Annotated in this window: 54 protein-coding genes, 7 tRNA genes and 1 riboswitch (1 of these 62 running past the window's edge); of the genes, 43 read left to right on the top strand and 18 right to left on the bottom strand. The window is 50.2% G+C overall.

The genetic code is table 11. From position 1 onward, the window contains the following. On the top strand, window positions 1-204 hold a 204-nt coding region (locus BZG75_RS15455), incomplete at its 5' end, for a hypothetical protein (protein WP_206779525.1). Between the two features lie 455 nt (window positions 205-659). On the opposite strand, the gene hemG is transcribed toward BZG75_RS15455, so the two are convergent. From hemG to BZG75_RS09670, 3 genes are all read right to left on the bottom strand, one after another. Beyond that, window positions 660-1196 (bottom strand): menaquinone-dependent protoporphyrinogen IX dehydrogenase, encoded by a 537-nt coding sequence (gene hemG / locus BZG75_RS09660; RefSeq protein ID WP_025744923.1) that lies wholly within the window; start codon window positions 1194-1196, stop codon window positions 660-662. Between the two features lie 18 nt (window positions 1197-1214). Then, on the bottom strand, window positions 1215-2672 hold the full coding sequence (locus BZG75_RS09665) for a TrkH family potassium uptake protein (protein ID WP_077576837.1): 1458 nt from the start codon (window positions 2670-2672) through the stop codon (window positions 1215-1217). An 85-nt stretch (window positions 2673-2757) separates the two neighbouring features. Further along, window positions 2758-3381: a YigZ family protein gene (locus tag BZG75_RS09670; RefSeq protein WP_077576838.1), complete on the bottom strand. Its 624-nt coding sequence runs from the start codon at window positions 3379-3381 to the stop codon at window positions 2758-2760. Window positions 3382-3597: 216 nt separating this feature from the next. On the opposite strand from BZG75_RS09670, the gene fadB reads away from it, so the two are divergent. From fadB to acuI, 3 genes are all read left to right on the top strand, one after another. After that, entirely contained in the window at window positions 3598-5778 is a 2181-nt protein-coding gene (gene fadB, locus BZG75_RS09675; protein WP_077576839.1) for a fatty acid oxidation complex subunit alpha FadB, read from the top strand. Window positions 5779-5794: 16 nt separating this feature from the next. Next, a complete protein-coding gene (gene fadA, locus BZG75_RS09680) occupies window positions 5795-6958 on the top strand; it encodes an acetyl-CoA C-acyltransferase FadA (RefSeq protein ID WP_077576840.1) in 1164 nt (387 codons plus the stop codon). Between the two features lie 156 nt (window positions 6959-7114). Next, complete coding sequence (gene acuI / locus BZG75_RS09685) at window positions 7115-8107, top strand: acrylyl-CoA reductase (NADPH) (protein WP_077576841.1); 993 nt, start codon at window positions 7115-7117, stop codon at window positions 8105-8107. A gap of 171 nt (window positions 8108-8278) precedes the next feature. Here acuI and BZG75_RS09690 read toward each other — a convergent pair whose 3' ends face one another. Beyond that, a complete protein-coding gene (locus BZG75_RS09690; protein ID WP_025744548.1) occupies window positions 8279-8482 on the bottom strand; it encodes a hypothetical protein in 204 nt (67 codons plus the stop codon). 122 nt (window positions 8483-8604) lie between these two features. Here BZG75_RS09690 and tusA point away from each other — a divergent pair, with 122 nt between their 5' ends. Further along, window positions 8605-8853 (top strand): sulfurtransferase TusA, encoded by a 249-nt coding sequence (gene tusA / locus BZG75_RS09695; protein ID WP_077576842.1) that lies wholly within the window; start codon window positions 8605-8607, stop codon window positions 8851-8853. A gap of 35 nt (window positions 8854-8888) precedes the next feature. Here tusA and BZG75_RS09700 read toward each other — a convergent pair whose 3' ends face one another. Continuing rightward, a complete protein-coding gene (locus tag BZG75_RS09700) occupies window positions 8889-9449 on the bottom strand; it encodes a TMEM165/GDT1 family protein (RefSeq protein WP_025744547.1) in 561 nt (186 codons plus the stop codon). A 92-nt stretch (window positions 9450-9541) separates the two neighbouring features. Next, window positions 9542-9651, bottom strand: a riboswitch (yybP-ykoY riboswitch). Between the two features lie 174 nt (window positions 9652-9825). Here BZG75_RS09700 and glyQ point away from each other — a divergent pair. The 3 genes from glyQ (at window position 9826) to BZG75_RS09715 (ending at window position 14389) form a co-directional block, all read left to right on the top strand. After that, complete coding sequence (gene glyQ / locus BZG75_RS09705) at window positions 9826-10737, top strand: glycine--tRNA ligase subunit alpha (RefSeq protein ID WP_025673809.1); 912 nt, start codon at window positions 9826-9828, stop codon at window positions 10735-10737. Window positions 10738-10746: 9 nt separating this feature from the next. Next, window positions 10747-12816: a glycine--tRNA ligase subunit beta gene (gene glyS / locus BZG75_RS09710; RefSeq protein ID WP_077576843.1), complete on the top strand. Its 2070-nt coding sequence runs from the start codon at window positions 10747-10749 to the stop codon at window positions 12814-12816. 319 nt (window positions 12817-13135) lie between these two features. Continuing rightward, complete coding sequence (locus tag BZG75_RS09715; protein ID WP_077461797.1) at window positions 13136-14389, top strand: valine--pyruvate transaminase; 1254 nt, start codon at window positions 13136-13138, stop codon at window positions 14387-14389. Between the two features lie 259 nt (window positions 14390-14648). Here the strand turns inward: BZG75_RS09715 and BZG75_RS09720 are convergent, their stop codons facing one another. The 5 genes from BZG75_RS09720 to dnaA form a co-directional block, all read right to left on the bottom strand. Next, window positions 14649-15089, bottom strand: a complete 441-nt coding sequence (locus tag BZG75_RS09720; RefSeq protein ID WP_077576844.1) for an Hsp20 family protein — start codon at window positions 15087-15089, stop codon at window positions 14649-14651. Window positions 15090-15336: 247 nt separating this feature from the next. After that, entirely contained in the window at window positions 15337-17754 is a 2418-nt protein-coding gene (gyrB, locus tag BZG75_RS09725) for a DNA topoisomerase (ATP-hydrolyzing) subunit B (protein ID WP_077576845.1), read from the bottom strand. Window positions 17755-17772: 18 nt separating this feature from the next. Then, window positions 17773-18852, bottom strand: a complete 1080-nt coding sequence (recF, locus tag BZG75_RS09730) for a DNA replication/repair protein RecF (RefSeq protein WP_025744544.1) — start codon at window positions 18850-18852, stop codon at window positions 17773-17775. A 3-nt stretch (window positions 18853-18855) separates the two neighbouring features. Further along, window positions 18856-19956, bottom strand: coding sequence for a DNA polymerase III subunit beta (gene dnaN, locus BZG75_RS09735; protein ID WP_025744543.1), 1101 nt, complete (start codon window positions 19954-19956; stop codon window positions 18856-18858). Between the two features lie 2 nt (window positions 19957-19958). Continuing rightward, a complete protein-coding gene (dnaA, locus tag BZG75_RS09740) occupies window positions 19959-21356 on the bottom strand; it encodes a chromosomal replication initiator protein DnaA (RefSeq protein WP_025744542.1) in 1398 nt (465 codons plus the stop codon). Window positions 21357-21701: 345 nt separating this feature from the next. Here dnaA and BZG75_RS09745 point away from each other — a divergent pair, with 345 nt between their 5' ends. The 34 genes from BZG75_RS09745 to BZG75_RS09910 all read left to right on the top strand — a co-directional run bounded on the left by BZG75_RS09745 (window position 21702) and on the right by BZG75_RS09910 (window position 46710). Continuing rightward, entirely contained in the window at window positions 21702-22454 is a 753-nt protein-coding gene (locus tag BZG75_RS09745; RefSeq protein ID WP_025744541.1) for an amino acid ABC transporter substrate-binding protein, read from the top strand. A 57-nt stretch (window positions 22455-22511) separates the two neighbouring features. After that, a complete protein-coding gene (locus BZG75_RS09750) occupies window positions 22512-23183 on the top strand; it encodes an amino acid ABC transporter permease (RefSeq protein ID WP_077461794.1) in 672 nt (223 codons plus the stop codon). Then, window positions 23180-23926: an amino acid ABC transporter ATP-binding protein gene (locus tag BZG75_RS09755; protein WP_077576846.1), complete on the top strand. Its 747-nt coding sequence runs from the start codon at window positions 23180-23182 to the stop codon at window positions 23924-23926. Before BZG75_RS09750 ends, BZG75_RS09755 begins: the two co-directional genes overlap by 4 nt. Before the next feature lie 209 nt (window positions 23927-24135). After that, complete coding sequence (gene rpmH, locus BZG75_RS09760; RefSeq protein ID WP_025672864.1) at window positions 24136-24270, top strand: 50S ribosomal protein L34; 135 nt, start codon at window positions 24136-24138, stop codon at window positions 24268-24270. Window positions 24271-24283: 13 nt separating this feature from the next. Continuing rightward, entirely contained in the window at window positions 24284-24655 is a 372-nt protein-coding gene (rnpA, locus tag BZG75_RS09765) for a ribonuclease P protein component (protein WP_025744540.1), read from the top strand. Beyond that, the gene (gene yidD / locus BZG75_RS09770) at window positions 24607-24867 is read left to right on the top strand and encodes a membrane protein insertion efficiency factor YidD (protein ID WP_077456636.1); all 261 of its coding nucleotides are present in this window, start codon (window positions 24607-24609) and stop codon (window positions 24865-24867) included. The genes rnpA and yidD overlap by 49 nt, the downstream gene beginning before the upstream one ends. A gap of 2 nt (window positions 24868-24869) precedes the next feature. Then, on the top strand, window positions 24870-26486 hold the full coding sequence (gene yidC / locus BZG75_RS09775) for a membrane protein insertase YidC (protein ID WP_077576847.1): 1617 nt from the start codon (window positions 24870-24872) through the stop codon (window positions 26484-26486). A 99-nt stretch (window positions 26487-26585) separates the two neighbouring features. Further along, window positions 26586-27950, top strand: a complete 1365-nt coding sequence (gene mnmE, locus BZG75_RS09780; RefSeq protein ID WP_077576848.1) for a tRNA uridine-5-carboxymethylaminomethyl(34) synthesis GTPase MnmE — start codon at window positions 26586-26588, stop codon at window positions 27948-27950. A gap of 219 nt (window positions 27951-28169) precedes the next feature. Further along, on the top strand, window positions 28170-28622 hold the full coding sequence (gene mioC, locus BZG75_RS09785) for an FMN-binding protein MioC (protein WP_077576849.1): 453 nt from the start codon (window positions 28170-28172) through the stop codon (window positions 28620-28622). 392 nt (window positions 28623-29014) lie between these two features. Next, window positions 29015-30904: a tRNA uridine-5-carboxymethylaminomethyl(34) synthesis enzyme MnmG gene (gene mnmG / locus BZG75_RS09790; RefSeq protein ID WP_077576850.1), complete on the top strand. Its 1890-nt coding sequence runs from the start codon at window positions 29015-29017 to the stop codon at window positions 30902-30904. A gap of 1 nt (window position 30905) precedes the next feature. Beyond that, the gene (rsmG, locus tag BZG75_RS09795; protein ID WP_077576851.1) at window positions 30906-31532 is read left to right on the top strand and encodes a 16S rRNA (guanine(527)-N(7))-methyltransferase RsmG; all 627 of its coding nucleotides are present in this window, start codon (window positions 30906-30908) and stop codon (window positions 31530-31532) included. Window positions 31533-31545: 13 nt separating this feature from the next. Beyond that, a complete protein-coding gene (locus BZG75_RS09800; protein ID WP_025744729.1) occupies window positions 31546-32343 on the top strand; it encodes a ParA family protein in 798 nt (265 codons plus the stop codon). Between the two features lie 8 nt (window positions 32344-32351). Next, complete coding sequence (locus BZG75_RS09805; protein ID WP_077576852.1) at window positions 32352-33242, top strand: ParB/RepB/Spo0J family partition protein; 891 nt, start codon at window positions 32352-32354, stop codon at window positions 33240-33242. Between the two features lie 180 nt (window positions 33243-33422). After that, window positions 33423-33812 (top strand): F0F1 ATP synthase subunit I, encoded by a 390-nt coding sequence (locus BZG75_RS09810; RefSeq protein ID WP_077461786.1) that lies wholly within the window; start codon window positions 33423-33425, stop codon window positions 33810-33812. Between the two features lie 8 nt (window positions 33813-33820). Continuing rightward, window positions 33821-34609 carry a F0F1 ATP synthase subunit A gene (gene atpB / locus BZG75_RS09815; protein ID WP_025744730.1) on the top strand — a complete coding sequence of 263 codons (789 nt, stop codon included), beginning with the start codon at window positions 33821-33823 and terminating at the stop codon, window positions 34607-34609. 70 nt (window positions 34610-34679) lie between these two features. Then, window positions 34680-34931 (top strand): F0F1 ATP synthase subunit C, encoded by a 252-nt coding sequence (atpE, locus tag BZG75_RS09820; RefSeq protein ID WP_025672872.1) that lies wholly within the window; start codon window positions 34680-34682, stop codon window positions 34929-34931. A gap of 52 nt (window positions 34932-34983) precedes the next feature. Beyond that, window positions 34984-35454 carry a F0F1 ATP synthase subunit B gene (atpF, locus tag BZG75_RS09825; protein ID WP_077461785.1) on the top strand — a complete coding sequence of 157 codons (471 nt, stop codon included), beginning with the start codon at window positions 34984-34986 and terminating at the stop codon, window positions 35452-35454. A 15-nt stretch (window positions 35455-35469) separates the two neighbouring features. Further along, complete coding sequence (atpH, locus tag BZG75_RS09830) at window positions 35470-36003, top strand: F0F1 ATP synthase subunit delta (protein WP_077576853.1); 534 nt, start codon at window positions 35470-35472, stop codon at window positions 36001-36003. 16 nt (window positions 36004-36019) lie between these two features. Then, a complete protein-coding gene (gene atpA, locus BZG75_RS09835; protein ID WP_077576854.1) occupies window positions 36020-37561 on the top strand; it encodes a F0F1 ATP synthase subunit alpha in 1542 nt (513 codons plus the stop codon). A 47-nt stretch (window positions 37562-37608) separates the two neighbouring features. After that, the gene (atpG, locus tag BZG75_RS09840; protein WP_025744734.1) at window positions 37609-38475 is read left to right on the top strand and encodes a F0F1 ATP synthase subunit gamma; all 867 of its coding nucleotides are present in this window, start codon (window positions 37609-37611) and stop codon (window positions 38473-38475) included. Window positions 38476-38511: 36 nt separating this feature from the next. Then, a complete protein-coding gene (atpD, locus tag BZG75_RS09845; RefSeq protein ID WP_025744735.1) occupies window positions 38512-39915 on the top strand; it encodes a F0F1 ATP synthase subunit beta in 1404 nt (467 codons plus the stop codon). Window positions 39916-39934: 19 nt separating this feature from the next. Continuing rightward, entirely contained in the window at window positions 39935-40357 is a 423-nt protein-coding gene (locus BZG75_RS09850) for a F0F1 ATP synthase subunit epsilon (protein ID WP_077461782.1), read from the top strand. Between the two features lie 152 nt (window positions 40358-40509). Next, complete coding sequence (glmU, locus tag BZG75_RS09855) at window positions 40510-41868, top strand: bifunctional UDP-N-acetylglucosamine diphosphorylase/glucosamine-1-phosphate N-acetyltransferase GlmU (protein ID WP_077576855.1); 1359 nt, start codon at window positions 40510-40512, stop codon at window positions 41866-41868. Between the two features lie 117 nt (window positions 41869-41985). After that, window positions 41986-42060, top strand: a tRNA-Gln gene (locus BZG75_RS09860). 2 nt (window positions 42061-42062) lie between these two features. Then, a tRNA-Arg gene (locus tag BZG75_RS09865) sits at window positions 42063-42139 on the top strand. Window positions 42140-42181: 42 nt separating this feature from the next. Then, a tRNA-Leu gene (locus tag BZG75_RS09870) sits at window positions 42182-42266 on the top strand. Window positions 42267-42305: 39 nt separating this feature from the next. Next, a tRNA-Gln gene (locus BZG75_RS09875) sits at window positions 42306-42380 on the top strand. A gap of 9 nt (window positions 42381-42389) precedes the next feature. Continuing rightward, window positions 42390-42466, top strand: a tRNA-Met gene (locus BZG75_RS09880). A 41-nt stretch (window positions 42467-42507) separates the two neighbouring features. Continuing rightward, window positions 42508-42594, top strand: a tRNA-Leu gene (locus BZG75_RS09885). Window positions 42595-42640: 46 nt separating this feature from the next. Further along, window positions 42641-42725 (top strand) — tRNA-Leu (locus BZG75_RS09890). A gap of 153 nt (window positions 42726-42878) precedes the next feature. Further along, window positions 42879-43643: a DeoR/GlpR family DNA-binding transcription regulator gene (locus BZG75_RS09895; RefSeq protein WP_021022743.1), complete on the top strand. Its 765-nt coding sequence runs from the start codon at window positions 42879-42881 to the stop codon at window positions 43641-43643. Between the two features lie 21 nt (window positions 43644-43664). After that, a complete protein-coding gene (glmS, locus tag BZG75_RS09900; RefSeq protein WP_077576856.1) occupies window positions 43665-45500 on the top strand; it encodes a glutamine--fructose-6-phosphate transaminase (isomerizing) in 1836 nt (611 codons plus the stop codon). 279 nt (window positions 45501-45779) lie between these two features. Then, window positions 45780-46151: a helix-turn-helix transcriptional regulator gene (locus BZG75_RS09905; protein ID WP_021022741.1), complete on the top strand. Its 372-nt coding sequence runs from the start codon at window positions 45780-45782 to the stop codon at window positions 46149-46151. A gap of 187 nt (window positions 46152-46338) precedes the next feature. Then, on the top strand, window positions 46339-46710 hold the full coding sequence (locus BZG75_RS09910) for a helix-turn-helix transcriptional regulator (RefSeq protein WP_021022740.1): 372 nt from the start codon (window positions 46339-46341) through the stop codon (window positions 46708-46710). Window positions 46711-46755: 45 nt separating this feature from the next. Here BZG75_RS09910 and ilvA read toward each other — a convergent pair whose 3' ends face one another. From ilvA to ilvG, 5 genes are read right to left on the bottom strand one after another with little or no spacing between them, the layout of a single operon-like run. After that, a complete protein-coding gene (gene ilvA / locus BZG75_RS09915) occupies window positions 46756-48315 on the bottom strand; it encodes a threonine ammonia-lyase, biosynthetic (RefSeq protein WP_077576857.1) in 1560 nt (519 codons plus the stop codon). 2 nt (window positions 48316-48317) lie between these two features. Then, window positions 48318-50159 carry a dihydroxy-acid dehydratase gene (gene ilvD, locus BZG75_RS09920; RefSeq protein ID WP_077576858.1) on the bottom strand — a complete coding sequence of 614 codons (1842 nt, stop codon included), beginning with the start codon at window positions 50157-50159 and terminating at the stop codon, window positions 48318-48320. Between the two features lie 17 nt (window positions 50160-50176). Beyond that, window positions 50177-51118: a branched-chain-amino-acid transaminase gene (ilvE, locus tag BZG75_RS09925; protein ID WP_021022737.1), complete on the bottom strand. Its 942-nt coding sequence runs from the start codon at window positions 51116-51118 to the stop codon at window positions 50177-50179. A gap of 18 nt (window positions 51119-51136) precedes the next feature. Next, window positions 51137-51394, bottom strand: coding sequence for an acetolactate synthase 2 small subunit (gene ilvM, locus BZG75_RS09930; protein WP_021022736.1), 258 nt, complete (start codon window positions 51392-51394; stop codon window positions 51137-51139). Then, on the bottom strand, window positions 51394-53037 hold the full coding sequence (ilvG, locus tag BZG75_RS09935; protein WP_077576859.1) for an acetolactate synthase 2 catalytic subunit: 1644 nt from the start codon (window positions 53035-53037) through the stop codon (window positions 51394-51396). Before ilvG ends, ilvM begins: the two co-directional genes overlap by 1 nt. Before the next feature lie 488 nt (window positions 53038-53525). Here ilvG and BZG75_RS09940 point away from each other — a divergent pair, with 488 nt between their 5' ends. Next, window positions 53526-55049: a YifB family Mg chelatase-like AAA ATPase gene (locus BZG75_RS09940; protein WP_077576860.1), complete on the top strand. Its 1524-nt coding sequence runs from the start codon at window positions 53526-53528 to the stop codon at window positions 55047-55049. On the opposite strand, the gene BZG75_RS09945 is transcribed toward BZG75_RS09940, so the two are convergent. The 3 genes from BZG75_RS09945 to ccoG all read right to left on the bottom strand — a co-directional run. After that, the gene (locus tag BZG75_RS09945) at window positions 55050-55760 is read right to left on the bottom strand and encodes a thiol:disulfide interchange protein DsbA/DsbL (RefSeq protein ID WP_077576861.1); all 711 of its coding nucleotides are present in this window, start codon (window positions 55758-55760) and stop codon (window positions 55050-55052) included. Between the two features lie 32 nt (window positions 55761-55792). Then, window positions 55793-56773, bottom strand: a complete 981-nt coding sequence (locus BZG75_RS09950) for a serine/threonine protein kinase (protein WP_021022732.1) — start codon at window positions 56771-56773, stop codon at window positions 55793-55795. A gap of 105 nt (window positions 56774-56878) precedes the next feature. Next, window positions 56879-57671 carry the 3' portion of a cytochrome c oxidase accessory protein CcoG gene (ccoG, locus tag BZG75_RS09955; RefSeq protein ID WP_077576862.1) on the bottom strand. It continues 635 nt past the right edge of the window, so 793 of the gene's 1428 nt are visible here — the last part of the coding sequence; its start codon lies off the right edge, out of view; its stop codon occupies window positions 56879-56881.

The following is a 57671-nucleotide window of genomic DNA, read 5'->3' on the forward strand; positions in this document are numbered from 1 at the left end:
AGTAGTAAATCCACCGAAGCTTCAATACTGCCGTTTCCGCTCGACTTGCATGTGTTAGGCCTGCCGCCAGCGTTCAATCTGAGCCATGATCAAACTCTTCAATTAAAGTTTTGGTGTTTGCTTTTCCTAAGAAAAGACAAACGGCTCGATAAATACTGTTTTGTTCGTCTCTTGCGAGACAAACGAATTGACTGTGCCGAATAACTAAAAGTTATATCGTATTGTTCACTCAGTTCATCGAATAAATCTTTTTGYCTATTCTCAACGAGTGCCCACACAGATTGCATAGGTCAAATTGTTAAAGAGCATTGACTGTGCGAAGCTGCGCTTCGCTTGGTCAGGGCTGCGTATCTTACGCGCCTTACCGTTAAAGTCAAGAAGAAATTTTATCTTTTATTTTCAACCCTCAGGCTGGAAATAAAACTTCTTTTTGACTCCCCTAACGCTTGGCGTTAGGTGGACGGTTATCTTAATCTTTTAAAAACTCACGTCAAGCGTTTATTTTTATTTGATTTTTTACTTCAACATGGCGCTGAGCGCTTGTCCTGCGTGCCGTGTCGATGGAGGCGCATTATAGAGAAGTTGATCGCCTTAGCAAGAGGGAAAAGCGACTTTTTTTGCAAAAAGCCGCCGTTCGGTCAAATAATCAGCGCTATGGGCTAAAACTGAGCAAATTGATCAGTAAATGCTTTCACTTTTTGCCAATCGGTATATTCCACTTCCTTACTCGTATCCGTCTCGCCGCCGGTAATATGCATAATCAAGCGAATCATCATACGATCGAACCATTTATAGCGCGGGTAGTAGAGGGCTCCGGCGAACACGCCATGCAACTGAGGCGTCCATGGCGACTTTTCTAGAAACTTACGACTATAGGCGCTCGTTTCTGCGGTATCTTTACCAGGTTTACGCGCGGTTAAATTGACACTAAAAAAGCCCGCTTTCACTCGGTTTAGCTGTTCGCTGTGCGTATCGATAAATTGATAGAGCTTTTTATTGAAGTGGCCATAACGAATCGATGCTCCGATTAACACCCGATCATATTGGGTAAGATCGAGTGTTGGCACTTGATGGAGATCGCTCACGTCACACTGCGCACGTTCTCCAAGCTGACTCTCTATATAATGTAGAATCTTCTTAGTTTGCCCTTCCCGACTTGAGTGTAACAGCAGCACTTTCTGCGTTGCGTTGCTCATTGCTTCTCCTTCCCCTGTTTAGCTACGCCAAAAAGTGGGGGTAAATAAAACCAGTAATGTGAATATCTCTAAACGACCAAACAGCATCGCCAGGATCAGTACCCATTTCGCTGTGTCATTAATATCACCAAAGTGAGCAGCCACTTCGCCCAAGCCTGGGCCGAGATTATTGAGTGTGGCCGCCACAGCCGAAAAAGCGGTCAGCTCTTCGATGCCGGTTGCAATTAACGCCAGCATACAGATCACAAAGACCAACGCATAGGCGGAGAAAAATCCCCATACCGCGTCGACAACTTGTTGACGTAAGGCTTTGTTACCCACCTTAATCGTATACACTGCACGGGGATGGACTAAGCGCTTAAGCTCGCGCGTTCCTTGTAGTGAAAGCAATAAGATACGAATGACTTTCATCCCCCCACCTGTTGAGCCTGCACACCCGCCGATAAAGGAAGTGAATAACAATAGAACAGGTAAAAACAGCGGCCAATGAGCAAATGTCGTCGTGGTATAGCCTGCGGTGGTTGAAATAGATACCGACTGAAATAATGCTTGAGTGAAAGTTTCAGCGGAACTGTCATAGACTTGATGTCCACTCAGCATAGCAAACACCACCAGCCATAATAGGAGCTGAATCACCAAAAATGCGCGAAATTCTGGATCGCGCAAGTAAAACTTTAAATTGAGCCCGTTATTAGCAAAGGCCGCAAAGTGAAGCGAAAAGTTGCAAGCAGATATCAACAAGAAGACCACGGTGATCAGGTTTACGGCCGTACTGTCAAAGTGACCGATACTTGCGTCATGGGTTGAAAAACCGCCAATTGCAACGGTTGAAAAGCTATGCCCAATCGCATCAAACGCTGACATACCGGCCAACCAATAGGCTAACGCGCAGCTGACCGTCAGTGTCAGATAAATGTACCAAAGGACTTTCGCGGTTTCGGCTATCCTGGGCGTCATTTTGGTATCTTTGACCGGCCCTGGGATCTCTGCACGATAAAGCTGCATGCCCCCGATGCCAAGCACGGGAAGAATCGCCACCGCTAAGACGATAATCCCCATTCCGCCCAGCCATTGAAGCAGCTGGCGATAAAATAGAATAGCCTTAGGGAGCTCGTCCAACCCCACGATCACGGTCGCCCCTGTCGTCGTTAACCCCGAAAAGGACTCAAAAAACGCCTCACTGACCGATAAATCAGGCTGTTCCGACAACATCAGCGGCACAGAGCCTGCGCTGCCGATCACCGTCCAGAACAGCACGACAATTAAAAAACCGTCGCGCGCTTTGAGTTCATGCCGGTAATCACGGTTTGGAAACCAAAGTAATCCGCCCCCCGCAAGCAGTAAGAAAAATGTCAATACAAACGGGAGCCCAGCACCGTCACGGTAAATAAAAGCCACCAGCGCAGGGGCGAGCATGGTAATGCTGAACAGGGCCAGTAGAAGTCCGACGATGCGGGTAATGGAACGAAATTGCATAGCCTGACGTGGCCCTCTTATCAGCGACAGCCTTTTACTGCCGTCTCATCGTTACACGTAAAGCAGGCTAAATGCCTGACGTTAATTATTGATGTTCTGTTGAGTAAGCTTGTGCCTGCCCACGAGTTTGATTTTTTAGCGCATCAAGAAAACCTTCGATGAATCGCGCATCAATACGGACAGCTAGCTGCACATTATGACTGAACGCAGCATCAAGCTGAATGCCATGGTACTGCTTTAGTAGCGCCTCGATAGTATCAATGTGAGCATATTCACAGCTTATTGTGTAAGGAACCGTGACAGCAACCTCACGCGTTGTTAATAAGCTTAGCGCTTGTTGCACACTGGTACCGTATGCTTTCACTAAGCCCCCGGTACCCAGTTTGATCCCACCGAAATAACGGACAACCACCGCACAGACCTCTCCGACTTTTGCGCCCGACAGTTGCGCAAGCATTGGTTTACCTGCGGTTCCTGCGGGCTCGCCATCGTCACCACAGCCCCATTGTACCGATGATTCGGGTCTTCCCGCGACGAAGGCCCAACAATGATGGCGCGCATCAGGGTAAGCGTTGCGTAAAGATTGAATAAACTGCTTCGCGTCTGCCTCACCCGGTGTGTGAGCAAGATAGGTGATAAATCGGCTCTTTTTTATTTCAAGCTCGTGCCTGACAGTCTCTGCAGGAACCGCATAAGGCGTGATCGGCATAATGATATAATCCTTGAGTTTCTACCTTGCACTTTATCATATCTCCGCTTCTTCTACAGGGACGCCCACGCAGCAAAAACAATCCACACCACATATTTTAAACATTCGTTTAACTTTTGGTTGTCATTTATTATAACAATGATCCACACTAGAGCTCATCTGGTCTAACCAGAACAGTATTCAACCAGGATGGTACGGCCAACGTGGAGAAAAACCATGATCTACCAAGGAGATAACCTTTCAGTTCGTGCATTGGAAAACGGCATTGTAGAACTGACACTGGACAGCCAGGGTTCTGTCAACAAACTGGATCTGTCGACGCTAGAAAGCTTAGACCGAGCCCTCGACGCCTTAGCAGGCCGAGAAGATGTAAAGGGGCTCATGCTCACATCTGCAAAGTCGGCCTTTATTGTCGGCGCCGATATCACCGAGTTTCTCGGTTTATTTGCCAAGCCCGACCAAGAGCTCTCTGATTGGGTTTCGCGCGCGAACGCAATCTTCAATCGTTTAGAAGACCTCCCCTATCCGACGATCAGCGCCGTCAACGGCCATGCCTTAGGGGGCGGCTGCGAGTGTATTCTTTCTACCGATTTACGTGTTGCAAGCTCTGACGCACGGATTGGTCTCCCCGAAACCAAACTGGGTATTATGCCTGGGTTTGGTGGCACTGTGCGCTTACCGCGTTTAGTGGGTGCCGATACGGCGATGGAAATTATCACTGCAGGTAAAGAAAAACGCGCCGCGGCAGCGCTCAAAGAAGGATTAGTGGATGCCGTCGTTGAAGTAGATAACCTTCGTGACGCGGCAATCAGTATGCTCACTCAAGCCATCAATGAAAAAATTGATTGGCAAGGCCGTCGTCAGCAGAAAAAACAACCATTGGGGCTAAACCGCACAGAAGCCGCCATGAGTTTTACCATGGCTAAAGGCATGGTGGCTCAGGTAGCCGGTAAGCACTATCCAGCGCCAATGACTGCCGTGACGGCCATTGAAGAGGCGGCCGGCATGACACGCGATGAGGCACTCAAGGTCGAAAATCGCTATTTCGTGAAACTGGCAAAAACCGACGTTGCTCAAGCCTTAGTCGGGATTTTCCTCAATGATCAAGTGATCAAAGGCAAGGCGAAAAAAGCCGCTAAACAAGGGAAAGATACCCAGCGTGGTGCCGTTCTAGGTGCAGGTATTATGGGCGGCGGCATCGCCTACCAATCGGCCCTAAAAGGCGTGCCTGTGATGATGAAAGACATTGCACAAGCATCGCTAGATTTGGGCATGAAAGAGGCCACCAAGCTACTCAATAAGCAACTCGAACGCGGTCGTATCGATGGCTTTAAAATGGGCCAAGTGCTGTCGTCAATCACCCCAAGTCTACACTATGCCGGCATTGAACATAGCGATGTAGTTGTTGAGGCTGTGGTAGAGAACCCTAAAATCAAAGCCAGTGTTCTCAAAGAGGTAGAAGAGCAAGTGAGTGCGGATGCGGTAATTGCATCGAATACCTCCACCATTCCTATCAATACGTTGGCCAAGTCAATGGCGCGCCCAGAAAACTTCTGTGGCATGCATTTCTTTAACCCCGTCCACCGCATGCCGTTGGTCGAGGTGATTCGAGGCGAAAAGACCTCCGATGAAACCATTGCCCGTGTGGTTGCCTATGCAGCGAAAATGGGCAAATCACCGGTTGTTGTCAATGACTGTCCCGGGTTTTTCGTCAACCGCGTACTCTTCCCCTATTTCCATGCCTTTAGCCTTCTTCTTCGTGACGGTGTGGATTTCCAACGCATCGATAAGATTATGGAGAAGCAATTTGGCTGGCCAATGGGCCCTGCCTACTTACTCGACGTGGTTGGTATCGATACCGCGCACCACGCGCAAGCGGTTATGGCAGAAGGCTTTCCTGATCGCATGAGTAAATCTGGTCGTGATGCGATTGATGTGATGTTCGACGCCGAGCGTTTCGGTCAAAAGAACGGCAAGGGTTTCTATCGCTACTCTATCGATAAAAAAGGGAAGCCGAAAAAAGAAGCTGATGAGGCCGTACCTGGGTTACTTGCCTCCGTGATCGAGGGGAATCAGTCAGATATCAGTGATGAAGATATAATTGCTCGTATGATGGTGCCGATGGTCAATGAAGTGGCACGTTGTCTCGAAGAAAACATTATCGCCTCTCCTGCTGAAGCAGATATCGCCTTGGTCTATGGCATTGGTTTTCCGCCATTCCGCGGTGGTGCTTTCCGTTATGTTGATACTCTGGGTGTTGATCACTATGTCGCAATGGCAGACAAATTCTCTGATCTTGGCGCCTTGTATCATGTCCCAACGGATATGAAACGTCGTGCGGGCGACAAACAGGCTTACTTTGATGTGACCCCGGTCAACGCACCGCAATCAGCCTAAGGTTAAGGAGAGAACAATGAACAATGTAGTGATCGTTGACTGTATTCGTACACCAATGGGCCGCTCTAAAGGCGGTGTATTTCGCAATGTACGCGCGGAGGACTTATCGGCGCACTTGATGAAATCCTTACTGACTCGCAACCCAGCAGTCGAAAGCAGCGCAATTGAAGATATTTATTGGGGCTGTGTCCAGCAAACGCTAGAACAAGGCTTTAATATTGCGCGTAATGCCGCTTTATTAGCGGGGATCCCACACTCCGTTGGTGCTACCACCGTCAACCGCCTGTGTGGTTCGTCGATGCAAGCGCTACACGATGCAGCGCGTGCAATCATGGTTGGCGATGGTGACACCTTCATGATTGGGGGCGTGGAGCATATGGGACACGTGCCGATGAACCATGGTGTCGACTTCCATCCTGGTTTGTCTAAATCGGTTGCAAAAGCAGCAGGCATGATGGGGCTTACTGCAGAAATGCTTGGTCGTATGCATGGTATTAGCCGCCAAATGCAAGACGAGTTTGCTGCTCGCTCTCATGCGCGTGCTCACGCAGCCACGGTAGAAGGGCGTTTTAGACAAGAGATAGCCCCTATCGAAGGCCATGATGCCAACGGTCTACTGACTCTGGTTGAAGATGATGAGGTGATTCGTCCAGAAACCACGGTTGAAAGCTTGGCCAACCTGCGCCCCGCCTTTGACCCTGTTACGGGCACAGTGACGGCGGGTACTTCATCGGCGCTATCAGATGGCGCATCAGCAATGCTAGTGATGAGCGAAGAAAAAGCCAAATCACTCGGGCTCCCTATTCGAGCACGCATTCGTGCGATGAGCGTTGCCGGCTGTGATCCATCAATTATGGGTTATGGCCCAGTGCCAGCCACCCAAAAAGCACTGAAACGCGCTGGATTGAGTATCGATGATATTGATCTTGTGGAGCTGAACGAAGCATTTGCCGCGCAATCACTACCTTGCGTCAAAGATCTCGGCCTGATGGATAAAGTCGATGAAAAGGTCAATCTCAATGGCGGCGCCATTGCCTTGGGTCACCCATTAGGCTGTTCAGGTGCACGCATCTCGACCACCTTGTTGCATCAAATGGAGCGTCAAGATGCCACCTTAGGGTTGGCAACCATGTGTATTGGTTTGGGTCAAGGGATTGCCACCGTGTTCGAACGCGTGTAATGCCTTCTTCGTGACGATAAAAGAGCGGTGTTTACCGCTCTTTTTTTTGGGTTGCGTCTAACGGCGTTCAATCGCATAGTGATTGATATAACGCAAGTGGTCGATTATTCGCTCGGCCTAGTATGGCCGCTCACTTATTCCAACCGGGAGAATGCCATGTTTAACGCGCTTGTCCTCGAACAACACGAAAAACAAACCCTCGCCAATATCACCGCCTTAGCAGAGAGTGATCTCCCTGACGGCAATGTTACCGTCGATATTGACTATAGTTCACTCAATTACAAAGATGGCCTCGCCATTACCGGCAAAGGGAAAATTGTGCGCCAATTTCCGATGGTGCCAGGTATTGATTTTGCTGGCACGGTTGCAGACAGCCAGCACCCAGACTATCAACCTGGAGATAAAGTGGTGCTGACCGGCTGGGGCGTCGGTGAAGGCCACTGGGGTGGCATGGCTGAGAAAGCGCGCGTTAACGGTGATTGGTTAGTCCCCTTAGCCGAAGGGCTGACTGAACAACAAGCCATGATGGTCGGCACCGCTGGGTTGACTGCCATGTTATGCGTACAAGCCTTGATTGATGGCGGCGTTAAGCCAGAAGACGGCAAAGTATTAGTCACGGGCGCCAGTGGTGGCGTAGGCTCTGTCGCCGTCACCTTATTACATGCTCTCGGTTATCGCGTCAGTGCTGTCACTGGCCGCCTAGACGCAAACCAAACCTGGCTTGAACAGCTTGGTGCCAATGACGTTTTACCGCGCGACGCATTTAGCGCCCCTGGGCGCCCGCTTGATAAACAACACTGGGCTGGTGCAGTTGATACCGTCGGCAGTCAAATGCTCGCCAACGTGCTGTCACAAATTCAGTATGGTGGTACGGTCGCTGCATGTGGCCTTGCCGGTGGCTTTGACCTCCCTGCCACCGTCATGCCATTTATTTTGCGGAATGTACGCTTGCAAGGAGTGGACTCTGTCTCTTGCCCGAGACCACAACGGCTCGCCGCATGGCAGTCACTCACCAAGCTGTTACCCGCACGCTACTTTGAACAAGCGTGCCACACTATCGCCCTGGCCCAGACGCCAGCGTACGCCGATAAAATCATCAATGGCGAAATAAAAGGCCGCGTGGTGATTGATATCACCAAGCAAGACTAACCATAAACGCAAGATTCATCATATGACACAAGGTCAATACTCAGCGAGATATTGGCCTTGTTTCCGTTACTGGTTTTCTCTGAATAACAGGCAAAAAAAATCCCGCTCTGAAAGCGGGGAAGCCCAAGAAAACTAGGGAGTGAGAGTGAGTGTCGCTGTTGAGTGAGTTAGCTAGCCTTGCGAAGAATCTGTTGGCTGAACGGTCAATGTTTCCATCAACAACCCCAGCGCAGACACCAGCAATGCTAAAGTCGTTAATAGAGCGTGACCCTGACTATGCGCTAAGTCTAAAAAAGCAAGGGCGCTCAATCCTGTATAAGCCAATACACGGTAGCCATAAGTAAAACCAAATTGTTGCTCGTTTACTTTTCTCATGCCACTCGCCATTCGTTAACGACTTGTTAATTAATTTACACAATAATTTTACAATCACAACCCTATTTGAATAATTCTGACTCGTAAGTATGATCAGGTCGACATTTTTTGAGGACACCGACATGACGACGCTTTTTAACCATGCTGATCATCAGCTTGATGCTTTAGGGTTGCGCTGCCCTGAACCTGTAATGATGGTACGTAAGCGTATCCGCCATATGGATGACGGTCAGACCTTGCTTATCACCGCTGATGATCCCTCTACGACACGAGATATTCCGAGTTTTTGTCGCTTTATGGACCATATCCTGGTCGCTGCCCAAACAGAGACCGTGCCGTTTCAATTTTTGATCAAAAAAGGGCTGGCATAATGCCAACCCTTATACCAATTCATCATTGTCCTGCGTTAACTCAGTAGATACCAGGTATCGAGTACAGCCAATGCCGCAAACATGGCCGCGGCAAGCGCGCGTACCACCGCAAATGGCACATGGCGCTGAATCTTATCGCCGGCTAAAACCACGGGAACATTGGCTAACAGCATCCCAATGGTAGAACCAATCACCACAACCCACAGTGCATCATTAAACTGTGCCCCCAGTGCCGTGGTCGCCAATTGGGTTTTATCCCCTATTTCAGCGACAAAAAAGGCGGTAAAACTGGCCCAAAATGCACTCTTTCCCTGTATGCCTTCATCCTCAAGCTTATCTGGGATCAGCATCCAAACCGCCATCACACTAAAACTGATAATCAAAATGACGTGTAAAACGGTGTCTGTTAGAACGTCTGCGGCCACCACACCAAGCCATGCGGCTATTGCATGGTTAACCAAAGTGGCTAATAGAATGGCACTGACAATCACCGCGGGTTTTCGAAACCGGGTCGCCAACGCCAAAGATAGTAACTGGGTTTTATCCCCTATTTCCGCCAAGGTGACGGTGGAAATAGAAATAGCAAGAACGCTCATGACAATGCTCATCTGGGGCAGGGCTTATTATGATTCAACCACGACAACACACACGCCCCACCCCGGTTCGTGCGATTGTCGTTGGTCTCGTCAAGCCCAGAGCACCATAAAGGTGGGCTTGCAATCACCATGAAGATTTTGCTTCAACTATGTTGATGATTGCCCCACTGACTGTGCAGTGGTCGACTACTCCCCAAGACGGCGCTAGTTTACGATTTGAACAATCATTTGGCAACGTCTATTCATCCATATTACCGCTGTATCGATAAGTCGGTTAAAGACGCACAAAAATCCGCCAGCCCCCTACTGCTTGAGCGCGCTGCGAGTTATAATTGCCAGCTATTTTCTCCATTCATCAACTCGCGCGAACCTGACAATGCATAAATTCGATATCAAAACCTTTCAGGGTATGATCCTCGCGCTGCAGGATTATTGGGCCCAGCAAGGCTGTACCATTGTTCAGCCGCTAGACATGGAAGTGGGGGCGGGAACCTCCCACCCGATGACATGCTTGCGTGCCCTTGGACCAGAACCGATCGCAGCGGCTTACGTTCAACCTTCTCGTCGTCCAACCGATGGTCGTTATGGTGAGAACCCAAACCGTTTGCAGCACTATTATCAATTTCAAACCATTCTCAAACCATCACCCGACAATATTCAGGAGCTCTATCTAGGCTCTCTGCGTGTGTTAGGTATAGATCCCGAAGTTCACGATATTCGCTTTGTCGAAGATAACTGGGAAAACCCAACACTGGGTGCGTGGGGTTTAGGCTGGGAAGTGTGGCTTAACGGAATGGAAATTACCCAGTTTACCTACTTCCAGCAAGTCGGTGGTCTGGAATGCAAACCCGTTACCGGCGAAATCACTTATGGTATCGAGCGCTTGGCCATGTACATCCAAGAAGTCGATTCTGTCTATGACTTAATCTGGACTGATGGTCCGTTTGGCAAAGTGACCTACGGCGATATTTTCCATCAAAACGAGGTGGAGCAGTCGACCTACAACTTTGAACATGCTGATGTTGACTTTCTGTTCCGCTACTTTGATCAGTGCGAAGCCGAAAGTACCAAGCTCTTGGATCTCGAGCAGCCGCTCCCCTTGCCTGCTTATGAGCAGATCCTAAAGGCTGGTCATGCGTTTAACCTACTGGATGCGCGAAAAGCCATCTCAGTGACTGAACGCCAACGCTATATTTTACGCATTCGTACCCTGACTAAGCGGGTTGCTGAGGCGTACTATGCATCACGCGAAGCACTGGGCTTCCCCATGTGCCGCCACACTCAATAAGGGAGCATCATGGCAACGCAAAATTTCCTGATAGAGCTAGGTACGGAAGAGCTACCACCGACAGCATTGCGCACACTGGCTGAAGCCTTCGCGAGTCAGTTTGAAGCGCAACTAAAAGACGCTGACCTGAGCCACCAAGGTGTTACTTGGTATGCATCGCCTCGCCGGCTGGCGTTAAAAGTGGCCGCTTTGAGCGATCGCCAACCCGATAAGGTCGTAGAAAAACGCGGACCCGCGGTCAGCGCTGCTTTTGACGCCGACGGCAATCCCACCAAAGCCGCCATGGGTTGGGCGCGCGGTAATGGTATTGATGTCAGCGAAGCTGAACGCTTAAAAACCGATAAAGGTGAGTGGCTGCTTTATCGTCAACACGTTCCTGGCCAAGCCATTGACGCTTTGCTGCCCGTGCTAGCCGATAACGCGCTAAACAAGTTGCCTATTCCTAAACCCATGCGCTGGGGTGATAAAGACACCCAGTTTATCCGCCCGGTGAAAACCTTGGTAATGCTATACGGCGAAACCTTAATTGAAGGCACGATTTTGGGCGTGGCGTCCGACCGTGTTATTCGTGGTCACCGCTTCATGGGTGAGCCGAATTTAACCCTGGCTCACGCCGATCACTACCCTGAGCGTCTCGAGCGGGAAGGCAAAGTGATGGCGGATTATGAAAAGCGTAAGGCATTGATTATTAGAGATGCCAAAGCAGCCGCGGACGCAGTGGGCGGAATGGCTGAGCTGGATGAAGACTTGGTCGAAGAAGTCACCTCATTGGTAGAATGGCCGGTAGTACTGACCGCCTCTTTCGAGAACAAATATCTCAAAGTACCGTCTGAAGCGCTGGTGTACACCATGAAAGGCGATCAAAAGTACTTTCCAGTGTATGACGCCAACGGCGAGCTACTGCCTAAGTTTATCTTTGTTTCTAACATTGAATCGAAAGATCCGACACAGGTTATCTCAGGGAACGAAAAAGTCGTACGCCCTCGCCTCGCGGATGCGGAGTTCTTCTTTGATACTGATCGCAAGCGCCCATTGATTGATCGCCTGCCAGAGCTTGATAGCGCGGTATTCCAAAAACAATTAGGTACCATCAAAGATAAAACCGACCGCATTACTGCACTTGCAGGACAGATTGCAGAGCGTATCGGTGCCGACAAAGCACACACCGAGCGCGCTGGCCAGCTGGCAAAGTGTGACTTAATGACCTCAATGGTGTTTGAGTTTACCGAAACGCAAGGCGTGATGGGCATGCACTACGCACGTCATGATGGTGAACCAGAAGCGGTTGCGCTGGCACTGAACGAGCAATATTGGCCGCGCTTTGCCGGTGATAAGCTACCTACGACGCCAGTATCGTCAGCCGTTGCAATGGCCGACAAAATGGATACCATCGTCGGTATCTTTGGTATTGGCCAAGCACCAAAAGGGAGTGATCCATTCGCCCTACGCCGTGCTGCTCTCGGTGTGCTACGTATTATCGTTGAAAACGGCTATCAGCTGGATTTAGTCGACCTCATTCGCGACGCCAAAGCCCAATACGATGATCGCCTCACCCATAAAGAAGTAGAGACCGAGGTCTTAGACTTTATGCTAGGTCGTTTCCGCAGCTGGTATCAAGATATGGGCTATAGCGTCGATATTATCCAAGCGGTATTAGCGCGCCGTCCAACCAAGCCTGCCAATTTCGATAGCCGTGTGAAAGCCGTTTCTCATTTCCGTAGCTTGGACGAAGCAGAAGCCTTGGCCGCCGCCAACAAACGTGTTGGCAATATCCTTGCGAAGTACGACGGCGAGCTGCCCAGCACAGTCGATAGCAGCTTACTACAAGAAGACGCTGAAAAAGTACTGGCGGATGTAGTGGCAGAAAAAGTCGCTGCGGTTAAGCCTTTGTTTGCTGACAGCGATTATCAAGGCGCGTTGACCGAACTGGCGCAATTGCGCACACCGGTTGATACCTTCTTTGATAATGTGATGGTCATGGCCGATGACCCAGCACTGAAGGCCAACCGTTTAGCGATGCTTCACCTTATCCGTGAGCAGTTCCTCAACGTGGCAGATATCTCGGTACTGCAAAAATAGACCCATCGAAGGCGTTATCAAACCCCGCACTAGCGGGGTTTTTTATGCTAATCCTGGTTATGTTTCACGTGAAACACTAGGCCTATAACCACGATGAATGCTTCGCATCAGTGTACTTACTTCTTCGTTTTACTCTCAACCTAACCTTCCCAGATAGTGGCATATCAACGCTGTACTGATAACGTAACAACCCTGTCAACCACCGGACTTAAAGAGCGTTCGATAACAGCCTCACAACGCTTTCTTTTTCACAAACAATTGTTGTATGTTGATGGCAGCTTAACCAAAACAATGACATAAATATTTGAAGGCAGTAATCATGGAAGTCACTCACTTTGGCGAGAAACTCGCTAACCACTCGGGTATCACCCAGTTAATGGACGATTTGAATGATGGCTTACGTAATCCAGATGCGATTATGCTCGGTGGCGGTAACCCCGCTGCGATACCGGAAATGCTCGATTACTTCAAAACACTGAGCCAATCGATGCTGGATGATGGTAGCCTCGTCCATGCCATGGCCAACTATGATGGCCCACAAGGTAAGTCGGCATTACTGAATGCCCTCGCCGAGCTTCTCAATAAGACCTATGGGTGGCAGCTTTCCAGTAAAAACATCATGCTCACCAACGGTAGTCAAAGTGCGTTCTTTTATCTGTTTAACCTTTTAGCGGGACGTTATTCAGACGGCAGCCATAAAAAGATTTTACTCCCCTTGGCGCCTGAATATATTGGCTATGGCGATGCAGGGATCAGCGACGATATCTTTGTTAGCTACCAACCTGACATTGAGTTAATGGATAATCGACAGTTTAAATATCATGTCGACTTTAGTCGCTTAACCATTGATGACAGCATTGGTGCTATCTGTGCCTCTCGGCCGACCAACCCAACCGGTAATGTGCTCACTGATAGCGAGATCCAGCAGCTTGATAAACTCGCGCGCGAGCATAACATTCCATTGATTATCGATAACGCCTACGGTACGCCGTTCCCTGATATTATCTTTGAAGATGTTGCCCCGTTTTGGAACGACAATACTATTCTTTGCTCTAGCCTCAGCAAGCTAGGGTTACCCGGGGTGCGTTGCGGGATCGTGATCGCCAACGAAGATGTCATCCAAGCCATGTCAAATATCAACGGCATCGTTAGCCTATCGCCAAACAGTGTCGGACCGGCAATGGCGCTGGCGATGATTGAACGAGGTGACTTGTTGCGATTAAGCAAAGAGGTCGTTCGCCCCTTCTACCAACAAAAATCACAGCGCACACTTCGTATGGTGTTGGACACTATTAATGATGAGCGTGTTCGCGTGCATAAACCCGAGGGGGCCATCTTTTTGTGGCTGTGGTTTGAAGACTTACCCATTTCTACCCAAACACTGTACCAGCGACTAAAAGCCCGTGGTGTATTGGTGGTGCCAGGCGAATATTTCTTTATTGGTGTGGAAAGCGAGGATTGGCCTCATGCGAGACAATGTATTCGCATGAACTACGTCCAAGACGACGATACCATGCAACGAGGCATAGAGATTATTGGCGAAGAAGTCATCCGTGCCTACCAAGAGGGCTAACACTGTTTCACGTGGAACACTTACCGAGCTCCTTCTTTACTGTTTCACGTGAAACATTGGCTCAGGCTCAGTTCGAACCAACGTAACAATCTGGCACGTCATCCATCGTTATCATCGACAAGCCAGGTTCCTGCAATGATAAGCAGACTGAAAGCAACCAATATGCATAAATGAAGGGCAGCGTTAGCTGCCCTCTTCGTTACGATTAACTTATTGCTTGGAGTAGCTGCGCCGCTAAACCTTCATGTCTCTGCCGCGCTTATTCTGCGTTTTCTAGCATGCGGTTACCGCCTATTTCGATACGGCGAGGTTTTTCTTCTTCAGGCACCTCACGAACCAGATCAATATGCAGCATGCCGTTTTCCATTTCCGCCCCCATCACTTTAATATGATCGTCGAGGTGGAACTTGCGTTCGAAGTCTCGTTCAGCAATGCCCTGGTATAAGAACTTAGTGTTCTGGTTTCGTTCGGCTTTTTTGCCGGAGATCGTCAGGCTATTTTTTTGCTGAGTGATATCGACTTCATCTTGCCCGAATCCAGCAACAGCCATCGTAATCCGGTACTGGTTCTCCTTACTTTGCTCAATGTTGTAAGGAGGGAACCCACCCGCATTATTAGTGTTACTGTTCTCGACCAAGTCGAACAAACGGTCAAAGCCAATCGCGGTACGATAGAGTGGAGAGAAATCAAAGTTACGCATAATCTTATCCTTCCTATGAAGCAATAAAATGTTATCTACGGCTTTCCAACCTGGACAAGCCCCCAGCGACCCAATGGCATCGCCTCATTACTCTATATAGGGTTGCGCCGATTGATTTCAATGGCTGATTTTAAATTTTTTTCTGTATGTAATCAGTCATACCTTGAGCATTATGTTGCATATATAAATATCAAAAAAGGCCAGCAATACTGCTGGCCTTAATAGAGACAACTAACGGATCAGTAGTTTACACGTCGAGGTTTTCCACTTTCAGCGCGTTGTTTTCAATAAAGGCCCGACGAGGCTCAACTTGATCACCCATCAAGGTGGTAAACAGCTCATCGGCCGCAACCGCATCGTGGATAGTCACCTGCATCATACGGCGCCCTTCAGGATCCATGGTGGTCTCCCAAAGTTGATCAGGATTCATCTCCCCCAAACCTTTATAACGCTGACGCGAGACACCACGCATGGATTCTTTAACCAACCAGTTTAGCGCCTGCTCAAAGGTCTCCACTTTTTGGGTCCGTTCCCCACGCTTCACGTAAGCACCCTCGTCAAGTAGCTGATCGAGTGTTTCCGATAAGCTCGCAATACGCCCATATTCTTTCGAATTCAGGAAGTCATAGCTGACCTGGTACTTGTAATCAACACCATGGGTTCGCACCACCAACTCAGGCACCCAAACTTGATGATCTTCATCAAAGCGACAAGACGCTTTATAGTGGCTTTCACCGGTCGATTTGCGATTAAGGATGTCGACAATGTTCTCAACCCACTTCTTCGCGGCCCATTCGTCACGAAGTTCCTCGACCGCTAAACGCGGTTGGTACAGTAGCTCATTCAGCAATGCCGCAGGATAACGACGCTTCATACGCTGAATCAGTTTAAGCACACCATTGTACTCTTTGACCAGCTTTTCAAGCGATTCACCATGCATCGCTGGCGCATCAGGGTTCACAAATAATGAGGCATTTTCCAGTGCCAGCGCGACCTGATATTGCTCCATCGCTTCATCGTCTTTGATGTACTGCTCTTGCTTACCCTTCTTCACTTTATAAAGAGGTGGCTGAGCGATATAAATATAACCACGCTCAATCAACTCAGGCATTTGGCGATAGAAGAAGGTTAATAACAAGGTACGAATGTGCGAGCCATCAACGTCAGCATCCGTCATGATAATGATGCTGTGGTAGCGTAACTTATCGGGGTTGTACTCTTCGCGACCAATCCCACAGCCCATGGCGGTGATCAAGGTCGCCACTTCTTGCGACGATAACATCTTATCAAAACGGGCTTTTTCCACGTTTAAGATCTTACCTTTAAGCGGCAATATCGCTTGGTTTTTGCGATTACGCCCTTGTTTCGCTGAGCCACCGGCTGAGTCACCCTCCACAATGTAGAGCTCAGACAGGGCGGGATCTTTTTCTTGGCAGTCGGCCAATTTACCAGGCAAGCCAGCTAAGTCCAGAGCCCCTTTACGACGTGTCATTTCACGCGCTTTACGCGCTGCATCACGTGCACGTGCGGCATCAATAATCTTGGAGCACACCACTTTGGCATCGGCTGGATGTTCAATTAAAAAGTCAGACAAGTGGCTGCTCATCGCCGACTCAACCGCCGATTTCACTTCCGATGACACCAGTTTGTCTTTGGTTTGGCTCGAAAACTTAGGATCAGGGACTTTGACCGATACCACCGCCGTCAAACCTTCACGGGCATCATCGCCAGACGTCGCTGCTTTAGCTTTTTTCGAGTAGCCTTCTTTGTCCATAAAGCTGTTTAAGGTTCGCGTCAGTGCACCGCGGAACCCAGCCAAATGCGTACCACCGTCGCGCTGTGGAATATTGTTGGTAAAACAGTAGATGTTCTCTTGGTAACCATCATTCCACTGCATTGAGACTTCGACGCTAACGCCATCATCACGCATATGTTCAAAATGGAACACCGATGGATGAATCGCGGTTTTCTTTTTATTCAAATGCTCAACGAACGCACGAATACCGCCTTCATATTTAAAGTGATCCGATTTGTCTTCCTCGCGCTCGTCAATCAATCGAATCGACACACCCGAGTTAAGGAAAGACAATTCACGTAAGCGCTTGGCGAGGATCTCGTAGTTGAAGTGAATATCCGTGAAGGTTTCTTCACTCGGCCAAAAACGAATGCGGGTACCGGTTTGATCGGTTTCGCCCAGTTGAACCAAGGGACCCAGTGGCTCACCATGAGAAAAATTGAGTTGGTGGGCATAACCGTTACGCCAAATTGTCAATTCAAGCTTTTCTGACAGTGCGTTAACCACAGAGACACCGACACCGTGTAGGCCGCCCGACACTTTATACGAGTTATCATCAAATTTACCCCCGGCGTGCAGCACGGTCATGATAACTTGGGCAGCTGAAACACCCTCTTCTTCGTGAATATCGACAGGGATACCACGACCGTCGTCGCGGACCGACACAGAGCCGTCTTCGTGAATGGTGGTCACGATATCGTTACAATGTCCGGCCAGTGCTTCATCGATCGAGTTATCGACCACCTCAAACACCATATGGTGTAGGCCGGTACCGTCGTCGGTGTCGCCGATATACATTCCCGGACGCTTACGGACGGCATCCAAGCCCTTCAGTACCTTGATACTCGATGAATCGTATTCGTTGGACATTGAGTTACTCTCGCTTATTTATCCTGCGTTAATTTTGCCATGTTCCACATGAAACATCTTACTATTTTCGTCGCAAATTTCCGCGACTTGATCGGCACTAATGGCGCTGACAAAAACCTGCGCCCCGATCCGGGTCAATTCACTGGCTAGCAGTGCCCGGCGGCGGCTGTCTAATTCTGAGGCAAAGTCATCGATCAGGTAGATACAGGCGATGCCTTGCTCTTCGCTATAAAGCTGTCCTTGTGCAAGCCGAAGCGCACAAACCATCAATTTTAGTTGCCCTCGAGAGAGCACATCATCGACCGGGGTACCGGCCACCTTGATGCGTAAATCGGCTTTGTGTGGCCCAGACACCGTGTAGCCCATTTGCTGATCGCGTTCGAAGTTAGTCGCCAACAAAGCCTGGTAATCTGCACCGCGCTCCCAGCCTTGAGAAAACCGAAACTGAATCGAGAACTCGGGTAAAAATGCCTGGCATAACGCCGTTGCGCGCTCGGCCACAGCATTAACATAAGCTTGTCGCCAAACACTAATTTGCTCGGCCAAGCTAGCAAGTTCTGCATCCCACACTTGTATATCACGGTAATTGCGCGCAGTTTTAAGCGCGGCGTTCCGTTGCTTGGTGAGCCGCTTGACCCGCGTCCACGCTTCAAAAAAACCGGGTTGGGAATGAAACACCCCCCAGTCGATAAACGCACGGCGAAATTTAGGACCATCTGTTAATAGCTCAAACCCTTCAGGGGTAATCAGCTGCAAGGGCAAGACTTTGGCCAGTGCCACTAGCTTTTGCCCTTTTTCTTGACCTATTTTAACATCGGCACTGCCGTCTCGGCGCTTTTGAATGCCGACCGGAAGCAAGATCCCATCTTGCGTTTTCACCCGGCCATGGACCGTTAAGCTCGGTTGTTGATGACGGATCACACGGCTGTTCAGTGCGCTGCGAAATGAGCGCCCGTGGCCAAGAAAATGAATCGCCTCCAAGACACTGGTTTTTCCACTGCCGTTGGGGCCAATTAAAAAGTTAAAGCCTGACGACAGTTCGATATCGCAGGCTTCAATATTTCTGAAGTCATGAATGACCAGTCGAGTGAGCGCCATAATCTAGAGGCGAATGGGCATCACGACATACATGGCATCATCGCGATCACAGTCCTCAATCAAAGTACTGCCGACCGCGTCTGTCATTGAAAAACGGACAGTGTTACAGCGCAAAACGTTGAGCACATCTAAAACATAACTGACGTTAAAACCAATCTCGATGGCCTCGCCTTGATAATTCACTTCCAAAAATTCTTCGGCTTCTTCTTGCTCGGGGTTATTGGCAGAGATGCGCAGCTCACTGCCATCAATATTCATCCGAACACCACGGAATTTCTCATTCGACAGCACCGCGGCTAACGACAAGGCTTGCTTGAGCTCCGCGCAATTAACCTCAAGTGTCCGAGACGTCGATTGCGGCAGCACTCGGCGATAGTCAGGAAATCGTCCATCGACTAACTTCGAAGTAAAGGTCACGTTGCCGACTACCGCACGAATATTGGAAGCACCAATCTGAATATTGACCGGATTCTCACTATCATCCAACAAACGCGCTAGCTCACTGACGCCTTTACGCGGCACAATCACTTGTTGCGCTGGCGCGCTTTCATCCATGGTCAGGTGGCACACTGCCATACGGTGACCATCGGTCCCTACCGTACGTAGCGTTTGTCCATCGGTTTCGAACAGCAAGCCATTGAGATAATACCGCACATCTTGGTTTGCCATTGAAAACTGAGTCGCATCAATCAGGTGATTCAGTTTATTTTGTGGCAGCTGCAGGCTTACATCCGCTTGCCAATCATCGATGTTGGGATAATCGCTAGCCGGTAAGGTGGACAAGGTGAACCGGCTTCGACCCGCTCGCACCACGACACGATCACCTTCTTGAGCAACCGTAATACGAGCTTCACTGTTCAAGCCTTTGATAATATCCATGAACTTACGCGAGGGAACCGTTATCGCCCCATCTTGATGCTCTCCCTCCAACGGTGCCGTTGCATTAAGCTCTACCTCCATATCAGTGGCGGTGAGCTTAAGTTGCTGCTCGGCGACTTCAATCAGAAGATTGCTTAAGATCGGTAAGGTACTGCGCCCACCTAAAGCCCCAGAAACTTGTTGCAGCGGTTGAAGTAGCTGCTCACGCGTAAGAATAAATTTCATAATTAGGACGACAATGTTCGAATCAGGTTAGAGTAATCTTCTTTAATATCGTGACTTTCTTCACGCAGTTGCTCAATTTTACGGCATGCATGCAATACGGTTGTATGGTCACGACCGCCAAAGGCATCACCAATTTCTGGCAAGCTGTGGTTGGTCAGCTCTTTCGATAAGGCCATCGCCATTTGACGAGGGCGTGCTACCGAGCGAGACCGGCGCTTAGATAACAAATCCGCCATCTTGATTTTATAATATTCTGCCACGGTTTTCTGAATATTATCGATAGTGACCAGCTTTTCTTGTAGCGCCAACAAATCGCGCAACGCTTCCCGAACGAAATCAATGGTGATCGCGCGGCCGGTAAAGTTGGCGTTGGCAATGACACGATTAAGCGCCCCTTCCAGTTCACGGACATTCGACCGCAACCGCTTAGCAATAAAGAAGGCAACTTCATCCGGCAAACGAATCGCGTGGTCTTCTGCCTTTTTCATCAAGATCGCCACACGCGTTTCCAATTCAGGCGGTTCAATAGCAACCGTCAGGCCCCAACCAAAGCGTGATTTCAAGCGATCCTCAACCCCATTGATTTCTTTTGGGTAGCGATCAGAGGTCAAAATGATCTGCTGATTCCCCTCAAGCAAGGCATTAAAGGTATGGAAAAACTCTTCTTGTGAGCGCTCTTTATTGGCAAAAAACTGAATATCATCGATCAAGAGCGCATCCACGCTACGGTAGTAGCGCTTAAACTCTTCGATGGCGTTGTTCTGCAGTGCTTTGACCATGTCTTGCACAAACCGCTCAGAGTGCATGTAAACCACGCGAGCATCTGCCTTTCGATCGGAAATAGCATTGCCCACCGCATGGAGCAAATGCGTTTTACCCAGACCCGTCCCACCATACAAAAACAGCGGATTATATGCCGCTCCCGGGTTTCCCGAGACCTGCCGTGCCGCCGCGAGTGCAAGCTGGTTCGATTTACCTTCCACAAAGTTATTAAACTTGTGTTTCGGATTCACGTTGGAGCGATGATTGACATCCGATTGCACCGGTGACGGTGCCGGCTCCCAAACGCGTCCACGAGTGGGGGCAGGGGCCGCTTGTTGAGGCGCAGGGGCTGACGCCGGACCTGCTGGCGCAGATTGCGGCGCAGCAGCAACCGGTTTACTGCCCACTTCAAAGCGCAGCATAGGCACGTCGACACCACAAAACTCATTCAGCAGTTGATTAATCTGATGCAAATATTTATCACGCACCCAATCAAGCACAAAACGGTTAGGGGCAAACAGGGTCAACGTATTGTCATTGAGTTCGGCTTGAAGTGGCCGTACCCACATACTAAATTCTGTTGCAGGTAAATCATCTTGAAGCCGTTCAAGACACTGCAACCAAAGCGATGATGACACGTTTGACTCCACGCAGTTATACCGAAAAGGAAAAGGTCATAATGGTACTCCTGTCGCGCTCAGATCGCTACCCACAAGATCCCGAAATCAGTGAATAAGATCCGACTTATGCACATAGATCCCACAGATAACCCAGAGATCGCCACAGCCTACCCGCTTTTTACTCACAACATTACGCACATGGTCGTCGTGACCAGTCCGAGAATTCCAGGCCATGTCCGCATCGATCCGACTCACGCCTGTTAATACGTTATTACTCATAACAACAAGGTATTTCTCGTCCCTCCCTCGCCCCTCTATATTACGTTTCCTATCAATATTGATGTGGTTATTACGGAGTTTTTCATGACTAAATGGATCCTCAACGCCCTGCTCAGCCTGAGCATGGTGATTTCAGTCCCCGCTTTTGCATCAGACACCGTCAAAGTGGGCATGTCTGGCCGATACTTTCCTTTTACCTTTGTCAAACAAGACCAACTACAAGGCTTTGAAGTCGACCTTTGGGATGAGATTGGTCAGCGTAATGACTACGATATCGAGTATGTAACGGCTAACTTCTCGGGCTTATTTGGGCTTTTACAAACTGGCCGTATCGATACGATTTCAAACCAAATCACTATCACCGATGAGCGCCAAGCGAAATATTTGTTTACCAACCCGTATGTCGTCGATGGGGCGCAAATCACGGTTCGTAAGGGCAATGACGCGATTCAGTCCGTCGCAGATTTAAAAGATAAGACGGTCGCGGTGAACTTGGGCTCTAACTTTGAGCAACTCCTTCGCGATCATTCAGCGTCCGATGATATCCATATCAAAACCTACGAAACCGGTATTGAGCACGATGTGGCCCTGGGCCGTGCCGATGCGTTTATTATGGACCGCCTCTCCGCACTACAATTGATCAAAGAGTCGGGCTTGCCTCTACAATTAGCGGGTCAGCCTTTTGAAACCATTGCCAACGCCTGGCCATTTGTTGACAACGACCGCGGCCAGCGCTTACGTGATGAGGTGAACACAACACTCGTCAACATGCGTGATGACGGCACGTTAGCCGATATTTCGATCAAGTGGTTTGGTGCTGACGTCACCCAAAAGTAAGTATTCACCAACATTAAAAAGCCCGCGTTGGCGGGCTTTTTTGTTTAAAGGACTCTCATGGCGTTTGATTTCGATTATATGGTCTCGCTGTTCCCTCTATTGCTTAGCTATTTAGGGATCACCATGGAAATGGCCTTTTTGGGGCTACTTTTCTCCCTCGCCTTAGCCGTCGCCATCGCCTTAATTCGCGTCTTTCGTGTCCCTGGGTTAAATGGCTTAGCGCAAATCTTCATTAGCTTCTTTCGCGGCACCCCTTTATTGGTGCAGTTGTTTTTGCTCTATTATGGCTTACCACAGGTGATCCCCAGTTTAGTGGGGATGGATGCCTTTACTGCAGCCGTGATTGGGATCAGTTTGCACTTTTCTGCCTATATGGCCGAATCGATTCGTGCCGCAATTCTCGGGGTCGATCGCAGTCAGATGGAAGCGAGCTTAGCCATCGGCATGACGACGCGACAAGCCATGCAACGCATTATTTTACCGCAAGCCGTGCGCATTGCTCTGCCGTCATTGATGAACTATTTCATCGATATGATTAAAGCCACCTCTCTCGCTTTTACACTAGGCGTGACCGAAATCATGGCACAAGCGCAAATGGAAGCCTCATCCAGTTTCAAGTTTTTTGAAGCATACCTGGCCGTCGCGCTCATTTACTGGGCGATCGTGGTCGCACTCACCCGCGTGCAATATTGGGCCGAAGCACATCTCAATAAGGCGTATCAACGATGATAAAAATAGAAAAGTTGAAAAAAGTCTATCAGGGCATCGCTGTTCTCGATGGGATTGATTTGGCTATCGAACGTGGCGAAATCGTCTGTATTATTGGTCCAAGTGGTACTGGGAAATCTACTTTATTGCGCTGCATTAATTTCCTAGAGCGTGCGGAACAAGGGGTGATAACAATCGGCGAACAACGCGTCGATAGCGGCAATTCAGCCACGCCAAAAAAGGACATTCTAGCGTTGCGGCGTCAAACTGGGTTTGTATTCCAAAACTATGCCTTGTTTGCCCACCTGAGCGCACGCGATAACATTGCTGAAGGCCTGCGCACTGTAAAAGGATGGCAAAAAGCTAAAGCTCGCCAGCGCGCGCAACAGATTTTGGACGATATCGGGCTTGGCGATAAAGGCGACCACTATCCGGCCTCTTTATCGGGTGGCCAACAACAACGCGTAGGGATTGGCCGTGCGATGGCGCTGGAAGCCGAGCTACTGCTTTTCGATGAGCCAACATCCGCGCTCGATCCAGAATGGGTAGGCGAGGTGTTAGCGCTAATGAAAAAGCTCGCCACTCGCCACCAAACCATGCTGGTGGTGACCCACGAGATGCAGTTTGCGCGTGATGTTGCTGATCGTGTGGTATTTATGAACGATGGCAATATTATCGCTCAGGGCACACCGGATTGGCTGTTTAATCACTGTGATGATCCCCGATTGCATAAGTTTTTGAATCAAGTCGGGATCACCGCTTAATTTGCGATCAGTTGGCAAGGATCCTTGCGATCTGCGACTAAGCGCTTATAATTCACGGCCCGAAGTGGCGTGGGTTTTGTGATTGACTAATCGTTAGTCAATGGCTACAATCCGCCCTCTTTGTTGAGAGGCGTCGGAGACAAGCATACTGCTACCCTCCCACGTCGGGTTAACAAACCTAACACTGATCAGTAATAAAGGTAGAAACCATGAAACGCACTTTTCAACCTTCAGTTCTAAAGCGTAAGCGCACTCACGGTTTCCGTGCGCGCATGGCGACTAAGAACGGCCGTAAGGTCATTGCCGCTCGCCGTGCGAAAGGCCGCAAGCAGCTTTCTAAATAATCCGTAGTGATTTGTGAATAAGCTCGCTTATCCTCGGGAGTTACGTCTGCTAACTCCCGAACATTTCAGTGCCGTCTTTCAGCAACCTCATCGCGCAGGTTCGCCGCACTTGACTATACTCGCCAGAAACACCGCGCTCGAACACCCACGTCTCGGTCAAGCTGTCCCGAAAAAGCAAATCAAACTTGCCGTTGATCGCAACCGCTTTAAACGTGTGGTTCGCGAGAGTTTTCGTTTACGTCAGCATCAACTGCCGGCGAAAGACTTTGTGGTTATCGCGAAAAAAAGTGCCAACAACCTGAGTAATCAAGCGCTGCGAGACGAATTGGACAAGTTATGGCAACGTTTGTCGCGACCGCCGCGCAAAAAGCGCTCATCGCGCTGATTCGGGGATACCAACTGGTGATTAGCCCATTAATTGGGCCACGATGCCGGTTCACACCAACCTGCTCCCATTACGCCATCATGGCGATTCAATCCCATGGTGTGATAAAAGGGTGTTGGTTGGCAGGCAAACGTCTATTAAAATGCCACCCTTTGAATGATGGCGGCTACGATCCTGTACCGCCTTGCGACCACCATAACAGAGACAATTAACAATGGATTCCCAACGCAATATCCTGTTGATTGCCCTATTGTTCGTTTCTTTCATGCTATACATGGAATGGAGCAAACCAGAATCCCCGCAGCCGCAGGGACAGGGCGTTGAGCAGCAGCAAACGACTCACAGTGACGTGCCAAGCAGCAATGACGGTAACGATACCACGTCTCTTGATGCACAGCCTGTCTCTGACAAGCTCGTCACCATCAAAACCGACGTATTAACACTGAAAATTGATACGCAAGGCGGTGATGTTGTCCATGCCGAGCTTCCACAATACGATGCTGAGCTGGACTCTGATAATGCCTTCACCCTGCTACATACTAAGCCAGATCATACCTTTGTCGCCCAAAGTGGTTTAATTGGTGCCAATGGCATTGATACCGCTGAAGGCCGCGCACAATACCAGGTGACCCAGAACGACTTCTCTCTCTCAGACGATCAAGACACTTTGCGCGTCCCGATGACCGTCGAAAAAGAAGGGATCAGTTATACCAAAACCTTTGTATTTAAACGTGGTAGTTATGCGGTAGACGTTGAGCATACAATCAATAACCAAACCGATGCGAATGCCAGCGTCACTATGTACACCCAGCTCAAACAAAACTTGCTGGATGATGGTGGTAGCCTAACCATGCCGACTTATCGCGGCAGCGCTTACTCAACGGACGACAAGCGTTACGAGAAGTACAGCTTTGATGACATGGAAAGCAAAAATCTCAGCGTAACCTTTGATCAAGGTTGGGCGGCCATGATTCAACACTACTTTGCCACCGCGTGGATCCCACGAGCCGACAATAATGTGTTGAGCACACGTACCACCTCGCAATACGGTTATATTCAGACCAAAACCAGTGACACCATTCCTGCTGGTACCAGTAAGACCCTAACGGCAACGCTATGGGTTGGCCCGAAACTGCAAGAACAAATGGCCGCCGTAGCGCCAAGCTTGGATCTTGTGGTCGACTATGGTTGGCTCTGGTTTATCGCCAAGCCTTTGCACTGGTTGCTCTCGACGATTCAAAGCTTCGTCAGTAACTGGGGCTTGGCTATCATCATGCTAACTTTCATCGTCCGTGGTGCCATGTACCCGCTTACTAAAGCGCAGTACACCTCGATGGCGAAAATGCGCATGCTGCAGCCTAAACTGCAAGAAATGAAAGAGCGTATTGGTGACGACCGCCAGCGCATGAGCCAAGAAATGATGGAGCTGTACAAGCGCGAAAAAGTGAACCCGCTGGGTGGCTGCCTGCCGCTAGTGCTGCAAATGCCGATCTTCATTGCACTCTATTGGGCATTGATGGAATCGGTCGAACTACGTCACGCACCTTTCTTTGGTTGGATTCAAGACTTGTCAGCACAAGACCCTTTCTATGTGCTACCTCTGTTGATGGGGGCGTCTATGTTCCTGATTCAGAAGATGAGCCCAACCACGGTCACCGATCCGATGCAGCAGAAGATCATGACCTTTATGCCCGTGGTCTTCACTTTCTTCTTCTTGTTCTTCCCATCCGGTCTGGTTCTATACTGGTTGGTATCGAACGTAGTCACGCTGATCCAACAGACGTTAATCTATAAGTCTTTGGAGAAAAAAGGCCTGCATTCGCGCTCGTAACTCAGGCCGCTTCAAGCAATAATAAAAAGGCGACCTGACGGTCGCCTTTTTCACGTTAATGGCCCACAGGCCTGTCACTGCAATCATAGAGTGTGCATTATGGCTCAAACAGACACTATCGTGGCGCAAGCCACAGCAACTGGCCGGGGCGGCGTGGGAATCGTTCGCGTGTCTGGCCCCCTCGCCCATGAGATTGGCAAAAATATGACCGGACGTGAGCTGGTGCCTCGTCGTGCTGACTACCTCCCCTTTCTCGACCAGGATGGTCAGCCTATCGATCAAGGCATCGCGCTATTCTTTAAAGGCCCTCATTCATTCACGGGCGAAGACGTGCTTGAACTGCAAGGCCACGGTGGCCCCGTTATCATGGATATGCTCATCCAAAGGATTAGCGCCTTTGACGGGGTACGAGCCGCTCGCCCGGGAGAATTCTCTGAACGCGCTTTTTTAAATGATAAGTTGGATCTCGCGCAAGCAGAAGCCATTGCTGACTTGATTGATGCCAGCTCTGAGCAAGCCGCACGTTCGGCGCTACAGTCGCTACAAGGCGCCTTCTCTAGCCAGGTGAACGCGCTGGTGGAAAAGGTCATTCACCTGCGCATTTACGTCGAAGCCGCAATTGATTTTCCCGATGAAGAAATCGATTTTCTCTCCGATGGTAAGGTCGCCAACGATCTCAATCACATTATTGAGCACCTCGCCACACTGCGTAAAGAGGCCAACCAAGGCGCCATCATGCGTGAAGGAATGAAAGTGGTAATCGCTGGCCGCCCAAATGCAGGTAAATCGAGCTTACTCAATGCCTTGTCGGGGAAAGACAGTGCCATCGTCACCGACATTGCCGGGACCACTCGCGATGTGCTGCGTGAACACATTCATCTCGACGGTATGCCTTTGCATATTATTGATACCGCGGGCCTACGTGACGCTACCGACGAGGTCGAACGCATCGGCGTGGAAAGAGCGTGGGACGAAATAGAACAAGCAGATCGCGTTTTATTTATGGTGGATGGCACCACCACTGACGCTACCGATCCACATGATATCTGGCCGGACTTTGTGTCCCGTTTACCCCAAGATATGGGCATGACGGTGATCCGCAATAAAGCCGACATGACGGGCGAGCCTATGGGCCACTGCGATACCAACCACCCAGCGCTTATCCGCCTTAGCGCTAAAACAGGCCAAGGCGTCGATGCACTCCGCCAACACCTCAAAGCCTGTATGGGCTATGCAGGAGGCAGTGAAGGGGGTTTTATGGCACGTCGCCGCCACTTAGACGCACTCGCCAGTGCAGCCGCACACCTGGACATTGGTCAAACACAACTAGAAGGTTACATGGCCGGTGAAATATTGGCGGAAGAGTTACGCTTGACCCAGCAGTACCTCAACACCATTACTGGCGAATTTAGTGCCGATGACTTATTAGGAAAAATCTTCTCCTCATTTTGTATCGGCAAATAATTATCCCCAATCTGATCACGGGATCCTTACACAAAGGATCCCTTTATCCTACTGTGTTGATCGGGGTTATCCTTGTTATAAGATCATAAGTTATCCCCATAGTTTTCACCATGATCCCCTCGACTGCATCCCCGAAGATACCCGCAATATTCAGCAAGAATTGACTCCCAGGAACAAGGTCTCAATACTAGGCAAGAGACTCTTAATCGTGAGGATAATATGACCAATATAACAATTATTACAGGCAGTACCTTGGGTGGCGCGGAATATGTTGGCGATCACCTATCAGATCAACTGCAGGCAAAGGGGTACCAAACGGCGGTTATCAATGAGGGGATCCTTGATGATGTATTGGGCGCCAGCACGCTCTTAGTCGTCACATCGACTCATGGCGCTGGCGACTTCCCCGAGAGCATCGCCCCTTTGATGGAACAGCTAATGACCGAACGTCCGATGCTACGTGCGTTGAAATACGGGGTGGTTGGCATTGGCGATTCTAGTTATGACACCTTTTGTGAAGCTGGCATGAAAGCAGACGCCCTATTACAAGATCTCGGGGCCGTCAAAATTGGCGAACGAATCGACATCGATATTCAAGCTCATCCGGTTCCTGAAGATGAAGCGGAACGCTGGTTAACCGATTGGGAGCCATTACTTCAGGCATCTAAGTGAACAATAATTAATCAAACAGACTGTGGATAACTAAGGAATAACCCAGTGATCTTCCTTTAGTTATCCATTTGATAGTTTTTCTTTCTGATCGCCCTGTGGATAAAAGGGCATTTTGATCCCAGGTGATACAGGATCCGATCCAAGGCCACCCACAGAAAGTGATCGTTCCAAGATCCTTGATCTCAATGATCTTTTACCGCTTATCCACTGAGATCCGCTTCCTTAGTAGTAGATCTAATAAAGGATCTATATAAAGATCTTATATATATAAAGCGAAAGCCTTAAGAAGATCAGGATCAAGGTTTGGTTCCTTGTTGAGAGAAAAAGCGCTAGAATGTCGCCCCTTTTGCTTAGTTCATGCGCAAACACTTAACCAGGTTGAGGCTTTAATCATGTTTTACCAGGATCACTTTGACGTCATCGTTGTGGGTGGTGGCCATGCTGGTACCGAGGCAGCACTAGCCGCCGCTCGAATGAATCAAAGAACGTTGTTATTAACCCATAATATCGACACTTTGGGACAAATGTCGTGTAACCCTGCAATTGGCGGGATCGGGAAAGGACACCTGGTAAAAGAAATTGATGCCTTAGGCGGCGCGATGGCGCAAGCTATCGACAAAGGCGGGATCCAGTTTAGAACCCTGAACGCGTCGAAAGGACCCGCAGTACGAGCAACACGAGCACAAGCTGATCGTGCGTTGTACAAAGCGGCGATCCGCCATACCCTGGAAAACACGCCACACCTATCCCTTTTCCAACAAGCCGTGGTGGATTTGATCGTCGATCAGGATCGCGTCACTGGGGTAGAAACAGAAATGGGACTGAAATTCAGCGCAACCACTGTGGTGTTGACTGTCGGTACCTTTTTAGGTGGAAAAATCCATATTGGTATGGATAACTACTCCGGAGGGCGCGCTGGAGATCCACCGTCGAACAAGCTCGCCGATCGCCTACGTGCACTGCCGTTTCGCGTCGATCGTTTAAAAACGGGAACGCCACCGCGTATCGATGCGCGCTCAGTCGATTTCTCAGTGATGCAAACCCAACATGGTGATACACCACGTCCGGTCTTTTCGTTTATGGGCGATGTCAGTCAACATCCTCAACAAATGCCTTGCTATATCACGTATACCAATGAAAAAACCCATGACGTGATTCGAGAAAACTTATCTCGAAGCCCAATGTATGCCGGTGTCATTGAAGGGATTGGTCCACGTTATTGCCCATCGATTGAAGACAAAGTGATGCGCTTTGCCGACAAAGACAAACATCAGATCTTTGTTGAACCTGAAGGGCTAACCAGCAATGAGCTGTATCCAAATGGTATTTCCACCAGCTTACCGTTTGATGTGCAAATGGGGATCATTCAATCGATCAAAGGCTTTGAAAACGCCAAAGTGATCCGCCCAGGTTATGCGATCGAGTATGACTTTTTCGATCCCCGCGATCTTAAGCAAACACTAGAAACCAAATTTATTAGCGGGTTATTCTTTGCCGGACAAATCAACGGCACCACCGGCTATGAAGAAGCGGGGGCTCAAGGCTTGCTGGCAGGATGTAACGCGGCGCTGCAAGCACAAGGCAAAGACGGTTGGAGCCCGCGTCGCGACCAAGCGTATATGGGCGTATTGATTGATGATCTCTCTACCATGGGCACGCAAGAGCCCTACCGTATGTTTACGTCGCGTGCTGAGTATCGCCTATTGCTGCGTGAAGATAATGCGGATATGCGTTTGACGGAAAAAGGCCGTGAGCTCGGTTTGGTCGATGATACGCGCTGGGCGCGTTTTAACCAGAAAATGGAAAACATGGAGCAAGAGCGTCAACGGTTACGTGGCACATGGATCCATCCCCATTCTGACGATGTGGCAGCACTGAACGCGATGCTCAAAACACCGTTAACACGCGAAGCGAATGGCGAGGATCTCCTGCGTCGTCCTGAGTTGCGGTATCGCGATATTGTGACATTGCCAAGTTTTGAACCAGCTCATGCGGATCAGCAAGCCAGTGAACAGGTGGAAATTCAGGTGAAATATGCGGGGTATATTGACCGTCAGCAAGATGAAATTGCTAAATCACAACGTCATGAAAATACCGAATTACCCACTGATCTCGATTACGACCACATAAAAGGTTTATCGAATGAAGTGAAAGGTAAGCTCGCCGATGCGCGCCCTGAAACCGTGGGTAAAGCTTCACGTATCTCTGGCGTCACGCCGGCGGCGATCTCCATTTTGCTTGTCCATTTGAAAAAGCAAGGCATGCTGAAAAAAGGGGCATAAAATGGAACAACAACTCGAACATGGGCTGGCGCAAGCTGGCCTCGTCCTGTCAGCACAACAGCAACAGCAGTTACTGGACTACGTGCGTCTGCTGCACAAATGGAATAAAGCTTACAATTTAACCTCGGTCCGTCATCCTGACGACATGGTGGTGAAACATATTCTTGATAGTCTCGTTGTCTCGCCCCACCTCAAAGGCCAACAGTTTATCGATGTCGGCACAGGACCGGGACTACCAGGCATCCCATTGGCCATTGCTAATCCGGACAAACAGTTCACCCTATTGGACAGTTTGGGTAAACGGATTCGTTTTATTCGCCAAGTTCTTCACGAACTTGGGCTGACAAATGTGACCCCGGTCCAAAGTCGGGTGGAAGACTTTACCCCTGAGCATGGATTTGATGCTGTACTCAGTCGCGCCTTTGCATCGATGAGCGACATGGTGAGCTGGTGTCACCACTTACCGCATGCGCAAGGATGCTTCTATGCGTTGAAAGGACAAGTGGACCAACAAGAAATTGATGCGCTTCCTGCTGATTGTTCTGTGACCGATATCAAAGCTTTGAAGGTACCGGGATTGGAAGGGGCGCGTCATCTAGTAATCTTGAGAGCTAAGAGTAACGAGTAGAGGTCGAAAGCACGTGGGTAAAGTTATCGCGGTAGCAAACCAAAAGGGCGGCGTGGGTAAAACCACCACGAGTGTCAATCTCGCAGCATCACTGGCTGCCACCAATCGCAAGGTGCTACTGATCGATTTGGACCCACAAGGCAATGCGACCATGGCGAGCGGCATCGATAAGTACGATGTCCATGCAACGGCCTATGACCTACTCATTGAAGAAACACCGTTCGAACAAGTTGTGGTTGAAAATACGGCGGGAAGTTATCACCTTGTCGCAGCCAACGGTGATGTGACAGCAGCAGAAATAAAACTCATGGAAGTGTTCGCTCGAGAGGTTCGTCTACGCACGATGCTCGAGACTGTCGTTGACCGTTATGATTATATTTTTATTGACTGTCCCCCTTCACTGAACCTTCTGACCATCAATGCGATGACTGCGGCTAATTCCGTTCTTGTCCCGATGCAATGTGAGTACTTTGCCCTGGAAGGACTGACTGCTTTAATGGATACCATTAGCAAGCTGGCAAGCGTGGTGAACGCCGACCTTCACGTTGAAGGTGTCTTGCGCACTATGTACGACCCAAGAAACCGATTAGCGACCGAAGTATCGGATCAGATCAAAAAACACTTCGGTGATAAGGTGTATCGTACAGTGATTCCCCGCAATGTGCGGCTCGCGGAAGCGCCAAGTCATGGCCGACCCGCCATGTACTACGACAAACTATCGAGCGGTGCTAAAGCCTACCTCGCCCTTGCGGGTGAAATTCTGCGTCGCGAAGAGCAAGCTCGCTCCTCGCCAGACGCTGTCAATGCCTGAGGAAAACAATGAATTCAGCGAAACGCGGGCTTGGAAAGGGCCTCGACGCCCTATTGGCGACCAGTGCACAAGCACAGTCTTCACAAACAGTGGCCCCTGAATCGACCGATACCAGTAATAGCGAATTACAACAGCTGTCGGTCACCGTGCTGGAGCCGGGTCAATATCAGCCGCGCCAAGGCATGGCTGAAGACGCACTGGAAGAACTGACTGAGTCAATTCGTGCTCAAGGTGTGATTCAACCTTTAGTCGTGCGTCAGATCGCGGCGGGACGCTATGAGATCATCGCCGGTGAACGTCGTTGGCGAGCCGCTAAACAAGCAGGATTAAAGCAAGTCCCTTGTTTGGTACGAGAAATGAGCAATAAGGTCGCGAGCGCGGTCGCTTTAATTGAAAACATTCAACGCGAAAACTTGAATGCAATGGAAGAAGCGCAGGCATTGGCGCGCTTAGTGGATGAATTTGAACTGACTCACCAACAGCTTGCTGAGTCACTGGGAAAGTCTCGGACTACTATTAGTAACCTACTTCGGTTAAATGGTTTGGAATCCGGGGTGCGGCAATTGCTGCTTAACAAACAACTCGAAATGGGCCACGCACGTGCCTTGCTGGCACTGGAAGGCGACGTACAAATTGATGCGGCTTTGACCGCGGTCAATAAGAAAATGACGGTTCGCCAAATAGAAAAACTGGTAAAAAAAATGCTTTCGCCACCAGTTGAAGCGAAAAAGCCTAAATTATCACCTGAAGTTGAAGCCCTTCAGCAACGCCTAGGCGATAAATTTGGCGTGAGTGTCGCTTTAACACAACAGAAAAACGGCAGTGGGAAATTAGTGATTAATTTCGAAGAATCTGAAAAGTTAGCGCAAATTCTTGCAATTTTCGACGAAGAAATGTGACTTATGCCAGTCGCTTTTTGTTACATAAAAGTGCTTACTGTGATCAGGTTACGCTGTTGTAAAATTTTCCCTGCTTTTTTACATTGATGCGATTGCATTAGTCGGGGCGAAACGTATAATTTTTGCTGTTTTCCCAGCACGGCAACAGTGCTAAGTGGAACGGAATCGAGGAACAAATACATGGTATCGACGCTCGCGCGGCCGGGTCGTGAAATCGCGACAAAATTGGTGCTTTTGCAGGCTGGCGTCGTATTAGCAACGGCAATCTTGATGGCACTTGCTATCAATGTCGACTGGGGAAAATCCGCGTTAATCGGTGGGGGTATCTTTGTGATAGCCAATGCTGTGTTTGCGTCGTGTGCTTTCCTCTTTAGTGGGGCAAGAGCTGCAAAATTTGTGGTCGCGTCCTTCTTTGGCGGTGAAGTCTTAAAAATTTCACTGACCGTCGTCCTGTTTGTCCTTGCTTACCTGTATGTCGAGGTGGAACTTGTTCCCCTCAAACTGGCCTATTTGCTGGCATTAGGGATTAATATCTTTGCGCCAGTTTTATTCATTAACAACAACAAATAGGATGAGTTATGGCTGCGTCAGGTGATGCGCTTACACCGTCTAGCTACATCACTCACCACCTGACACACTTGTCAAGCGGTGAGGGGTTTTGGGCGGTTCATATTGATAGCCTGTTTTTCTCTGTCCTCATCGGTATCGTCTTCTTAGGCATTTTCCGATCAGTGGCAAAGAAAGCATCGACAGGTGTCCCGGGTAAGCTTCAGTGTTTTGTCGAAATCTTGGTTGAGTTCGTTGATGACAATGTCCGCGAAACCTTCCATGGACGCAATCCGCTGATCGCACCTTTGGCCCTGACTATCTTCGTCTGGATATTCCTGATGAATACGATGGACTTAATTCCTATCGATTTTCTTCCTTATCCGGCGGAACACTGGTTGGGTATTCCATATTTAAAAGTGGTTCCAACTGCAGACGTAAATATCACCCTTGCAATGGCGCTGGGCGTGTTCTTCTTGATGATTTTTTACAGCATCAAGATAAAGGGGATCGGTGGCTTTGCTAAAGAGCTAGCGTTACACCCGTTTAATCACCCGATCATGATTCCGTTCAACCTCCTGTTGGAGATAGTTTCGTTACTGGCGAAGCCTATTTCTCTTGGGATGCGTCTGTTCGGTAACATGTTTGCCGGTGAGGTGGTATTTATTCTTATCGCGGCGTTACTGCCGTGGTGGGCGCAATGGCTGGGTTCTGTGCCGTGGGCAATTTTCCACATTCTAGTCATTACGATTCAAGCCTTTGTCTTTATGATGTTGACCGTCGTGTATCTCTCGCAGGCGCACGAAGACTCAGATCATTGATGACATTTTTTAGAAAGCAATTTGTTAGTCATTATTGGCTTATAGCCGACAACGAAAACTGGAGATAGTGATGGAAACTTTATTGAGCTTTTCTGCAATTGCCGTGGGCATCATTGTAGGTCTTGCTTCCCTTGGTACTGCGATTGGTTTCGCCCTGCTGGGTGGTAAATTCCTTGAAGGTGCAGCACGTCAACCTGAGATGGCTCCTATGCTGCAAGTTAAGATGTTCATCATCGCGGGTCTTCTTGATGCGGTTCCAATGATCGGTATCGTAATTGCACTGCTGTTCACGTTCGCGAACCCATTCGTAGGTCAACTGTAAACTGGCTAATAGCTGAACAGACCCTTTAGCTTATGATTAAGGAGGCGCCGTTGTGAATATCAACGCAACTCTGCTAGGCCAGGCAATCGCGTTCACTATCTTTGTGTGGTTCTGCATGAAATATGTATGGCCACCATTGATGCAAGCGATTGAAGAGCGTCAGAAAAAAATCGCTGACGGTCTCGCGGCGGCTGATCGCGCCGCCAAAGACCTGGATTTAGCCCAGGCGAACGCTTCTGATCAATTGAAAGAAGCGAAGCGCAATGCAACTGACATTATCGAGCAGGCCAACAAACGCAAAGCACAAATCCTCGATGAGGCACGTGTCGAAGCGGCTGCTGAGCGCGACAATATCCTAAACCAGGGTAAGGCCGAGTTGGAAGCAGAGCGTAACCGTGCACGCGATGAGCTGCGTAAGCAAGTCGCATCGCTCGCTGTTATTGGTGCCGAGAAAATTATTGAGCGTTCTATTGACCAGAACGCGCATAAAGATCTTCTCGATAAAATCACTGCAGAACTGTAATAAGGAGGGGCAGCAATGTCTGAACTGACAACACTCGCTCGCCCCTACGCGAAAGCAGCCTTTGATTTTGCGGTAGAAAAAGGCGAGTTAGTCCAATGGGCTGAAATGCTTGCCTTTACTGCTGAGATTGCCCGTGATGAACGCGTAAGACATATGTTAGACGCGTCCTACTCTGCCGAGAAATTAGCAGATATTTTCATCACAGTGGGTGGCGATCAGCTCAACGATTTCGGCCAAAATTTGATTAAAATGATGGCGGAAAACAAGCGTCTAAAAGCGCTTCCTGAAGTTTGTGAACAGTTTCTCGCCATGCGCGCGGAATTGGAAAAAGAAGTTGATGTGCAAGTCACGTCAGCGACGGCTCTTTCCGAAGAGCAACAACAAGCCATCAGTGAAAAGCTAACGACGCGTTTTGAGCGCAAAGTAAAGCTGAACTGTAGTGTAGACGAAGCCCTGGTTGCCGGGGTTATTATTCGAGCTGGAGACTTGGTCATCGATAACTCAGTAAGTGGCCGTATGCGCCGCCTGAGCGATGCATTGCAGTCTTGATTTGGGGAATTGGAGCATGCAACTTAATTCCACGGAAATTAGCGATCTGATCAAACAACGCATCGAAAAATTCGACGTTGTGAGTGAAGCGCGTAACGAAGGTACCATCGTGTCAGTCAGCGACGGTATTATTCGTATCCATGGCCTTGCTGATGCGATGCAAGGGGAAATGATTGAACTGCCTGGTAACCGTTATGCGCTAGCATTAAACCTTGAGCGTGACTCTGTAGGTGCGGTTGTGATGGGTCCGTATTCGGACCTACAAGAAGGCATGAAAGTCACCGGTACTGGTCGCATTCTTGAAGTACCGACGGGTCCTGAACTGTTAGGTCGTGTGGTGAACACCTTGGGTGAGCCAATCGACGGTAAAGGACCGATCGAAACCGAAACCACTTCGCCTGTCGAAGTGATTGCGCCGGGCGTTATCGCTCGTCAATCGGTCGATCAACCTGTTCAAACCGGCTATAAAGCGGTTGACTCAATGATCCCTATCGGCCGAGGCCAGCGTGAGCTGATCATCGGTGACCGCCAAACCGGTAAAACCGCGTTGGCGATCGATGCGATCATTAACCAGAAAAACTCTGGTATCTACTCTATTTATGTCGCGATTGGTCAAAAAGCCTCAACCATTGCCAACGTAGTTCGCAAGTTGGAAGAGCATGATGCACTGAAAAACACCATTGTTGTGGTGGCTTCAGCGTCTGAAGCGGCAGCATTGCAATACCTTGCGCCTTACTCGGGTTGTGCAATGGGCGAGTATTTCCGTGACCGCGGTGAAGATGCGCTGATTGTTTACGATGACCTGTCTAAGCAGGCTGTTGCATATCGTCAGATCTCGCTGCTGCTACGTCGTCCACCAGGCCGTGAAGCCTTCCCGGGTGACGTTTTCTACTTGCACTCACGTCTTCTTGAGCGAGCTGCACGTGTAAACGCGCACTATGTCGAAGCGTTCACCAAAGGTGAAGTGAAAGGTAAAACCGGTTCATTAACCGCCTTGCCTATCATTGAAACCCAAGCGGGTGACGTGTCTGCATTCGTACCGACCAACGTTATCTCGATCACCGATGGTCAGATCTTCCTGCAAACTGAGCTGTTCAACGCCGGTATCCGTCCCGCGGTTGACCCAGGTATCTCGGTCTCTCGTGTCGGTGGCTCTGCGCAAACTAAGATCATGAAAAAACTGTCAGGCGGTATTCGTACAGCCTTGGCACAATATCGTGAGCTTGCTGCATTTGCTCAGTTCTCATCGGATCTGGATGACGCAACCAAGAAGCAATTGGATCACGGTCAGAAAGTGACCGAGCTGATGAAGCAGATGCAATATGCGCCAATGTCTGTCTTTGAACAGGCCATGGTTATTTTTGCGGCTGAAAAAGGCTACTTGGAAGACGTTGAGCTGAACAAGATCGGTGACTTTGAGCAATCTCTGCTCGCCTTTGCGAAGGCGCAGTATGCCGACCTAGCTGCTCAGATTGATGAGTCTGGTGCTTACAACGATGACGTTGAAGCACAGCTGAAAAAGCTGTTGGACGACTTCAAAGCGACCCAGACTTGGTAACATTGTAGGTGGCCACTTAGGTGGTCACCCACTAACGGAGAGTAACTATGGCCGGCGCAAAAGAGATTCGTACTAAGATCGGAAGTGTGAAAAACACACAGAAGATCACTAAAGCGATGGAAATGGTGGCAGCCTCCAAAATGCGTAAAACGCAAGAAGCCATGGAGTCGTCACGTCCATATGCTGTCACTATGCGCAAAGTGATCGGTCATCTTGCACTGGGTAACTTGGAGTACCGTCATCCTTATTTGGAAGAGCGGGAAGCCAAGCGCGTTGGTTACATCATCATTTCTACTGACCGCGGATTGTGTGGTGGCTTGAACATTAACCTGTTCAAAAATGTCATCACAGATATGGAAAGCTGGACCCACAAAGGTGCTGAGATCGATATGGCATTGGTTGGGGCGAAAGCGACTGCTTTCTTTAACAATTACGGCGGAAATGTAGTCGCACAAACATCTGGTTTGGGGGATACCCCAGTACTGGAAGACCTGATCGGTACGGTCGGGGTGATGCTGAAAAAATACAATGAAGGTGAGCTGGACCGCTTATATGTTGTTTTCAATAAATTTGAGAACACCATGGTGCAGACCCCAGTGATCGATCAATTGCTGCCTTTGCCCAAGTCAGACGACGAGGATATGCAGACTAGCCACGCTTGGGATTATATCTATGAGCCTGAGCCGAAGCCCTTGCTCGATACCTTGTTGGTTCGCTATGCCGAGTCACAAGTGTATCAAGGTGTGGTGGAAAACCTCGCCAGTGAGCAAGCGGCGCGTATGGTGGCGATGAAAGCTGCGACCGACAATGCAGGTAATCTGATTGATGATCTGCAGTTGGTGTACAACAAAGCCCGTCAGGCTGCGATCACCCAAGAGCTGTCAGAGATTGTTTCTGGCGCAAGTGCGGTGTAAAGGCAAAGGTTAACGAACTAGTTTAGAGGAATAACGATGGCTACAGGTAAGATCGTTCAGATCATCGGTGCGGTAGTCGACGTAGAGTTTCCACAAGACGCAGTGCCGAAGGTATATGATGCGTTGAATGTGAAACGTGAAGGCGAGCGTCTGGTGTTGGAAGTTCAGCAGCAGCTAGGTGGTGGCGTAATTCGTGCTATCGCTATGGGCTCATCTGATGGTCTGCGTCGTGGAATCGAAGTAGAAAACTCAGGGGCTGCAATCCAAGTCCCTGTTGGGGAAGCAACGCTAGGACGTATCGTCAACGTTCTGGGTGATGCAATTGATGAGCGTGGCGATCTTGGTGAAAAAGAGCGCTACTCGATTCACCGTGAAGCGCCAACTTACGAAGAACAATCGAATTCCACTGAGCTTTTGGAAACCGGTGTTAAGGTTATCGACCTTATCTGCCCGTTTGCGAAAGGCGGTAAAATTGGTTTGTTCGGTGGTGCGGGTGTTGGTAAAACCGTTAACATGATGGAGCTTATCAACAACATCGCACTGCAACACTCAGGTCTGTCTGTATTTGCTGGTGTAGGGGAGCGTACTCGTGAGGGTAACGACTTCTACTACGAAATGCAGGAAGCGGGTGTTGTTAATATCGAAAACCCTGAAGAGTCAAAAGTGGCCATGGTGTATGGTCAGATGAACGAGCCACCAGGTAACCGCCTGCGTGTCGCACTGACCGGTCTAACCATGGCGGAAAAATTCCGTGATGATGGCCGTGATGTTCTACTGTTCATCGACAACATCTATCGCTATACCCTTGCCGGTACTGAGGTATCTGCACTGTTGGGTCGTATGCCATCAGCAGTAGGTTATCAGCCAACGCTCGCTGAAGAGATGGGTGTATTGCAAGAGCGAATCACGTCTACCCGTACTGGTTCGATTACTTCCGTACAGGCGGTTTACGTGCCAGCGGATGACTTGACTGACCCGTCACCAGCCACCACCTTTGCCCACTTGGATGCAACGGTTGTATTGTCACGTAACATCGCGTCTATGGGTATGTACCCAGCGATCGACCCATTGGATTCGACATCACGTATGTTGGACCCCTTGGTGGTAGGTCAAGACCACTATGATATGGCACGTGGTGTGCAATCTGTGCTTCAGCGCTATAAAGAGCTGAAAGACATTATTGCTATTCTGGGTATGGATGAGCTATCTGAAGAAGATAAGCTAACGGTTGCACGTGCACGTAAGATTGAACGTTTCTTGACTCAACCTTACCACGTCGCTGAAGTGTTCACCGGCCAACCAGGTGTTTATGTTTCGCTGAAAGATACTATTGCAAGCTTCAAAGGCCTGCTCAGTGGCGAGTACGATGATATTCCAGAGCAGGCTTTCCTGTACTGCGGTAGCATCGACGAAGTACTCGAAAAAGCGAAAAACCTGTAAGGCTTGAGTAGGAGGCGATATGGCAGCGATAACCTTCCATCTGGATGTGGTCAGTGCAGAGCGACAATTGTTCTCTGGCCGTGCCGAGCATATTCAGGTGACCGGTAGCGAAGGTGAACTGGGTATTCACGCAGGACACACACCGCTGCTGACCGCTATCACGCCGGGCATGGTGCGTATCGTCAAGCAAGGCGGTAGCGAAGAGATTATTTATCTTTCTGGCGGCACGCTTGAAGTTCAGCCTAGTACAGTCACTGTACTGGCTGATACGGCAATTCGTGGTGAAGAGCTAGACCAAGCCAAGGCAGAAGAAGCGAAGCGTCGCGCTGAGGATAAAATCCATAATCAGCATAAAGACGTCGACTTTGCTCAAGCGGCCAGTGACCTGGCTAAAGCGGTTGCGAAGCTTCGAGTGATCGAACTGACCAAACACAAGCGTTAATCAGGCACTTACGGTAAGAATATAAGCGACGCTTCGGCGTCGCTTTTTTTATGTGCCGCGCGACGTGATATCTGCTAGGTGCGTCTTACCACCAAAAAGCGTTACACTGAGCCTCATTATTTATTCAAATCAACCCTCATCACGGAAAGACTATGCAATACAGTGCGGTTATTCTCGCGGCCGGTAAGGGCACGCGCATGTATTCTCAAACCCCTAAAGTGCTTCACACATTGGCTGGTAAACCAATGGTTGAACATGTGATTGATACCTGCCACAGCCTCGGCGCTTCGCAAATTCATTTAGTGTATGGCCATGGTGGTGAAACCATGCAGCGTGTGTTGGCTCACTCGCCGGTGAATTGGTGCTTACAAGCCGAGCAGCTCGGGACAGGCCATGCAGTGCAACAAGCTGCGCCACATTTCGCCGATGATGAGCAAGTGTTGGTGCTCTATGGCGATGTGCCCTTAATTTCAGAGCAAACCTTAACGCGTTTGCTAGAAGGGCAGCCAGAGGGCGGGATTGGGCTGTTAACTGTGCATCAGGACGATCCAACCGGTTACGGTCGTATTGTGCGTGAAAAAGGGGAAGTGGTCGCGATTGTCGAGCAAAAAGATGCGACTGACAGTCAGCTTGCGATCACCGAAATTAACACCGGCGTATTGGTGGCAACAGGGCGCGACCTACGTCATTGGTTGTCGCAGCTAGACAATAATAATGCCCAAGGTGAGTTTTACCTTACGGATGTGATTGCGCTGGCGCATCAACAAGGCCGGGCTATTCAAGCGGTACACCCCGTCAATGCCGTCGAAGTCGAAGGCGTCAATAACCGCCTGCAGCTCTCTCGTCTTGAGCGTGAGTATCAAAAAATGCAAGCCGAGCAACTGCTACTGAGCGGCGTCATGCTTACCGATCCGGCGCGCTTTGATCTACGCGGCCAGTTGCAATGTGGCCGAGATGTCACCATTGATGCCAACGTCATCATCGAAGGCAGTGTGACCTTGGGTGATAACGTCACTATCGGGGCCGGAAGCGTACTGATTGATTGCGAGATTGATGACAACACCTTAATTCGCCCTTATAGCGTGGTGGAAGGTGCTAGCGTCGGGGAAGACTGCACGGTTGGGCCGTTTACGCGGCTACGTCCCGGTGCTGAAATGGCACGCAATGCCCATGTGGGTAACTTCGTGGAAATGAAAAAAAGCCAACTTGGCGAAGGCTCTAAAGCCAACCACCTGACGTATCTTGGTGATACTGAGGTGGGATGCGGCGTGAATATCGGCGCTGGCGTGATCACCTGTAATTACGATGGTGCCAATAAACATAAAACCGTGATTAAAGATAATGCCTTTATTGGATCGGACTCTCAGCTCGTCGCCCCGGTGGTGATTGGTGAAGGGGTCACCGTTGGCGCGGGCAGTACCATCAGTAAAGATGTCGCGGATGGTCAACTAATCATCACTCGCGCCAAACCAAGGACAATTGAGGCTTGGCAACGGCCGAAAAAAAAGTAGAATACTGACTATTGAGCGTGCACAGCGGCTTTTTAGCTTGATAGGCGAAAAGTTGTGCGGTTGGTAAAATCAGGTATTGACTCCCGATAAAAACCAGCCTATTATGCGCGCCTCAGTTGGGGTATCGCCAAGCGGTAAGGCAACGGGTTTTGATCTCGTCATTCCCAGGTTCGAATCCTGGTACCCCAGCCAACGCGTCCGTAGCTCAGCTGGATAGAGTACCTGGCTACGAACCAGGCGGTCGGAGGTTCGAATCCTCCCGGACGCGCCATCTTTCTTCGACTACCATGAAGTGAGATGAACAACTTGGAAAGCGGAAGTGGCGGAATTGGTAGACGCACCAGATTTAGGTTCTGGCGCCGCAAGGTGTGAGAGTTCAAGTCTCTCCTTCCGCACCATTTATTAAAGACATGTGGCTGTAAAGCGGCATGAAAAATTGGGGTATCGCCAAGCGGTAAGGCAACGGGTTTTGATCTCGTCATTCCCAGGTTCGAATCCTGGTACCCCAGCCACTTTAGGTCGGCTACGTAGCTCAGTTGGTTAGAGCACATCACTCATAATGATGGGGTCACAGGTTCGAATCCCGTCGTAGCCACCATTATTCTGATTTATTGCAGATGCAGTGAATCACACCGGTTTGCGGCGGTGGCGGAATTGGTAGACGCGCTAGCTTCAGGTGCTAGTGTCCGAAAGGACGTGAGGGTTCAAGTCCCTCCCCCCGCACCAAGACAATTGATACTTAGCCCGCCCGCTGAGTTATCATAAAAAACATGCGGAAGTGGCGGAATTGGTAGACGCACCAGATTTAGGTTCTGGCGCCGCAAGGTGTGAGAGTTCAAGTCTCTCCTTCCGCACCATATTAAGCCCACTAGCTTCAGCTGGTGGGCTTTTTTCGTTTTTATTATCTGCCAATCACACTTCTCGGTCCCTCTAATACTTTTCGCCACTTCATCTTGAACTTTGTTTTGTTTTGTTTATCATAAGTTTCGAATCGAAACTTTAGTGGTTATATGTCGAAACGAAATACCCAACAACGCCGTCACACCATTGTGTCCTTGCTAACAGAGCAAGGGCAGGTGAGTGTTGATGCCCTCTCTCAACGCTTTGAAACCTCCGAAGTGACTATCCGTAAAGATTTGGCCGAGCTGGAGAAAAACGGCCTGCTACTGCGCCGTTATGGCGGAGCTGTGCCTGTACCGCAAGAAATGGTATCGGAGCAGGCGGTGAAAGTGTCGAAGCAAAAGCAAAGTATTGCCGATACTGCGGCGGCGCGTATTCGAGATCATAACCGTATCGTCGTCGACAGTGGCACCACGACTGCGGCTTTAATCCCTTTGCTCGACAAAAAGCGCGGTCTAGTGGTGATGACTAACTCATTGCAGGTTGCCAATGCGATTCGTGAGCTTGAACACGAACCCACTTTATTAATGACGGGGGGAACGTGGGATACCCATTCTGAGTCCTTTCAAGGCCAAGTAGCCGAACAAACCTTACGTGCCTATGACTTTGATCAGCTCTTTGTTGGCGCCGACGGCATTGATGTCGGGCGTGGCACGACCACATTTAATGAAATGACGGGTCTGACACGGGTGATGGCGGAGGTCGCGCGTGAAGTGGTGGTGATGATCGAATCTGACAAGATCAGTCGCCGTATTCCTAACTTGGAGCTTGCCTGGTCCAGCATCGATACCTTGATCACCGATAGCCAACTCGACGACGATCTCAAGCGCGCGATCGAACAAACGGGGACAGATGTGATCTGTGCCGATACCTGATAAACCCAATAAGGAAAGACTATGTGTGGAATTGTAGGCGCTGTGGCGCAGCGTGATGTGGCTGAAATTTTAGTGGAAGGCCTACGTCGTCTTGAATACCGCGGTTATGACTCTGCTGGCGTTGCGATCACGGATGACCAGGGGCAATTAACCCGCGTTCGTCGTTTGGGTAAGGTTGCTGCGCTCTCCGATGCTGTTGCAGCGTCTCATCCGACCGGGGGAACGGGGATTGCGCATACACGTTGGGCCACCCATGGAGAACCCAGCGAAGCCAATGCCCACCCACACATGTCCGGTAATGATATTGCGGTGGTCCATAATGGCATTATCGAAAACCATCAGACATTGCGTGAACAGCTGCAAGCACGTGGCTATCAATTTGATTCGCAAACCGATACCGAAGTGATCGCTCACTTAGTTGACTGGGAGATGCAACAAGGTGGTGATTTGCTGAATGCATTTCAACGCACCGTCGATCAGCTTGAAGGGGCTTACGGCACCGTAGTGATGGATAGACGCCAACCTGAACGGTTGATTGCCGCGCGCTCGGGCAGTCCATTAGTGATTGGCCTTGGGGTAGGAGAAAACTTTCTCGCCTCGGATCAGCTTGCGCTTTTGAATGTGACGCGTCGCTTTATTTACCTTGAAGAAGGGGATGTGGCTGATATCTCTCGCCGCGAGGTGACAATTTATAATCAGGAAGGCACACCGGTCGATCGCGAGGTGCATGAAGCCAGTGCTCAATACGATGCCGCCGATAAAGGCCAATATCGCCACTACATGCAAAAAGAAATCTATGAGCAACCCACGGCATTGACGAACACCATGGAAGGCCGTTTGGGCAACGACCATGTGATTGTGGATGCGATTGGCAATGGCGCCAGCGATATTTTGGCCAAAGCGCAGCACATTCAAATTATCGCCTGCGGGACCTCTTACAATGCGGGCATGGTGGCACGTTATTGGTTTGAGTCGTTGGCTGGGATTAGCTGTGATGTCGAGATTGCTTCTGAGTTTCGCTATCGCCAGTTTGTTACCCGTCCCAACAGTGTGCTCATTACCTTATCGCAATCTGGCGAAACGGCCGATACGCTAGCGGCGCTGCGCTTAGCGAAAGAGCGTGGTTATATGGCGACCATGGCCATTTGTAATGTGGCAGGTTCATCACTGGTTCGTGAGTCTGACTTAGCCTTTATGACGCGAGCAGGGACGGAAATCGGCGTTGCATCGACCAAAGCTTTTACTACCCAGCTGTCCGCGCTACTGATGCTGGTCACCGCGCTGGGTAAAATGCAAGGGCGTATCGGCCGTGATAAAGAGCGTGAGGTTGTCGATGCCTTGCACCATCTCCCCTCTAGCATTGAGCAGGCACTCACGTTTGATAAAGCGATTGAGCAGCTCGCTCAGGACTTTGCTGACAAGCATCATGCGCTCTTCCTTGGCCGTGGTGAGTATTATCCGATTGCTATTGAAGCCGCGCTCAAGCTAAAAGAAATCTCTTACATTCACGCTGAGGCCTATGCCGCTGGTGAGCTAAAGCATGGCCCATTGGCGCTGATTGATGCTGACATGCCGGTGATTGTGATCGCACCGAACAATGAGCTGTTGGAAAAGCTCAAATCAAACATTGAAGAAGTACGTGCTCGTGGTGGCCAGCTCTATGTGTTTGCCGATCAAGATGCCGGTTTTACACCGGAAGAAGGCATGAAAATTATCGCCATGCCACACGTGGATGACATCATCGCCCCGGTGTTCTACACCATCCCGATGCAGCAATTGTCGTATCATGTGGCCTTAATTAAAGGCACGGACGTTGACCAACCTCGTAACCTCGCCAAAGCGGTGACGGTGGAATAATCCTGCCTAGTAATCACCACGCTCTGACTAGGAGCGTGGTTGATCATTTATCAGTTACTTCTTCTTTGCTATAAAAATGCGATCTGCATAGGCTTTGTTGCAAAATGCAAATCATTTTGCATTCAATCTCAGGCATGGCGTCTTGAAATATAAACAGGACGTCGCGTTTATATCTAACTCTATGATTTTTAAGTCTTTATTTGATGCCTAATAACCTGGCCTACATTGTGCATACTCAGGGTATAACGACAAATATTGATAAGTTGTAGTGAGGAAGCAATGATTGATTCTAAAACCCAAGTAGCAAAACGCATCAAAGAAGCGCGTGAGTGGAAAGGCATCACTCAAGTGAAAATGGCCAAACTACTCAATGTGGCGCGTCAGACTTATTTGGATATCGAAAACGGTAAAACTGAGCCTCGCGTTCGCATGCTTTCCAATATCGCTGAATTGACTGAACGTCCATTAGTGTGGTTTGTCTATGGCGACGAAGATGTTGAGATGCATGATGTTCAATACAAGCAAGATGTGAACCGCTTGCTCGAGCATTTCTCGCGTTTACCCCATGAAGCGCGCACGGCCATTTTAAATCAAAGCGTGAATATGGCGTCGTTCCTTGTGAACTATTCAAAGGCCGCTCAACGCGCATAAGAGCACTGCCTGACCGACTAGATATGCGGGTAAGTGCTTGCTTACTGAGGTAGGCATCCGTAGCGCAGCATCACACTATCGATGTGCGCTACCATGATACGCCTACCGAGCCATGCATAATGCAGGGTTGGTGTTGTGACGGGCTTTTGTTTAATACAGCTCGGGTAGCAGAGATGAGGCATGAATCATGGTGATTTCGACCGCGCATATGGCGCAACGGATCCGTGAAGCACGGGAATTCAGTAAAATCACTCAGGTAGAGATGGCGCAGCGTTTGAATGTCGCGCGGCAAACCTATCTAGATATGGAATCGGGGAAAACCGATCCAAAAATTCTAGCGCTGGTCACGATTGCAGAGATCACCGGTCGCCCTTTTAATTGGTTCGTGCATGGTGAGTCTGATGAGCGCGACATTGCCTTCACTCATCGTGACGATTTGGCCGCCTTAACCAGCTTGCTGAGTCAGTTGCCGCAAGTTGCGCGTCAAACCGTTATGGATAACGCACTATCAATTGCTGAGTATGTCGTATCAATGACGCCCGAGCCGCGAAACGAATAAACAAAAAGCCCGATAAACGTTATCGGGCTTTTGCTTATTTGGCGTCTATGTCGCCGAGTGGGAGAGGAAAAAACGAAAGGCGGGATTCGACGTTTCATCTTTCCATTCATAGCCGAGCTCGCGTAAATGCGCGGTAAATGCCAGCAAATCCTGGTCGCCGATCTCAAAGCCACATAAAACACGTCCGTAATCTGAGCCATGGTTTCGGTAGTTAAACAGGCTAATATTCCAGTGGGTGCCCAGTGTTTGTAAAAAATGCAATAGTGCGCCTGGGTATTCAGGAAATTCGAAGCTGTACAGGCGTTCATGGAGGTGGGTTGAGGGACGCCCGCCAATCATGTAACGCACATGAACCTTGGCCATTTCATCGTCGGATAAATCTTCTACCGGATAACCTGCTTGGCGTAGATCCTTGATTATCTGATCCAACTCTTCTTGGCCTCCCAGCAACCGCACCCCGACGAAAATGTTCGCCAGGTTTTCATCCCCATATCGATAGTTAAACTCAGTCACGGCGCGATCGCCCAAAATCTGACAGAAATTGAAAAAAGCGCCAGTGTGTTCAGGGATAGTGACGGCAAGTAGGCCTTCGCGTTTTTCCCCCAGCTCAGCCCGTTCAGAGACGTAGCGTAGCGAGTGAAAGTTGGTGTTGGCACCGGATAACACCGCCGCCATTTGCTTGTCTTTTAGCTGATGTTTTTCAACATAGTGTTTTAGTCCAGCCAGTGCTAACGCGCCTGACGGCTCGGAAATAGCACGGGTGTCTTCAAAAATGTCTTGTACCGCCGCGCAAATGGCATCACTGGACACCGTGATGCTGTCATCAAGGTATTGCTGGCATAGCCGAAAGGATTCATCGCCGATGCGCTTGACTGCAACGCCATCGGCAAAGGTTCCAACCCGATCGAGGGTGACGGGAAAGCCAGCATCTAACGCCGCGCGCAGACAGGCCGAGTCTTCCGCTTCGACACCGATCACCTTGATATTAGGCATCAGTTGTTTGATAAGCACTGCGACGCCGGCAGCGATGCCTCCGCCCCCGACGGGTAAGAAGACATAATCGAGATGACCATTTTGTTGCACTAGCTCAAGACCGATAGTTCCTTGACCGGCAATCACCTGTGGGTGATCAAAGGGCGGAACAAAGGTATAGCCATGCTCATCGGCAAGCTGTTGTGCTCTGCCTTTGGCGTCATCAAAATTATTACCATATAGTACCACTTTGCCGCCAAAGCCGCGTACCGCATCGACTTTAATCGCCGGTGTTGTCCGTGGCATGACGATGGTTGCTTGCACGCCAAGCTTGCTTCCAGATAACGCCACCCCTTGTGCATGATTACCGGCAGAGGCAGCAATCACACCGGCTTGCTTTTGCGCGTCGGTTAACTGGGCCATCATATTATGCGCGCCACGCAGTTTAAATGAATGAACCGGTTGACGGTCTTCGCGTTTGAGCTGCACCTGGTTATCGAAGCGCTCAGACAAGCGTTTCATGGTTTGAAGTGGCGAGGTGATCGCCACTTCATAAACAGGCGCGCGCAAGATATCCCTAAGGTAATCAGCACCGTCCATCGGTTGTGCGGGTAAAGATTGCGCCTGTTGCATGCTTACTCCTCCAATTTACTGCGATCGCGCACCGCGCCTTTATCAGCACTGGTGGCAAGGGTGGCATAGGCTCTTAAGGCGTAAGAAACCTGACGCTGGCGATCTTTCGGTTTCCACCCTCTTGCCTGCGCCTTTTCTCGGCGTGCAGTGAGGGTGGCTTCATCTACCCGCAAGCTGATTTCACGGGTCGGGATGTCAATGTGAATGCGATCACCGTCTTCAACGAGGGCGATGGTGCCGCCGTTAGCTGCTTCGGGTGACACATGACCAATGGATAGCCCGGAAGTGCCGCCAGAAAAACGGCCATCAGTGAGCAGGGCGCACGACTTACCCAGCCCCATCGATTTTAAGTAGGTGGTGGGGTAGAGCATTTCTTGCATCCCTGGTCCACCTTTGGGTCCTTCATAGCGAATCACGACCACATCGCCGGCTTTGACTTTTCCACCGAGAATCGCTTCCACGGCGGTGTCTTGGCTTTCGAAGACCACCGCGGGCCCTTCGAAGGTCAGAATGCTCTCATCCACGCCGGCGGTTTTGACGATACAGCCATTTAAGGCGATATTACCTTGCAGCACGGCAAGGCCACCGTCTTGGCTGAATGCGTGCTCGAGGGTACGAATACAACCAGATTGACGGTCATCATCCAGAGTGTCCCAACGACAGCGTTGCGAGAAGGCTTGGGTGGTACGGATGCCCGCCGGCCCTGCTCGATAAAACGCTTTGATGTCTTCATCGTCGGTTTGCATGATGTCATAGTGCGCCAGTTGCTCTTTAAGGCTCATGCCCAGCACAGTTTGCTGGTCCATATTCAGTAAGTTGGCGCGTTGGAGTTCGCCGAGGATCCCCATCACACCACCGGCGCGGTGCACATCTTCCATGTGATACTGCTGGGTGGATGGTGCCACTTTGCAAAGATGAGGGACTTGGCGTGACATGCGATCAATATCATCCATACCAAAATCGATATCGCCTTCTTGAGAGGCGGCCAGCAAGTGCAGCACGGTATTGGTTGATCCTCCCATGGCAATGTCGAGTGCCATGGCATTTTCAAATGAGGCGCGATTTGCAATATTGCGTGGCAGGATGCTGTCGTCGTCTTGCTCGTAATAGCGCTTGGCGAGCGAAACAATCCGTTTACCGGCGTTGAGAAACAGTTGTTCACGATCTGCATGAGTGGCGAGCATGGATCCATTACCGGGTTGGCTGAGCCCCAGCGCTTCGGTTAAACAGTTCATCGAGTTGGCAGTAAACATCCCTGAGCATGAGCCACAAGTGGGGCACGCTGAGCGTTCAATTTGCTCGCTTTGCTCATCAGACACATCTGGGTTGGCCCCTTGCATCATGGCATCGACCAGATCGAGTTTAAGGATTTGATCGGAAAGCTTGGTTTTCCCCGCTTCCATCGGTCCGCCAGAGACAAAAATAACGGGCACATTTAAGCGCATGGCGGCCATTAACATGCCTGGGGTAATTTTGTCACAGTTGGAAATACAGACCATGGCATCGGCACAGTGGGCGTTGACCATGTATTCGACAGAGTCAGCGATAATCTCACGCGAGGGCAGTGAGTAGAGCATGCCGCCGTGGCCCATGGCGATGCCATCATCCACCGCGATGGTATTAAATTCTTTGGCAATCCCGCCGGCTTGTTCGATTTCTCGCGCCACCAGCTGGCCCATATCTTTGAGGTGGACGTGCCCGGGCACAAACTGGGTAAACGAGTTCACCACCGCGATGATGGGCTTGCCGAAATCATCATCTTTAACGCCGGTGGCACGCCATAGTGCGCGTGCGCCTGCCATGTTGCGACCGTGGGTGGTGGTTTTGGAACGATAGGTTGGCATATTACGACTCCTTTGCCTTATGCGCGCTGGTCGGGGTGAACGGGATCAAGCCAGCCCCATTTGTCTTCGGTAGTGCCATCAAACAGGCCAAAAAAGGCTTGCTGTAGTGAGGCGGTGATCGGGCCTCGTTGACCTTCACCCACTGTAATTTGGTCGACGCTGCGCACGGGGACGATTTCAGCTGCGGTTCCCGTCATAAACACTTCATCGGCCAGATAAAGCGCTTCACGTGCAATCGACTCTTCGCGAATCGTTAGCCCTTGTTCTTTGGCAAGTGTGATGATCGAATCGCGTGTTAGTCCAGGTAAAATTGCGCTGGTGGCCGGTGGGGTACTGATCACGCCATTTTTGACAATAAAGAGGTTCTCACCGGCTCCTTCGGACAGGTAGCCACGCACATCCAGTGCAATGCCTTCTGCGTAGCCATGACGGCGGGCTTCTCCACCCACTAATAAGGACGATAAGTAGTTGCCGCCGGCTTTTGCCGCGGTTGGAATGGTATTGGGGGCGGCACGGTTCCAGCTCGAGACCATGGCATCGACCCCTTGTGCGAGGGCGTCTTCGCCAAGGTAGCTTCCCCAGCTAAAGGCAGCGATAATGATGTCCATCTGTGTCTCTGGCGGTGGACAAACGCCGAGGCCAACATTGCCGACAAAGCCAAGCGGACGAATATAGGCGGAGCGAAGCTGGTTCACGCGCAGGGTTTCTCGGCAACCTTCCATCAGCGCATCCACGCTAAATGGGATCGGAAAACGATAAATCTTCGCCGAGTCTTTAAGGCGCTGCATGTGTTCGCGATGGCGAAATACCACGGGGCCGTTTGGGGTGTCGTAGCAACGTATCCCTTCAAAGACTGAGGTGCCATAGTGCATGGCGTGGGTGAGTACGTGCACAGTGGCATCCTGCCAAGCGATCATTTCCCCGTTAGACCAAATATAATCAGCGGTATTTGTCGACATTCTTTTCTTCCTTTTTGGTTATGCGCGTAGGGACTGTGTAGTCGAAGAGGCCATCATGACCTCTGCCACGTCCCATAGCTTAGTCAGTTGTGGCCGCAAGGTCTCGATCGCGCGTTGGCTTTCGACGGTGACATCAAAAATTACCTGTCCCGAGTCCGAAGGCATTGACATCGTAAACTGGCAGACGGTAAAACCACGATGACGGATCACGCGCAACACGCGCTCCAACAACTCAGGGCTGTGGGTGGCATGAATTGAAAATTGGTGTTGTGTCATCAGCTTTGCTCCATCATTTGTTGGTTGGCTGCCCCAGGCGGTACCAGTGGCCATACATTTTCCATTTCGTCGATGGCAACATGCAGCAAATACGGGCCCTGATGTGTCATCAAGGTGTTGAGGGCGTCCTCGACCTCGTCTTTGCGCTGGATACTGTGTCCGGGTATATCAAAGGCGCGCGCGAGGGTGAGAAAATCCGGATTGTCAGACAGGTCGGTCTCACTGTAGCGTTGATCGAAAAACAGCTGCTGCCATTGACGAACCATGCCTAAACGCTGGTTATCAAGCAGAATGATTTTAACGGCGATCCCTCGGCGTTTGAGTGTGCCCAGCTCTTGAATATTCATCATAAACGAGCCATCTCCGGTCACTAACACCACCTCATCATTGGGGCGAGCGACTTTGGCGCCCATTGCAGCCGGTAAACCAAAGCCCATAGTGCCCAGCCCTGCTGAGGTTAATAGATTCTCTGGCCGTGATGGGAGTACATGTTGCGCGACCCACATCTGGTGCTGGCCGACATCGGTCGCGACCACCGTACTGGTTGGCATACGTTGCGAAAGGTTATTCAGCAGTGCCGGCGCATAGATAGCGTCACCTGGGTGGTCATAACGCCACGTGTGCGTCGTTTGCCAGGTGGTGATTTGAGCGCGCCAATCAGGCGATGTGTCAGGGTTTTCTAGGGCGGGAAGCACGAGATTGAGTGGGGCGCAAACCGGTGCTTGTGCGCGGCGCAGTTTGTTGATTTCCGCCGCATCGATATCGATATGCACCACGTTAGCGTGGGGGGCGAATGTATCGAGCTTGCCGGTGACTCTGTCATCAAAGCGTGCGCCGATGACAATCAGCAAATCGGACGCTTGCACCGCCAAGTTAGCGGCTTTGGTGCCATGCATGCCCAACATGCCTAGATAATACGGATAGTGCGGTGCGACGGTGCCTAAGCCTTTTAAGGTACTGACCACAGGCAGTTCACTGCGCGCTAAATAATCGCGCACTGCTTGAGTGGCTTTGCCTAACACCACACCGCCGCCGAGATAGACCATAGGGCGCTGACTGGCTCGGATAAGCGCATTCGCCTGGTCGATATCTGTCTTGTTGAGTGGCGCGATATGTGGCGTGGTGATCTGGACTGTAGTCTCAGGGATCAAGCCTTGCTGTACGTCTTTGGCGATATCGACGAGCACGGGGCCCGGTCGACCAGATTGTGCCACTTCAAATGCTTGTGCGAGTGTGGGGGTGAGCTCAGCGGGATCGGTCACTAAAAAACTGTGTTTCGTGCAGGCTAACGACAAGCCCAGCACATCGATTTCTTGAAAAGCATCGGTACCGATAAGAGGGCTAGCAACCTGGCCGGTGATGGCCACAATAGGGACTGAGTCCATCATCGCATCGGCAAGCCCGGTCACGAGATTGGTGGCGCCAGGGCCTGATGTCGCAATGCATACCCCAGGACGGCCACTGGCTCGGGCATACCCGATCGCAGCCATGGCGGCGCCTTGCTCGTGGCGACAGAGGATATGTTCCACCCCACCGTCAAAAAGGGCATCGTAAACGGGCATGATGGCGCCCCCAGGATAACCAAAAACGGTATCCACCCCTTGTTGTTGTAACGCTTTTACCACCCATTGTGCACCGGTCATCGTCGCCCCTCCCCGTCTAAGCGGGGAGAGCAGGGTTGCGAATAACCTGTCTCTGCGCGCTCCATCATGATTGCTTCCGTTGTCGCGTGGCATCGCCACATGAATGAAAAAAGCCCCCGAACCTTTGGGTTGCGGGGGCTTGGTTGCGATGTTGCTGCTGTCTTTCGCGTACCTACACCCCTCGCGGAATAATGACCACGATGAGGCGAATAATGAGAACGATAGCGAAATTTAACATTTGTCTGTCTTATCTTTTATTGGGCTCATTTTATGAGCGTTTTGTTAATTATGTTTTTGTTTATGCCTGCTTGTTGCAGGTCAGTCACGGAGCCGATCTATCGCCGAGTCTCGTGTTTAATTGTTGTGTATTTGTAGTGGTATCACAGACCTCACTCGCATGACAAGAAAAAATTACTCTCAATCACAGATTAGCGCGGCAGTATAAGAGCTGGGTTTCATAGCGATGACAGTAAGCGGAGTGGGAAAATATGGCATTGGCGATAGTTCACAGTCGAGCCTGTGTCGGTGTAGAAGCGCCGAGTGTGACCGTAGAAGTACATATATCCAATGGTTTACCGGGGTTTGCACTGGTGGGCTTACCGGAAACGACGGTCAAAGAAGCCCGTGATCGGGTACGAAGTGCGATTGTGACCTCGAATTTTGAGTTCCCTTCACGCCGGATCACCGTCAACCTGGCCCCAGCCGACTTACCTAAAGAAGGGGGACGATTTGATTTACCCATTGCACTTGGGATCTTGGTGGCGTCGGGACAGTTGCCAGAAAAGCGTTTGAACGCGTTTGAGTTTTTAGGGGAACTGGCGTTGTCGGGGCAATTGCGGCCGGTTAAAGGCGCATTGCCGGCGGCGCTCGCCAGTCAAAAAGCGCAGCGAGCCCTGGTGGTACCGGATGATAATGCCAATCAAGTGGCACTGGTAGACAATGAGCGGCATGTGTCAGCGCCCGACCTGATTGCCGTGAGCCAACACCTAGCCGGCCAGCAAAGTTTATGTTTAAACGCTGTCCCTGCCGTGAATGACACGCCAGCGGTGACGCGATGCTTACGCGACATTATCGGTCAGCAACAAGGTAAGCGAGCGTTAGAAATTGCCGCCAGTGGCTCTCATAACTTACTTTTTGTGGGTCCTCCCGGTACTGGGAAAACCATGCTTGCGTCGCGTTTATGTGACTTACTGCCACCGATGAATGATGATGAAGCGTTGGCCTCAGCCGCCGTCACCTCTTTGACTCAACAACCTTTGCATGAGGGAAATTGGCGTCAGCGCCCTTTCCGTAGCCCCCACCATTCCAGCTCCATGGCAGCCTTGGTCGGAGGCGGCAGCGTACCGCGCCCTGGTGAGATTTCGCTGTCTCACCATGGGGTATTGTTTCTTGATGAAATGCCGGAGTTTGAGCGTCGCGTACTCGATGCGTTGCGCGAGCCGCTTGAGTCTGGCGAAATTGTGATTTCGCGCGCCAATGGTAAAACCCGGTTTCCGGCTCGCTTCCAACTTATCGGTGCATTAAACCCGAGTCCAACCGGTCATCACGAGGGTGAATTGGCCCGGTCTAACCCACAACAAATTCTGCGTTATTTAGCGCGTTTATCTGGCCCACTGTTAGACCGATTTGATATGTCCATTGATATTCCCGCACTGCCACGAGGCTGTCTTTCAAGTGGCGGAGAACGCGGTGAGTCAACGTCGACGGTAAAAGCGCGGGTAGCGGCTGCGCGTGAGCGTATGCTGGCACGCCAAGGAAAGGTGAATGCGTTGTTGAGTAATCAAGAAATGGAGCTGCATTGTCAGCTCGTTCAGGCTGATGCGGCGTTTTTAGAGCAGGCTTTACATCGATTGGGGTTGTCCGTTCGGGCCTATCACCGCATTATCAAGGTAGCACGTACCATTGCCGATCTTGGCGGCGACGCTCAGATCTCACGATCTCATTTAGCGGAAGCGCTGGGATATCGGGCGATGGATGGCTTATTGCGCCATCTCAACGCCCAAGTCAGCTAATTACTTTTGGGTCAGTAAAAAGTTGATCAACTGGAAGTATTCTTCCGGAGTTTCTACTGTTTTGGGTGTCACGTGATATTTGCCGTTGACGATCACCGCAGGCACACCGCGCAAGCCCGCTTTTTCGAACGATTGGTCGAAACGCTTGGCCATGGAGTTCGCGGCAAAGCTGTTGTAAGCGCTGTCAAATTCTTTGCCATCAATGCCGTTATCGACAAACATTTGGCGAACCTCCGCCAGTGATTTCGGTGGGTTTTGTACCGCATGAATGCGATCAAACATCACCGGAATAATGGTTTTTTGTGCATCGAGCACAACCGCCGCTGCGTAGGCGCGTGTTACCACACTGCCCATCTCGCCGCCCATAAAAGACACATGGTGTTTTACCACTTTCGCATTATCAGGCACTTGTTGTTTGAGCTGCTGGACCAGTGGTTCAAACTGATAACAATGTGGGCAATAGAAAGAGAAAAACTCGGTCACTGTTGGGGAATCAGTTGCCGGCGTCTCTAGCACTTGGTAATCCTCACCAGCTTTAAAGCGGCCTGGTTTAGCATCCGCTACCTCAATCGGTGTTGCAGGCTCTGCCGACTCCGTTTGCGTGGTTTCGGTTGTTGGGGTGGTGTCTGGTGATGTCTGCGTCACGCTCTCAGGCTCAGAGCACGCGGTTAGGCCTACGACCAGTAGCAAAGGCAACAGTTTTTTAAACATGATTGAATGACTCTCCGTTATCGATTGAGCGCTTACGGATACAGTGTAAGCGGTGGTGCTTCAAGGGCGGCAAGTTGTTCTTTAAAAGCGAGTACCTGACCTTCCCAGTATTTTGCATCAGCAAACCAAGGAAATGCACGAGGAAAAGCCGGATCTTGCCAGCGTTTTGCCAGCCAGGCCATGTAATGCACCATTCTCAGACCACGCAATGGCTCGATCAGTTGCAATTGGTCGGCGGGGAATTCACGAAATTCGCGATAACCCTCCGCCAAGGTGTCGAGTTGCGCGAGCTGATCGGCGCGACTGCCGTTTAAAAATAGCCATAAATCTTGCATCGCGGGACCGTTACGGGTGTCATCAAAATCGACAAATAGTGGACCGTCTCGCCACAAAATATTGCTGGGATGACAATCGCCATGGAGCCGAATCGCGGGCCACTCCGTGTGCCATCGCGCCGCGATGGCATCGATTAATCGGTCGAGATCAGAGAAGAATGTCGCTTGCAGGCTTGCTGGGATCAAGCTGGCTTCTCCTAGCTCGCGGCGTGGCTGATAAAGGTGGCTGTCGAGATCAAATTTAGCGCGAGTTTGAAAAGGCTTAGCGGCGCCCATTTGGTGGATTCGACCCAGATAACGGCCGACCGCTTCGAGCTGATCCCAATTGTCCACTTCAAAGCCGCGACCGCCCACACTGGGGAATAAGGCAAAGCGAAAGCCTGACGCGTAAAAAAGACTGGTTCCCTCTCGTTGAATCGGGGCAACGACGGGAATATCTGCGTCGGCTAGCTCGCGGCAGAAAGCATGTTCTTCATGAATTTGCGCATCGGACCAGCGAGCGGGCCGATAGAACTTGACCACATAGCGCTGGCCATCATCGGCGACAAACTGGGCCACCCGGTTTTCATAGCTGTTCAGCGCGAGTAGGCCGGATTGAGGAAAAATACCGACCGATTCAATCGCATTTAATTGAACGTCGGGAGTAAGAGCATGAAAGTCAAAGCCTATCTCGGTCATACGCCACCTGAGAATGACAAAAGAAACGTTATAGTAACAAATAAAAAGGGCGCTGCCTGCGCCCTGTTTATTTGTCGTGAATGGTTGTTGTGGTGAATTGGCCGATTACAGATCCGTGATAAAGCGGCTTTCTGCCGTTACCCTTTTTTGTTTGTCGCCTGATTCACGCTCCATCACAAAGGTGATGTCGGCAATGCGTTGTTCCATCTCGTACGTATCGACTGCCAGACTAATTGGCAGTGAGAAAACCTCACCCGCTTGTACATTAACGGTTTGTGGCCCGTGCCATGTCACCTCATCCAAACCTTTAACCGACAGCTGATATACGTCGTCTGTCTGCGTTTTATTTAAGATTTTTAAGGTGTAGGTATTTTCAACCAGTCCTTGGTTGTTAATGCGATACAGTTGATTACGGTCGCGTATCACATCCAGCTCCATCGGCATGACCGACATCGCCAGATAAATAAACATTGCAGTCACAATAACCATGACCGCCCCATAACCCACCAGTTTTGGTCGCATGACCGCGGTTTTCTTGCCTTCGAGCTTGTGCTCGGTGGTGTAGCTGATTAGGCCGCGCGCGTACCCCATGCGATCCATGGTTTCATCACACGCATCGACACAGGCACCACAGTTGATGCATTCATACTGCAAACCATCACGAATATCGATACCTGTCGGACACACTTGCACACATAGGTTGCAGTCAATACAGTCGCCTAATCCTAATGCTTTGGGATCTTTCTTACGTGGGCGAGGCCCGCGTTTTTCGCCGCGTTTGGCATCATAGCCAACGATAAAGGTGTCTTTATCAAACATTGCGGACTGAAAGCGCGCGTAGGGGCACATGTGAATACACATGATCGATCGCATCCAGCCCGCATTCCCGTAGGTACAG

Origin of the sequence: Salinivibrio sp. AR640, assembly GCF_001995405.1 — a bacterium.
GTDB classification, from domain to species: domain Bacteria; phylum Pseudomonadota; class Gammaproteobacteria; order Enterobacterales; family Vibrionaceae; genus Salinivibrio; species Salinivibrio costicola.

Excerpts from the sequence above, each read along its gene's own strand:
- yidD (WP_077456636.1), top strand. The coding sequence starts at position 24,607 with ATGGCAACGTTTGTCGCGACCGCCGCGCAAAAAGCGCTCATCGCGCTG.
- BZG75_RS09940 (WP_077576860.1), top strand. The coding sequence starts at position 53,526 with ATGGCATTGGCGATAGTTCACAGTCGAGCCTGTGTCGGTGTAGAAGCG.
- BZG75_RS09810 (WP_077461786.1), top strand. The coding sequence starts at position 33,423 with ATGGTATCGACGCTCGCGCGGCCGGGTCGTGAAATCGCGACAAAATTG.
- atpE (WP_025672872.1), top strand. The coding sequence starts at position 34,680 with ATGGAAACTTTATTGAGCTTTTCTGCAATTGCCGTGGGCATCATTGTA.
- BZG75_RS09665 (WP_077576837.1), bottom strand. The coding sequence starts at position 2,672 with ATGCAATTTCGTTCCATTACCCGCATCGTCGGACTTCTACTGGCCCTG.
- atpG (WP_025744734.1), top strand. The coding sequence starts at position 37,609 with ATGGCCGGCGCAAAAGAGATTCGTACTAAGATCGGAAGTGTGAAAAAC.
- BZG75_RS09750 (WP_077461794.1), top strand. The coding sequence starts at position 22,512 with ATGGCGTTTGATTTCGATTATATGGTCTCGCTGTTCCCTCTATTGCTT.
- tusA (WP_077576842.1), top strand. The coding sequence starts at position 8,605 with ATGACGACGCTTTTTAACCATGCTGATCATCAGCTTGATGCTTTAGGG.
- recF (WP_025744544.1), bottom strand. The coding sequence starts at position 18,852 with ATGGCGCTCACTCGACTGGTCATTCATGACTTCAGAAATATTGAAGCC.
- dnaN (WP_025744543.1), bottom strand. The coding sequence starts at position 19,956 with ATGAAATTTATTCTTACGCGTGAGCAGCTACTTCAACCGCTGCAACAA.
- yidC (WP_077576847.1), top strand. The coding sequence starts at position 24,870 with ATGGATTCCCAACGCAATATCCTGTTGATTGCCCTATTGTTCGTTTCT.
- atpA (WP_077576854.1), top strand. The coding sequence starts at position 36,020 with ATGCAACTTAATTCCACGGAAATTAGCGATCTGATCAAACAACGCATC.
- mnmE (WP_077576848.1), top strand. The coding sequence starts at position 26,586 with ATGGCTCAAACAGACACTATCGTGGCGCAAGCCACAGCAACTGGCCGG.
- BZG75_RS09895 (WP_021022743.1), top strand. The coding sequence starts at position 42,879 with ATGTCGAAACGAAATACCCAACAACGCCGTCACACCATTGTGTCCTTG.
- ilvG (WP_077576859.1), bottom strand. The coding sequence starts at position 53,037 with ATGACCGGTGCACAATGGGTGGTAAAAGCGTTACAACAACAAGGGGTG.
- atpB (WP_025744730.1), top strand. The coding sequence starts at position 33,821 with ATGGCTGCGTCAGGTGATGCGCTTACACCGTCTAGCTACATCACTCAC.
- glyS (WP_077576843.1), top strand. The coding sequence starts at position 10,747 with ATGGCAACGCAAAATTTCCTGATAGAGCTAGGTACGGAAGAGCTACCA.
- BZG75_RS09670 (WP_077576838.1), bottom strand. The coding sequence starts at position 3,381 with ATGCCGATCACGCCTTATGCGGTTCCTGCAGAGACTGTCAGGCACGAG.
- BZG75_RS09700 (WP_025744547.1), bottom strand. The coding sequence starts at position 9,449 with ATGAGCGTTCTTGCTATTTCTATTTCCACCGTCACCTTGGCGGAAATA.
- glmS (WP_077576856.1), top strand. The coding sequence starts at position 43,665 with ATGTGTGGAATTGTAGGCGCTGTGGCGCAGCGTGATGTGGCTGAAATT.
- hemG (WP_025744923.1), bottom strand. The coding sequence starts at position 1,196 with ATGAGCAACGCAACGCAGAAAGTGCTGCTGTTACACTCAAGTCGGGAA.
- rpmH (WP_025672864.1), top strand. The coding sequence starts at position 24,136 with ATGAAACGCACTTTTCAACCTTCAGTTCTAAAGCGTAAGCGCACTCAC.
- fadB (WP_077576839.1), top strand. The coding sequence starts at position 3,598 with ATGATCTACCAAGGAGATAACCTTTCAGTTCGTGCATTGGAAAACGGC.
- ilvA (WP_077576857.1), bottom strand. The coding sequence starts at position 48,315 with ATGCAACAGGCGCAATCTTTACCCGCACAACCGATGGACGGTGCTGAT.
- mnmG (WP_077576850.1), top strand. The coding sequence starts at position 29,015 with ATGTTTTACCAGGATCACTTTGACGTCATCGTTGTGGGTGGTGGCCAT.
- acuI (WP_077576841.1), top strand. The coding sequence starts at position 7,115 with ATGTTTAACGCGCTTGTCCTCGAACAACACGAAAAACAAACCCTCGCC.
- mioC (WP_077576849.1), top strand. The coding sequence starts at position 28,170 with ATGACCAATATAACAATTATTACAGGCAGTACCTTGGGTGGCGCGGAA.
- BZG75_RS09745 (WP_025744541.1), top strand. The coding sequence starts at position 21,702 with ATGACTAAATGGATCCTCAACGCCCTGCTCAGCCTGAGCATGGTGATT.
- BZG75_RS09945 (WP_077576861.1), bottom strand. The coding sequence starts at position 55,760 with ATGTTTAAAAAACTGTTGCCTTTGCTACTGGTCGTAGGCCTAACCGCG.
- BZG75_RS09805 (WP_077576852.1), top strand. The coding sequence starts at position 32,352 with ATGAATTCAGCGAAACGCGGGCTTGGAAAGGGCCTCGACGCCCTATTG.
- glyQ (WP_025673809.1), top strand. The coding sequence starts at position 9,826 with ATGCATAAATTCGATATCAAAACCTTTCAGGGTATGATCCTCGCGCTG.
- BZG75_RS09720 (WP_077576844.1), bottom strand. The coding sequence starts at position 15,089 with ATGCGTAACTTTGATTTCTCTCCACTCTATCGTACCGCGATTGGCTTT.
- BZG75_RS09690 (WP_025744548.1), bottom strand. The coding sequence starts at position 8,482 with ATGAGAAAAGTAAACGAGCAACAATTTGGTTTTACTTATGGCTACCGT.
- glmU (WP_077576855.1), top strand. The coding sequence starts at position 40,510 with ATGCAATACAGTGCGGTTATTCTCGCGGCCGGTAAGGGCACGCGCATG.
- rsmG (WP_077576851.1), top strand. The coding sequence starts at position 30,906 with ATGGAACAACAACTCGAACATGGGCTGGCGCAAGCTGGCCTCGTCCTG.
- BZG75_RS09715 (WP_077461797.1), top strand. The coding sequence starts at position 13,136 with ATGGAAGTCACTCACTTTGGCGAGAAACTCGCTAACCACTCGGGTATC.
- ilvD (WP_077576858.1), bottom strand. The coding sequence starts at position 50,159 with ATGCCAACCTATCGTTCCAAAACCACCACCCACGGTCGCAACATGGCA.
- BZG75_RS09905 (WP_021022741.1), top strand. The coding sequence starts at position 45,780 with ATGATTGATTCTAAAACCCAAGTAGCAAAACGCATCAAAGAAGCGCGT.
- BZG75_RS09755 (WP_077576846.1), top strand. The coding sequence starts at position 23,180 with ATGATAAAAATAGAAAAGTTGAAAAAAGTCTATCAGGGCATCGCTGTT.
- atpH (WP_077576853.1), top strand. The coding sequence starts at position 35,470 with ATGTCTGAACTGACAACACTCGCTCGCCCCTACGCGAAAGCAGCCTTT.
- atpD (WP_025744735.1), top strand. The coding sequence starts at position 38,512 with ATGGCTACAGGTAAGATCGTTCAGATCATCGGTGCGGTAGTCGACGTA.
- BZG75_RS09850 (WP_077461782.1), top strand. The coding sequence starts at position 39,935 with ATGGCAGCGATAACCTTCCATCTGGATGTGGTCAGTGCAGAGCGACAA.
- gyrB (WP_077576845.1), bottom strand. The coding sequence starts at position 17,754 with ATGTCCAACGAATACGATTCATCGAGTATCAAGGTACTGAAGGGCTTG.
- BZG75_RS09950 (WP_021022732.1), bottom strand. The coding sequence starts at position 56,773 with ATGACCGAGATAGGCTTTGACTTTCATGCTCTTACTCCCGACGTTCAA.
- fadA (WP_077576840.1), top strand. The coding sequence starts at position 5,795 with ATGAACAATGTAGTGATCGTTGACTGTATTCGTACACCAATGGGCCGC.
- BZG75_RS09910 (WP_021022740.1), top strand. The coding sequence starts at position 46,339 with ATGGTGATTTCGACCGCGCATATGGCGCAACGGATCCGTGAAGCACGG.
- ilvE (WP_021022737.1), bottom strand. The coding sequence starts at position 51,118 with ATGTCGACAAATACCGCTGATTATATTTGGTCTAACGGGGAAATGATC.
- ilvM (WP_021022736.1), bottom strand. The coding sequence starts at position 51,394 with ATGACACAACACCAATTTTCAATTCATGCCACCCACAGCCCTGAGTTG.